General features: G+C 71.7%; 49 protein-coding genes and 1 riboswitch (1 of these 50 running past the window's edge). Of the genes, 38 read left to right on the top strand and 11 right to left on the bottom strand.

The window, feature by feature from the left end:
• Positions 1-306, top strand: the final stretch of a protein-coding gene (locus ACLJTM_RS32785; protein WP_411107446.1) for a S1 family peptidase. Its footprint begins 621 nt before the window's first position; only the last 306 of its 927 coding nucleotides appear in the window; its start codon lies off the left edge, out of view; its stop codon occupies positions 304-306.
• 127 nt (positions 307-433) lie between these two features.
• On the opposite strand, the gene ACLJTM_RS32780 is transcribed toward ACLJTM_RS32785, so the two are convergent.
• On the bottom strand, positions 434-670 hold the full coding sequence (locus ACLJTM_RS32780; protein ID WP_411107445.1) for a hypothetical protein: 237 nt from the start codon (positions 668-670) through the stop codon (positions 434-436).
• 445 nt (positions 671-1,115) lie between these two features.
• Here ACLJTM_RS32780 and ACLJTM_RS32775 point away from each other — a divergent pair, with 445 nt between their 5' ends.
• From ACLJTM_RS32775 to ACLJTM_RS32765, 3 genes are all read left to right on the top strand, one after another.
• Positions 1,116-3,236, top strand: a complete 2,121-nt coding sequence (locus ACLJTM_RS32775) for a type IIA DNA topoisomerase subunit B (RefSeq protein WP_411107444.1) — start codon at positions 1,116-1,118, stop codon at positions 3,234-3,236.
• 219 nt (positions 3,237-3,455) lie between these two features.
• The gene (locus tag ACLJTM_RS32770) at positions 3,456-3,944 is read left to right on the top strand and encodes a DUF485 domain-containing protein (protein WP_411107443.1); all 489 of its coding nucleotides are present in this window, start codon (positions 3,456-3,458) and stop codon (positions 3,942-3,944) included.
• Positions 3,941-5,533 (top strand): cation acetate symporter, encoded by a 1,593-nt coding sequence (locus ACLJTM_RS32765; protein WP_411107442.1) that lies wholly within the window; start codon positions 3,941-3,943, stop codon positions 5,531-5,533. Before ACLJTM_RS32770 ends, ACLJTM_RS32765 begins: the two co-directional genes overlap by 4 nt.
• Positions 5,534-5,539: 6 nt before the next feature.
• Here ACLJTM_RS32765 and ACLJTM_RS32760 read toward each other — a convergent pair whose 3' ends face one another.
• Together ACLJTM_RS32760 and ACLJTM_RS32755 are read right to left on the bottom strand one after the other, a co-directional pair.
• Positions 5,540-6,199, bottom strand: coding sequence for a response regulator (locus ACLJTM_RS32760; protein ID WP_411107512.1), 660 nt, complete (start codon positions 6,197-6,199; stop codon positions 5,540-5,542).
• A 59-nt stretch (positions 6,200-6,258) separates the two neighbouring features.
• On the bottom strand, positions 6,259-7,875 hold the full coding sequence (locus ACLJTM_RS32755) for an ATP-binding protein (protein WP_411107441.1): 1,617 nt from the start codon (positions 7,873-7,875) through the stop codon (positions 6,259-6,261).
• A 214-nt stretch (positions 7,876-8,089) separates the two neighbouring features.
• Here ACLJTM_RS32755 and ACLJTM_RS32750 point away from each other — a divergent pair, with 214 nt between their 5' ends.
• From ACLJTM_RS32750 to ACLJTM_RS32725, 6 genes are all read left to right on the top strand, one after another.
• Positions 8,090-12,376 (top strand): discoidin domain-containing protein, encoded by a 4,287-nt coding sequence (locus tag ACLJTM_RS32750; protein WP_411107440.1) that lies wholly within the window; start codon positions 8,090-8,092, stop codon positions 12,374-12,376.
• 171 nt (positions 12,377-12,547) lie between these two features.
• The gene (locus tag ACLJTM_RS32745; protein WP_411107439.1) at positions 12,548-13,558 is read left to right on the top strand and encodes a LacI family DNA-binding transcriptional regulator; all 1,011 of its coding nucleotides are present in this window, start codon (positions 12,548-12,550) and stop codon (positions 13,556-13,558) included.
• Between the two features lie 227 nt (positions 13,559-13,785).
• Positions 13,786-15,186 (top strand): ABC transporter substrate-binding protein, encoded by a 1,401-nt coding sequence (locus ACLJTM_RS32740; RefSeq protein WP_411107438.1) that lies wholly within the window; start codon positions 13,786-13,788, stop codon positions 15,184-15,186.
• A gap of 118 nt (positions 15,187-15,304) precedes the next feature.
• On the top strand, positions 15,305-16,213 hold the full coding sequence (locus ACLJTM_RS32735) for a carbohydrate ABC transporter permease (protein ID WP_411107437.1): 909 nt from the start codon (positions 15,305-15,307) through the stop codon (positions 16,211-16,213).
• Positions 16,214-16,247: 34 nt separating this feature from the next.
• Positions 16,248-17,123 carry a carbohydrate ABC transporter permease gene (locus ACLJTM_RS32730; protein WP_411107436.1) on the top strand — a complete coding sequence of 292 codons (876 nt, stop codon included), beginning with the start codon at positions 16,248-16,250 and terminating at the stop codon, positions 17,121-17,123.
• A gap of 58 nt (positions 17,124-17,181) precedes the next feature.
• Positions 17,182-18,789, top strand: coding sequence for a glycoside hydrolase family 13 protein (locus ACLJTM_RS32725; RefSeq protein ID WP_411107435.1), 1,608 nt, complete (start codon positions 17,182-17,184; stop codon positions 18,787-18,789).
• Between the two features lie 45 nt (positions 18,790-18,834).
• Here the strand turns inward: ACLJTM_RS32725 and ACLJTM_RS32720 are convergent, their stop codons facing one another.
• On the bottom strand, positions 18,835-20,085 hold the full coding sequence (locus ACLJTM_RS32720; RefSeq protein ID WP_411107434.1) for a citrate synthase: 1,251 nt from the start codon (positions 20,083-20,085) through the stop codon (positions 18,835-18,837).
• A gap of 70 nt (positions 20,086-20,155) precedes the next feature.
• On the opposite strand from ACLJTM_RS32720, the gene ACLJTM_RS32715 reads away from it, so the two are divergent.
• Entirely contained in the window at positions 20,156-21,319 is a 1,164-nt protein-coding gene (locus ACLJTM_RS32715) for a citrate synthase (RefSeq protein WP_411107433.1), read from the top strand.
• 25 nt (positions 21,320-21,344) lie between these two features.
• Positions 21,345-22,466 (top strand): CobW family GTP-binding protein, encoded by a 1,122-nt coding sequence (locus ACLJTM_RS32710; protein ID WP_411107432.1) that lies wholly within the window; start codon positions 21,345-21,347, stop codon positions 22,464-22,466.
• Positions 22,467-22,538: 72 nt separating this feature from the next.
• On the opposite strand, the gene ACLJTM_RS32705 is transcribed toward ACLJTM_RS32710, so the two are convergent.
• Positions 22,539-24,626 (bottom strand): restriction endonuclease, encoded by a 2,088-nt coding sequence (locus tag ACLJTM_RS32705; RefSeq protein WP_411107431.1) that lies wholly within the window; start codon positions 24,624-24,626, stop codon positions 22,539-22,541.
• A 97-nt stretch (positions 24,627-24,723) separates the two neighbouring features.
• The gene (locus ACLJTM_RS32700; RefSeq protein ID WP_411107430.1) at positions 24,724-27,180 is read right to left on the bottom strand and encodes a DNA topoisomerase (ATP-hydrolyzing) subunit A; all 2,457 of its coding nucleotides are present in this window, start codon (positions 27,178-27,180) and stop codon (positions 24,724-24,726) included.
• 265 nt (positions 27,181-27,445) lie between these two features.
• Between ACLJTM_RS32700 and ACLJTM_RS32695 the strand changes: the two genes are divergently transcribed.
• The 4 genes from ACLJTM_RS32695 (at position 27,446) to ACLJTM_RS32680 (ending at position 32,284) form a co-directional block, all read left to right on the top strand.
• Entirely contained in the window at positions 27,446-28,807 is a 1,362-nt protein-coding gene (locus ACLJTM_RS32695; protein ID WP_411107429.1) for a M16 family metallopeptidase, read from the top strand.
• Between the two features lie 20 nt (positions 28,808-28,827).
• Entirely contained in the window at positions 28,828-30,195 is a 1,368-nt protein-coding gene (locus ACLJTM_RS32690) for a M16 family metallopeptidase (RefSeq protein WP_411107511.1), read from the top strand.
• Between the two features lie 251 nt (positions 30,196-30,446).
• A riboswitch (cyclic di-AMP (ydaO/yuaA leader) is annotated at positions 30,447-30,606 on the top strand.
• A 12-nt stretch (positions 30,607-30,618) separates the two neighbouring features.
• The gene (locus ACLJTM_RS32685) at positions 30,619-31,416 is read left to right on the top strand and encodes a M23 family metallopeptidase (protein ID WP_411107428.1); all 798 of its coding nucleotides are present in this window, start codon (positions 30,619-30,621) and stop codon (positions 31,414-31,416) included.
• Between the two features lie 190 nt (positions 31,417-31,606).
• Positions 31,607-32,284: a GntR family transcriptional regulator gene (locus tag ACLJTM_RS32680; protein ID WP_411107427.1), complete on the top strand. Its 678-nt coding sequence runs from the start codon at positions 31,607-31,609 to the stop codon at positions 32,282-32,284.
• A 290-nt stretch (positions 32,285-32,574) separates the two neighbouring features.
• On the opposite strand, the gene ACLJTM_RS32675 is transcribed toward ACLJTM_RS32680, so the two are convergent.
• On the bottom strand, positions 32,575-32,856 hold the full coding sequence (locus ACLJTM_RS32675; RefSeq protein WP_411107426.1) for an HPr family phosphocarrier protein: 282 nt from the start codon (positions 32,854-32,856) through the stop codon (positions 32,575-32,577).
• Between the two features lie 184 nt (positions 32,857-33,040).
• Here ACLJTM_RS32675 and ACLJTM_RS32670 point away from each other — a divergent pair, with 184 nt between their 5' ends.
• The 4 genes from ACLJTM_RS32670 (at position 33,041) to ACLJTM_RS32655 (ending at position 38,475) form a co-directional block, all read left to right on the top strand.
• Positions 33,041-35,851, top strand: a complete 2,811-nt coding sequence (locus tag ACLJTM_RS32670; protein WP_411107425.1) for a GNAT family N-acetyltransferase — start codon at positions 33,041-33,043, stop codon at positions 35,849-35,851.
• A 63-nt stretch (positions 35,852-35,914) separates the two neighbouring features.
• Positions 35,915-36,523: a DUF5998 family protein gene (locus ACLJTM_RS32665; protein WP_411107423.1), complete on the top strand. Its 609-nt coding sequence runs from the start codon at positions 35,915-35,917 to the stop codon at positions 36,521-36,523.
• Positions 36,523-37,728, top strand: a complete 1,206-nt coding sequence (locus tag ACLJTM_RS32660) for an alkaline phosphatase family protein (RefSeq protein WP_411107422.1) — start codon at positions 36,523-36,525, stop codon at positions 37,726-37,728. Before ACLJTM_RS32665 ends, ACLJTM_RS32660 begins: the two co-directional genes overlap by 1 nt.
• A gap of 96 nt (positions 37,729-37,824) precedes the next feature.
• Positions 37,825-38,475, top strand: a complete 651-nt coding sequence (locus tag ACLJTM_RS32655; protein ID WP_411107421.1) for a thymidine kinase — start codon at positions 37,825-37,827, stop codon at positions 38,473-38,475.
• A 97-nt stretch (positions 38,476-38,572) separates the two neighbouring features.
• Here ACLJTM_RS32655 and ACLJTM_RS32650 read toward each other — a convergent pair whose 3' ends face one another.
• The 4 genes from ACLJTM_RS32650 to ACLJTM_RS32635 all read right to left on the bottom strand — a co-directional run bounded on the left by ACLJTM_RS32650 (position 38,573) and on the right by ACLJTM_RS32635 (position 42,463).
• Entirely contained in the window at positions 38,573-39,409 is an 837-nt protein-coding gene (locus tag ACLJTM_RS32650) for a hypothetical protein (protein WP_411107420.1), read from the bottom strand.
• A gap of 452 nt (positions 39,410-39,861) precedes the next feature.
• Positions 39,862-40,671 carry a 4'-phosphopantetheinyl transferase family protein gene (locus ACLJTM_RS32645; protein ID WP_411107419.1) on the bottom strand — a complete coding sequence of 270 codons (810 nt, stop codon included), beginning with the start codon at positions 40,669-40,671 and terminating at the stop codon, positions 39,862-39,864.
• 2 nt (positions 40,672-40,673) lie between these two features.
• Positions 40,674-40,907, bottom strand: coding sequence for an acyl-CoA carboxylase subunit epsilon (locus tag ACLJTM_RS32640; protein WP_411107418.1), 234 nt, complete (start codon positions 40,905-40,907; stop codon positions 40,674-40,676).
• Positions 40,904-42,463 (bottom strand): acyl-CoA carboxylase subunit beta, encoded by a 1,560-nt coding sequence (locus ACLJTM_RS32635; RefSeq protein WP_411107417.1) that lies wholly within the window; start codon positions 42,461-42,463, stop codon positions 40,904-40,906. The genes ACLJTM_RS32640 and ACLJTM_RS32635 overlap by 4 nt, the downstream gene beginning before the upstream one ends.
• Positions 42,464-42,872: 409 nt before the next feature.
• Here ACLJTM_RS32635 and ACLJTM_RS32630 point away from each other — a divergent pair, with 409 nt between their 5' ends.
• The 18 genes from ACLJTM_RS32630 to ACLJTM_RS32545 all read left to right on the top strand — a co-directional run.
• Positions 42,873-43,646, top strand: a complete 774-nt coding sequence (locus ACLJTM_RS32630; protein WP_411107416.1) for a thioesterase II family protein — start codon at positions 42,873-42,875, stop codon at positions 43,644-43,646.
• Between the two features lie 208 nt (positions 43,647-43,854).
• Positions 43,855-44,106 carry an acyl carrier protein gene (locus ACLJTM_RS32625; RefSeq protein ID WP_411107415.1) on the top strand — a complete coding sequence of 84 codons (252 nt, stop codon included), beginning with the start codon at positions 43,855-43,857 and terminating at the stop codon, positions 44,104-44,106.
• 40 nt (positions 44,107-44,146) lie between these two features.
• Positions 44,147-45,397 (top strand): beta-ketoacyl-[acyl-carrier-protein] synthase family protein, encoded by a 1,251-nt coding sequence (locus ACLJTM_RS32620; RefSeq protein ID WP_411107414.1) that lies wholly within the window; start codon positions 44,147-44,149, stop codon positions 45,395-45,397.
• Positions 45,394-46,536, top strand: coding sequence for a beta-ketoacyl synthase N-terminal-like domain-containing protein (locus ACLJTM_RS32615; protein ID WP_411107413.1), 1,143 nt, complete (start codon positions 45,394-45,396; stop codon positions 46,534-46,536). The genes ACLJTM_RS32620 and ACLJTM_RS32615 overlap by 4 nt, the downstream gene beginning before the upstream one ends.
• A complete protein-coding gene (locus ACLJTM_RS32610) occupies positions 46,533-47,489 on the top strand; it encodes a beta-ketoacyl synthase N-terminal-like domain-containing protein (protein WP_411107412.1) in 957 nt (318 codons plus the stop codon). The genes ACLJTM_RS32615 and ACLJTM_RS32610 overlap by 4 nt, the downstream gene beginning before the upstream one ends.
• Positions 47,486-48,331, top strand: coding sequence for an alpha/beta fold hydrolase (locus tag ACLJTM_RS32605; protein WP_411107411.1), 846 nt, complete (start codon positions 47,486-47,488; stop codon positions 48,329-48,331). Before ACLJTM_RS32610 ends, ACLJTM_RS32605 begins: the two co-directional genes overlap by 4 nt.
• Positions 48,331-49,332: a hypothetical protein gene (locus tag ACLJTM_RS32600; protein WP_411107410.1), complete on the top strand. Its 1,002-nt coding sequence runs from the start codon at positions 48,331-48,333 to the stop codon at positions 49,330-49,332. Before ACLJTM_RS32605 ends, ACLJTM_RS32600 begins: the two co-directional genes overlap by 1 nt.
• A gap of 37 nt (positions 49,333-49,369) precedes the next feature.
• Complete coding sequence (locus tag ACLJTM_RS32595) at positions 49,370-50,470, top strand: beta-ketoacyl synthase N-terminal-like domain-containing protein (RefSeq protein WP_411107409.1); 1,101 nt, start codon at positions 49,370-49,372, stop codon at positions 50,468-50,470.
• 52 nt (positions 50,471-50,522) lie between these two features.
• Complete coding sequence (locus ACLJTM_RS32590; protein ID WP_411107408.1) at positions 50,523-50,798, top strand: acyl carrier protein; 276 nt, start codon at positions 50,523-50,525, stop codon at positions 50,796-50,798.
• A complete protein-coding gene (locus tag ACLJTM_RS32585; protein ID WP_411107407.1) occupies positions 50,795-51,202 on the top strand; it encodes a 3-hydroxyacyl-ACP dehydratase FabZ family protein in 408 nt (135 codons plus the stop codon). The genes ACLJTM_RS32590 and ACLJTM_RS32585 overlap by 4 nt, the downstream gene beginning before the upstream one ends.
• The gene (locus ACLJTM_RS32580; RefSeq protein ID WP_411107406.1) at positions 51,202-51,687 is read left to right on the top strand and encodes a 3-hydroxyacyl-ACP dehydratase FabZ family protein; all 486 of its coding nucleotides are present in this window, start codon (positions 51,202-51,204) and stop codon (positions 51,685-51,687) included. Before ACLJTM_RS32585 ends, ACLJTM_RS32580 begins: the two co-directional genes overlap by 1 nt.
• Positions 51,684-52,433: a 3-oxoacyl-[acyl-carrier-protein] reductase gene (gene fabG / locus ACLJTM_RS32575; RefSeq protein ID WP_411107405.1), complete on the top strand. Its 750-nt coding sequence runs from the start codon at positions 51,684-51,686 to the stop codon at positions 52,431-52,433. The genes ACLJTM_RS32580 and fabG overlap by 4 nt, the downstream gene beginning before the upstream one ends.
• 55 nt (positions 52,434-52,488) lie before the next feature.
• Positions 52,489-53,205, top strand: coding sequence for a 2-hydroxychromene-2-carboxylate isomerase (locus tag ACLJTM_RS32570; RefSeq protein ID WP_411107404.1), 717 nt, complete (start codon positions 52,489-52,491; stop codon positions 53,203-53,205).
• Positions 53,196-53,567, top strand: coding sequence for a hypothetical protein (locus ACLJTM_RS32565; protein WP_411107521.1), 372 nt, complete (start codon positions 53,196-53,198; stop codon positions 53,565-53,567). The genes ACLJTM_RS32570 and ACLJTM_RS32565 overlap by 10 nt, the downstream gene beginning before the upstream one ends.
• 1 nt (position 53,568) lies before the next feature.
• Positions 53,569-53,976 (top strand): hypothetical protein, encoded by a 408-nt coding sequence (locus ACLJTM_RS32560; RefSeq protein ID WP_411107403.1) that lies wholly within the window; start codon positions 53,569-53,571, stop codon positions 53,974-53,976.
• On the top strand, positions 53,973-54,374 hold the full coding sequence (locus ACLJTM_RS32555) for a hypothetical protein (protein WP_411107402.1): 402 nt from the start codon (positions 53,973-53,975) through the stop codon (positions 54,372-54,374). Before ACLJTM_RS32560 ends, ACLJTM_RS32555 begins: the two co-directional genes overlap by 4 nt.
• 158 nt (positions 54,375-54,532) lie before the next feature.
• Positions 54,533-56,212: a phytoene desaturase family protein gene (locus tag ACLJTM_RS32550; RefSeq protein WP_411107401.1), complete on the top strand. Its 1,680-nt coding sequence runs from the start codon at positions 54,533-54,535 to the stop codon at positions 56,210-56,212.
• A gap of 198 nt (positions 56,213-56,410) precedes the next feature.
• Positions 56,411-57,671 (top strand): amino acid adenylation domain-containing protein (locus ACLJTM_RS32545; RefSeq protein ID WP_411107400.1); only part of this gene is annotated, 1,261 nt, incomplete at its 3' end.

The raw sequence follows: 57,671 nt of genomic DNA, 5'->3' as shown, positions 1-57,671 counted from the left end.
GACGGCCAGTACCGGGCCGAGTCGATGGTGTGCGCAGGGGACGGACAGGGGGGCAAGGACGCCTGCCAAGGGGACAGCGGGGGTCCGCTCGTCGCCCAGGGGCGGCTCATCGGCCTGGTGTCCTGGGGCCGCGGCTGCGGCCGGGCCGACAGCCCGGGGGTGTACACGCGCATCGCACCGCTCATCGGCTTCGCCACGGCCCCGGAGACGGCCTCGCAGGCCTCTGGGGTCCGGGAGGGCGCGGCAGGGCCCGACAGGGGCTCCATGACCGGCGGGCGGCCCGCAGAGGGGCCGTACCGGCGCTAGCCGACCCCCGCCGGGGGTCCGGCCGGGCCGGGGCATGAGGACGGGCGGCCCCCCGGGTCTCAGGGGTGCCGCCCGTCGACCGGCCTGGCCGGTCCTGGCTCGTCGGATGCGAGGTGCAGGCCTTGTGTCAGCGGTCCTCGGGTTCGGCGGCAATCGCAGCCGGAGCGGACGTGAGCCGCTCGGTCTCATCCTGTATTTCCGCGGCGATCTTCTTGAGTTCCGGCTCGAACTTACGCCCGTGGTGGGCGCAGAAGAGCAGTTCACCGCCGCTCAGCAGGACGACGCGCAGATATGCCTGGGCGCCGCAACGGTCGCATCGGTCAGCGGCCGTCAGCGGGGTCGCGGGTGTCAGAACAGTAGTCACGTCGCCTCTTCTCTAGCTCGACGAGCTGTCGTACCAGGGTCAACATCCAACCAGGCCGAAAACGTTCCCGCTCGCGGCTTTTCCTCGAAACTTCCTTCCGAAGCTGGCCGGCTGTTGCCGGTTGGCGGCGAAGGAGCCGTAATGCGTTGCTTTACGGTTTCGCGTTGCAGTCGTTCGCTTGTCGCAGTTCCATCCTCCCCCGGCTGGCTGCCAGGTTGTTCATGAGGACGTGCCCGAACACTAAATGGTTCATGCCTGGAAGGGAACGTGATGTTTGCTTCACTCCCACGGATGATCGAACACCCGTACGGATCTGCACTACGCTGGGGAACCGCGAGGGTGGCGTTGCATCGGCTCTACCAGGCCTCGGTACCCTTCGACCGGCACCCGAGCCACCCCTGAGCCCGACAGGGCCAGAAAAGAAATTCAGCGAGGAGCGAACTGCGTGACCGCCGACACGTCCGTGCCTTCCAGCGCGCTGCTGTCCGGAGCAGACCGGGACGGTTCCAACTACACCGCGCGGCACCTGCTCGTCCTCGAGGGCCTCGAGGCCGTGCGCAAGCGCCCCGGCATGTATATCGGCTCCACCGACAGCCGGGGCCTGATGCACTGCCTCTGGGAGATCATCGACAATTCGGTCGACGAGGCCCTGGGCGGCTACTGCGACCACATCGAGGTGATCCTCCACGAGGACTCCTCCGTGGAGGTCCGGGACAACGGCCGCGGCATCCCCGTCGACGTCGAGCCCAAGACCGGCCTGTCCGGTGTCGAGGTCGTCATGACCAAGCTGCACGCGGGCGGCAAGTTCGGCGGCGGCTCCTACGCCGCCTCCGGCGGTCTGCACGGCGTCGGCGCCTCCGTCGTCAACGCCCTCTCCGCCCGCCTGGACGTCGAGGTCGACCGCAACAGCTCGACGCACGCCATCAGCTTCCGCCGCGGCGTCCCCGGCATGTTCACCGAGCAGGGCCCCGAGAGCCCCTTCGACCCCGCCAACGGCCTCCGCAAGGTCAAGCGCGTGGCCAAGGGCCGCACCGGCACCAGGATCCGCTACTGGGCCGACCGCCAGATCTTCCTCAAGGACGCCCGGCTCGGACTGGAGACCCTCTACCAGCGGGCCCGCCAGACCGCCTTCCTGGTCCCCGGCCTGACCCTGGTCGTCCGCGACGAGCGGGGCATCGACGGCGCCGGCAAGACCGAGGAGACCTTCCGCTACGACGGGGGCATCAGCGAGTTCTGCGAGTACCTCACGCAGGACAAGGCCGTCTGCGACGTGCAGCGCCTGACCGGCACGGGCACCTTCAAGGAGACGGTCCCGGTCCTCGACGACCGCGGCCACATGACGCCCACCGAGGTCACCCGCGAGCTCGGCGTGGACATCGCCCTGCGCTGGGGCACGGGGTACGAGACCAACGTCAAGTCCTTCGTGAACATCATCGCCACCCCCAAGGGCGGAACCCACGTCTCCGGCTTCGAGCGGTCCGTGGCCAAGACCGTGAACGAGGTGCTGCGCTCCGCCAAGCTGCTGCGCGTCGCCGAGGACGACGTGGTCAAGGACGACGCGATGGAGGGCATGACGGCTGTCGTCACCGTCCGCCTCGCCGAGCCGCAGTTCGAGGGCCAGACCAAGGAGGTGCTCGGCACCTCGGCAGCCACCCGCGTCGTCTCCGCCGTGGTCGCCCGGGAGCTCAAGGCCTTCCTGACCTCGACCAAGAGGGACGACAAGCAGCAGGCCCGCGCCGTGATGGAGAAGATCGTCGCGGCGGCCCGCACTCGCATCGCGGCCCGCCAGCACAAGGAGGCGCAGCGCCGCAAGACCGCGCTGGAGTCATCCTCGCTGCCCGCCAAGCTGGCGGACTGCCGCAGCGACGACGTGGACCGCAGCGAGCTCTTCATCGTCGAGGGGGACTCCGCCCTCGGCACCGCAAAGCTCGCCCGCAACTCCGAGTTCCAGGCGCTCCTGCCGATCCGGGGCAAGATCCTCAACGTCCAGAAGTCCTCGGTCTCGGACATGCTCAAGAACACCGAGTGCGGGGCGATCATCCAGGTCATAGGAGCCGGCTCGGGCCGGACCTTCGACATCGACGCGGCCCGCTACGGGAAGATCGTCCTGCTGGTCGACGCCGATGTGGACGGCGCGCACATCCGCTGCCTGCTGCTCACCCTCTTCCAGCGGTACATGCGGCCGATGGTCGAGGCGGGCCGGGTCTTCGCGGCCGTGCCGCCGCTGCACCGGATCGAGCTGGTCCAGCCGAAGAAGGGCCAGGACAAGTACGTCTACACGTACTCGGACAACGAACTGCGCCAGACCCTGCTCGAGTACCAGCGCAAGAACATCCGCTACAAGGACTCCATCCAGCGCTACAAGGGCCTCGGCGAGATGGACGCGGACCAGCTGGCGGAGACCACCATGGACCCGCGCTTCCGGACGCTGCGCCGGATCAACATCGGCGACCTCGACTCGGCCGAGTCCGTCTTCGACCTGCTCATGGGCAACGAGGTGGCCCCGCGCAAGGAGTTCATCACCAGCTCCGCGGCGACCCTTGACCGCTCGCGGATCGACGCCTGACACCGCTCGCGCATCGACGCCTGACCGCGTCGGCCGGGGCTGCTCCGCCCCGGCCGACGACGGGAACGCCGGCGCCACGGGCCGGGAGGACGGCACAGCGGTGCCGTTCCCTCCATCACCTGAAGGAGTGAAGAGCGCCGGGACACCAGTCCGGAAAGGCCCCATTCCGCACATCCTTGTGAGCACGCGGCCAATGCGGCGGCGGACAAGGAGAGTTCGGTGGACAAGCACGAAGGTCCCGATGCCGGAACGATCCGGCTGAGCGACCCCTGGTACGACGCGCTCGCCGTCGGCTGGGGTGAAGGGGAGGAGGCCTCCCCGCCGCGCCCGGACCCCGGCGGCCCGCCCGCGCCCGGCGCATCCGACATCTACCTGGAAGTGCAGCGCAGCGCCGCCTTCCAGGAGGTCCGCAGCCGCTACCGCCGGTTCGTCGTCCCGGCGACCGCCGGTTTCCTGCTCTGGTACGTGGCCTACGTGGTCGCCGCCACCGCGGCGCCGGGCCTGATGGCACGGCCCGTGGTGGGCGCGGTCAACGTGGCCCTGGTGGCGGGGCTCGGGCAGTTCCTCACCACCTTCCTGCTGACCTGGGCCTACGCCCGGCACGCGCGGCTGCGCCGCGACCGCGCGGCCCTGGACCTGCGCTGGACCGTCTTCGAGCAGGAGCGGGACCAGGAGCGGAACCGGTCCGTCAGGGGGGCCGGCCGGTGACCACCGAGCACCAGAGCCTCGCGCTCATCCTCTTCAGCCTGTTCATCGCCGTCACCCTCGGCATCACGACCTGGGTCAGCCGCAACCGGCACGGCTCGGCCGAGGAGTTCTACGCGGGCGGGCGGCTCTTCTCCCCCCTGGAGAACGGTTTCGCCATCGCGGGCGACTACATGTCGGCCGCCTCCTTCCTCGGGATCTCCGGCCTGATCGCCCTCTTCGGCTACGACGGCCTGCTCTACTCGGTGGGCTTCCTCGTCGCCTGGCTGGTCGTGCTGTTCCTGGTCGCCGAACTGGTCCGCAACTGCGGGCGCTTCACGCTCGCCGACGTGGTCGCCGCCCGGATGAGCGAGCGGCCGGTGCGGATTGCGGCCGGCGTCTCCTCCGTGGTCGTCTCCGTGCTGTACCTCGTCGCGCAGATGGTCGGGGCGGGCAGCCTGGTCGGGCTGCTGCTGGGCAACTCGGGCGCCGCGGCCAGGACGCTGACCGTCATCGGGGTGGGCGCGCTCATGGTGGTCTACGTGACCTTCGGCGGGATGCGGGCCACCACCTGGATCCAGATCGTCAAGGCCGTCCTGCTGATGGGCGGGGCGATCGCCCTGACCGTGCTCGTGCTGCTCCGCTTCCACGGCAACTTCAACCAGCTGCTCACCACGGCCGCCGAGCGCAGCGGGCACGGAATGCGGTTCCTGGGCCCCGGACTCAAGTACGGCGGGGACTGGACCGCCCGCTTCGACTTCATGAGCCTCGGCCTCGCGCTGGTCCTCGGCACCGCCGGGCTGCCGCACATCCTCTCGCGCTTCTACACCGTCCCGACGGCGCGGGCCGCCCGGCGCTCCGTGGTCTGGGCGATCGGCCTCATCGGCGGCTTCTACCTGATGACCATCGTGCTGGGCTTCGGTGCGGCGGCCCTGCTGGGCCCCGACGAGGTGCGGTCCTCCAACGCCTCAGGGAACACGGCCGTGCCGCTGCTCGCGGCCCACCTCGGCGGGGGCGCAGGCTCGACCGGGGGCACGGTGCTGTTCGCCCTGGTGGCCGCCATCGCCTTCGCCACCATCCTCGCCGTGGTCGCCGGGATCACCCTGGCCTCCTCGGCCTCCGTCGCCCATGACCTGTACGCCTCGCTCAAACGGCGCCATGCCCGCCAGCGCAGCGAGGTGGCGGTGGCCCGGGCTGCCGCCGTGGGCATCGGGGCCGTCGCGATCGCCCTCGGGCTGTTCGCCCAGGACCTCAACGTCGCCTTCCTGGTGGGGCTGGCCTTCGCGGTGGCGGCGTCGGCGAACCTACCGGTGCTGCTGTACTCGCTGTTCTGGCGCGGCTTCACCACCCGCGGTGCGGTGTGGTCGGTGTACGGCGGGCTGATTCCCTCGCTGCTGCTCGTGGCGCTCTCACCGGTGGTGTCGGGCAGCCCGGACGCCTTCTTCCCGGGCGTCGACTTCCAGCTCTTCCCGCTCCAGAACCCCGGCCTGGTGTCGATTCCGCTGGGCTTCCTGGCGGGCTGGGCGGGCACGGTCACCTCCGGTGAGGAGCCGGACGAGGCGAAGCACGCGCAGACCGAGGTCCGGTCCCTGACGGGCGCGGGGGCGGTCTGAGCGCGGTCACGCCGGGCCCTGCGAGGGCAGCCAGGTGTAGCGGTGCTCCGGGCGGCCCGTCTCGCCGTACCGGAGGGCGAGGGTGACGCGGCCGGAGCGTTCGAGGAGCTTCAGGTAGCGCTGGGTGGTCTGGCGGCTGATCCCCGCGAGGTCGGCGATCTGCTGGGTGGAGAGCGGGCCGGCGGCGGCGCGCAGCACCTGGCGGACCAGGTCCGCGGTGGCGGGGGAGTGGCCCTTGGGCAGCTCGTTGGGGGTGCGGGCCGCGGCGAGCGCGCCGAAGATCCGGTCCACCTCGGACTGCTCCGCCTCGCCGCCGCCCTCCAGGGCCCGGCGCAGGGCCGCGTACGCCTCCAGCCGGGTCCGCAGGCCCGCGAAGGTGAAGGGTTTGACCAGGTACTGCAGGGCGCCCAGGCGCATCGCGGCCTGCACGGTCGCCAGGTCGCGGGCGGCGGTGACCATGATCACGTCGGTGCGGTGGCCGAGCTGGCGCAGCCGGCGGACCAGGTCCAGGCCGTTCTCGTCGGGCAGGTAGTGGTCGAGGAGGATCAGGTCCACCGGACGTGAGGTGAGGAGGGCGAGGGCCTCGGCTGCCGAGTGGGCCTGTGCGGTCACCCGGAACCCGGGAACCTTCGCCACGTACGCCGCGTTGATCCGGGCAACACGCATGTCGTCGTCGACGACCAATACGTGGATCGGGACCGGGGGCGCGGCCGCGGGGACCCCGGTCACCGCAGGGCCTCGGGGAGTACGACGGAGAACTCCGCCCCTCCGTCCGCTGCTTCGCCGGCCCGGGCACTGCCGCCCTGCCGTTCCGCGAGGCGGCGTACGAGGGCGAGCCCCAGCCCGCGTTCGCGGTGGGCCTCGGGCTGCTTGGTGGACCAGCCCTCCGTGAAGACCTCCTCGCGGCGCGCGGCGGGGACCCCCGGACCGCTGTCGCGCACCCGCAGCACGGCCGTGCGGCCCTCGGCCCGCAGCTCCACCTCGACCAGCGGCGCCGCCGAGCCGGCCGCGGCGTCCAGGGCGTTGTCCACCAGGTTGCCGACGATGGTCACGAGGCCGCCCGGGTCCACCAGCCGGTCGGGCAGCAGGGTGGTCCCGGCCAGGCGCAGCGGGACGCCGCGCTCGGCGGCGACGGCTGCCTTGCCGACCAGCAGGGCGGCCAGCAGCGGGTCCTGGACCTTCTCGGTGACCTGCTCGGCGGTGGTGCGGTGCGCTCCGGCGACCTCGGTCACGAACTGTCCCGCCTCCTCGTGCAGGCCCAGCTCCAGCAGGCCCAGCAGGGTGTGGAGATGGTTGGCGTGCTCGTGGTCCTGGGCGCGCAGGGCGTCGATCAGGCCACGGGTCGAGTCGAGTTCGCGGCTCAGGTGCTCCAGTTCGGTGCGGTCGCGCAGGGTGGCGACCGCGCCGCCGTCCTGCGTGGGCATCCGGTTGGCGACCAGGACCCGTGCGCCCTGCACCGTCAGCAGGTCGCGGCCGGTGACGCGGCCCGCCAGGACCTCGGTGGTGCGGCCCGCGCCGAGTACGTCGTCCAGCGCCCGCCCGGCAAGGGTGCCCGCGGCGTCCGGGGGGAGGCCCAGGAGGCGGGCGGCTTCGTCGTTGACCAGGCGTACCCGGCCGCGGGGGTCGAGGGCGATGACCCCTTCACGGATGGAGTGCAGCATCGCCTCGCGTTCCGCGAGGAGGCCGGCGATATCGGAGAAGGCCAGGTCCCGGGTCTGCCGCTGGATCCGGCGGGACAGCAGGCAGGCGGCCAGGGCTCCGGCCGCCAGGGCGCCCCCGGCGTAGGCCAGCAGACCGGGGATGGCGCCGAGCAGCCGCTCGCGCACGCTGTCGTAGGCGATGCCGACGGAGACGGCGCCGACGATCTCCCCGTCGGCGGCGAGCAGCGGGACCTTGCCCCGGGCGGAGCGGCCCAGTGTGCCCTCGTCGATCTCCATGACCTCGCGGCCGGCCAGGGCGTCGCCCGGGTCGGTGGAGACGGGCCGTCCGATCCGGTCGGCGCTGGGGTGCGAGCGGCGGACGCCGTCCAGGTCGAGGACGACCACGTACTCGGCGCCGGTGGCCCGGCGGATCCGCTCGGCGGAGGCCTGCACGGGGCTGTCCGCGGAGGCCTGGGACGCCAGCAGGCCGGCGGCCAGGGCGGGGTCGGCCGCCGCGCTCTGGGCGATGGCCAGGGCGCGGCGCATCGCCTGGTCGTCGAGCTGCGCGCTCAGCGGCGCGAGGAACAGGACGGTGGCCAGGGCGACGACCCCGCCGGCGATGGCGAGCTGGGTCAGCAGGATCTGTGAGACGGCCCGTCTGGGCAGCCCGAGGCGCCGAGCGCTCATGAGGAGGAACCGCATGAGGAGCAACGGTAGGTCGGGTCCGCCACAAGGGGAATTCCTCTGCCCACGCAAATGGCTTGCGTGATTTGCGCCCAGCTTGCGCAAGGGATGCAGCGAGGAAAGTGCGGTCAGGGCTGTAGACGATGCGCCAAAGCTCTGCAACTCTCGCACCGCACGACGCAAATTCCTATCTCACCTGGTTCAGAAAACTCATGCCAAGGGGCGAGGACATATGAGAAGGCTCCACTGGAGATGGCGGGCCCTGGCCGCCCTCATCAGCACGGCCCTGCTGCTGATGGGATGGCCCGCGCTGACCGCCGCGGCCGCCGGCGGCCCGAGCATCGCGGCCGGCCGGCCCGCGACCGCGAGCAGTACCAACGGCGCGTACGCCGCCGCGAACGTCACCGACGGAAACCCGTCGACGTACTGGGAGAGCGCCGGCAGCACCTTCCCGCAATGGGTGCAGACCGACCTCGGCGCCACCACCCGGATCGACCAGGTGGTGCTCAGACTGCCCGCCGCCTGGGAGAGCCGCAGCCAGACCCTGTCCGTCCAGGGCAGTGCCGACGGCACCAGCTTCACCACCCTGGTGAACTCGGCGACCCATGCCTTCAGCCAGGCCAACGGGAACACGGTGGCCATCGGCCTTCCCGCCACCCAGACCCGGTACGTCCGGATCGCCATCACGGCGAACACGGGCTGGCAGGCCGCCCAGCTCTCCGAGCTGGAGGTCCGCGCCCCCGGCGAGTCCTCCGCCAACCTCGCCCTCGGCAAGACCCTCACCGCGAGCAGCAGCACCCAGGTCTACGTCCCCGCCAATGCCAACGACGGGAACACCGCCAGCTACTGGGAGAGTGTGAACAACGCCCTGCCCCAGTGGATCCAGGCCGACCTCGGCGCCTCCGTCCGCGTGGACCGCGTGGTCCTGCGGCTGCCCGAGGGCTGGGGCGCCCGTACCCAGACCCTGAAGATCCAGGGCAGCACGAACGGCGCGGACTTCACCGACCTCACCGCCGCCAAGGGCTACGAGTTCAACGCGGCCGGCGGCCATGCGGTGACGATCGCCTTCGACGCCGCCACCACCCGCCACCTGCGCGTACTGATATCGCTCAACTCCGTACAGCCCGGCGGCCAGCTCTCCGAGCTGGAGATCTACGGCCCGCAGACCGGCGACACCCAGGCGCCCTCGGCCCCCGCGGGGCTGGCGTACACCGAGCCGGCCACCGGCCGGATCACCCTGACCTGGCAGGCCTCGACCGACAACGTGGGCGTGACCGGCTACGACGTCTACGCCAACAACCAACTGCGCACCAGCGTTGCCGCAAACGCCACCACCTACACCGACACGCAGCCCACCAGCGCGAACGTGACCTACCACGTGCGCGCCAAGGACGCAGCGGGCAACCAGTCGCCGAACAGCAACAGCGTGACCCGGACCGGGGACACCGGTGACACCCAGGCCCCGACCGCACCCGGCTCGCTGGCCCTCACCGAACCCGCCGCCGGTCAGATCAGGCTGGCCTGGCAGGCCTCGACCGACAACGTGGCAGTGGCCGGCTACGAGGTCTACGCGAACAACGTGCTGCGCACCACCACCGCCGGCAACGCCACCACCTTCACCGACACCCAGCCCGCGAACGCCACCGTCAGCTACTTCGTCCGGGCCAAGGACGCCGCGGGCAACCGCTCCGGCAACAGCAACACGGTGACGCGCAACGGCTCCGGCGGCGGAGGCTCCAACCTGGCCGTCGGCAAGCCGGTCACCGGCTCCTCCGTCGTCCACACCTTCGCCGCGGAGAACGCCGTCGACAACAGCACGGCGACCTACTGGGAAGGCGCGCCCGGCGCCTACCCCAGCACCCTGACGGTCAAGCTCGGAGCCAACGCGGACCTCGACCGCCTCGTGCTCAAGCTGAACCCGGACAGCGCCTGGGGCGCCCGTACCCAGAACATCCAGGTCCTCGGCCGCGAGCAGAGCGCCCCGGGCGTGAGCAGCCTGCTCGCCGCCCGCGACTACGCCTTCGACCCGGCCTCCGGCAACACCGTCACGATCCCGCTGGCCGCCCGGGTCGCGGACGTGCAGCTGCGGTTCACCGCCAACACCGGCTCCTCCAACGGGCAGATCGCCGAGTTCCAGGTCATCGGCGCGCCGGCGCCCAACCCGGACCTGGAGGTCACCGCCCTGAGCGCCGCCCCGGCCGCCCCGGTCGAGTCGGACCCGGTGACCCTGTCCGCCACCGTCAGGAACAGCGGGCCGGCCCCGGCCCCCGCGAGCGCCGTCACCTTCCAGCTCGCCGGCACGAAGGTCGCCTCGGCCCAGGTCCCGGCGCTCGCCGCAGGGGCCACGGCCACCGTCACCGCGGCGGTCGGCCCGCGCGACGCGGGCACGTACGCGCTGAGCGCCGTCGTCGACGAGGCGAACACGGTCGTCGAGCAGAACGACACCAACAACACCCTCACCGGCTCCCCGCTGGTGGTCCGCCCCGTCGCCAGCTCGGACCTGGTCGCCTCCGCGGTGAGCTGGTCGCCCGGGGCCCCGTCGGCCGGCCAGCCGGTCGCCTTCACCGTCACCGTGAAGAACCAGGGCAGCACGGCGGCCGCGGCGGGCAGCCACGGGATCACCCTGACCCTGCAGGACGCGGGCGGCGCCACCGTACGCACCCTGACCGGCTCCTTCAGCGGGGCCCTCGCCGCCGGAGCCTCCACCGCCCCGGTCGCGCTCGGCAGCTGGCCGGCCGCGAACGGCAGGTACACCGTGAAGGTGGTCCTCGCGGACGACGCCAACGAGCTCCCCGTCAAACGGGGCAACAACACCTCCACCAAGCCCTTCTTCGTGGGCCGGGGGGCGAACATGCCCTTCGACACCTACGAGGCCGAGGACGGGGTCGTCGGCGGTGGGGCCAACGTGGTCGGGCCCAACCGCACCATCGGCGACATCGCGGGCGAGGCCTCGGGCCGCAAGGCGGTCAACCTCGACGCCACCGGCGAGTACGTCGAGTTCACCACCCGGGCCGCCACCAACACCCTGGTCACCCGGTTCTCCCTGCCGGACGCCCCGGGCGGCGGCGGCATCGACTCCACCATCAACGTCTACGTCAACGGCACCCTCAAGAAAGCCCTGCCGCTGACCTCGAAGTACGCGTGGCTGTACGGGGCCGAGGCAAGCCCGGGCAACTCGCCCGGCGCCGGGGCTCCCCGCCACATCTACGACGAGGCCAACATCCTGCTGGGCGAGACCGTACCGGCGGGAAGCCGGATCCGTCTCCAGAAGGACGCCGCGAACACCTCCACCTACGCCATCGACTTCGTGAGCCTGGAACAGGCCGTGGAGATCCCCAACCCCGACCCCGCGCGTTACGCGGTGCCCGCGGGCTTCACCCACCAGGACGTGCAGAACGCCCTGGACCGGGTGCGGATGGACACCACGGGCAAGCTCACCGGGGTCTACCTGCCGGCCGGGAACTACCAGAGCGCGAGCAAGTTCCAGGTGTACGGCAAGGCGGTCCAGGTCGTCGGTGCGGGACCGTGGTTCACCCGCTTCCACGCCCCGTCCTCCCAGGACAACACCGACATCGGCTGGCGGGCGGAAGGCACCGCGAAGGGCTCCTCCTTCTCGGGCTTCGCCTACTTCGGCAACTACACCTCGCGCATCGACGGACCGGGCAAGGTCTTCGACTTCGCCAACGTCTCCGACATCACCATCGACAACATCTGGAACGAGCACATGGTGTGCCTCTACTGGGGCGCCAACACCGACCGGATCACCATCAAGAACACGCGGATCCGCAACATGTTCGCCGACGGCATCAACATGACCAACGGCAGCACGGACAACCTCGTCACCAACAACGAGGCGCGGGCCACCGGTGACGACAGCTTCGCGCTCTTCTCCGCGATCGACGCGGGCGGCGCGGACATGAAGAACAACGTGTACGAGAACCTGACCTCGATTCTGACGTGGCGGGCCGCGGGAGTCGCCGTCTACGGCGGCTACAACAACACCTTCCGCAACATCCACATCGCCGACACCCTGGTCTACTCGGGCATCACCATCAGCTCGTTGGACTTCGGGTACCCGATGAACGGCTTCGGCACCGATCCGACCACCTTCGAGAACATCTCGATCGTGCGGTCCGGCGGTCACTTCTGGGGGGCGCAGACCTTCCCCGGCATCTGGCTGTTCTCGGCCTCGAAGGTCTTCCAGGGAATCCGGATCAACAACGTCGACATCGTCGACCCGACGTACAGCGGCATCATGTTCCAGACGCAGTACGTCGGCGGACAACCGGTCAATCCCATCAAGGACACCGTCCTGAGGGACATCACGATCACCGGGGCCCGCAAGAGCGGCGACGCCTTCGACGCCAAGTCCGGTTTCGGCCTGTGGGCGAACGAGATGCCCGAGGCGGGGCAGGGCCCGGCGGTCGGCGAGGTCACCCTCCACAACCTGAAGACGAGCGACAACGCGGTGGACGTGCGCAACACCACCTCGACCTTCAGGATCAACCAGCTGCCGTAGCGGACGGGAGAGACCGCAACGGGACCGCAGCAGGCTGCGGGGCCGGTGGCGTCCGGGCGTGCCCGGGCGGCACCGGCCTTGCCGCGCCCTCTTCCGCAGGCTGCCTTCCTCGCCAGACTGGCTGTCATCGAACTGCAAGGAACTTGCATTTCTTGCGCTACTCTTGCGCTCATGACGCGACGACTTGCTCAAGTGGCGAAGAAGGTGGGAGTCAGCGAGGCAACGGTCAGCCGGGTGCTCAACGGCAAGCCGGGCGTCTCGGAGGCGACCCGCCAGTCCGTGCTCACCGCCCTCGACGTCCTCGGGTACGAGCGCCCCACCCAGCTGCGGGGCGAACGCGCACGACTGGTCGGGCTGGTCCTGCCGGAGCTCCAGAACCCCATCTTCCCCGCCTTCGCCGAGGTCATCGGCGGTGCGCTGGCCCAGCAGGGGCTGACCCCGGTGCTGTGCACGCAGACCACCGGCGGGGTGTCCGAGGCCGACTACGTGGAGCTGCTGCTCCAGCAGCAGGTGTCCGGCGTGGTCTTCGCCGGCGGACTCTTCGCGCAGGCCGACGCCCCGCACGAGCACTACCGGCTGCTGTCGGAACGCAAGGTTCCGGTGGTGTTGATCAACGCTTCCATCGAGGACCTCGGGTTCCCCTGCGTGGCCTGCGACGACGCCGTCGCCGTCGAGCAGGCGTGGCGCCACCTGGCCTCCCTCGGCCACGAGCGGATCGGACTGGTGCTGGGCCCGCCCGACCACATGCCCTCACTGCGCAAGCTGGCGGCGGCGCAGGCAGTCGCCGCCGCGGCCGGCGCCGAGCTGCCCGCCGAACACGTGGAACGGGCGCTGTTCTCGCTGGAGGGGGGCCATGCGGCCGCCTCCCGGCTGCTGGACCGCGGGGTCACCGGGATCATCTGCGCCAGCGACCCGCTCGCACTCGGCGCGGTGCGCGCCGCCCGCCGGCGCGGCCTGGACGTCCCGCGGCAGGTCTCCGTGGTGGGCTATGACGACTCGGCGTTCATGAACTGCACCGAGCCCCCGCTGACCACCGTCCGCCAGCCGATCGAAGCCATGGGCCGGGCCGCGGTCGAGCTGCTCACCGCGCAGATCCAGGGAGCCGCCGTACAGCCCGGGGAGCTGCTCTTCGAGCCGGAGCTGGTGGTCCGGGGCTCCACTGCACAGGCTCCTCGCAGCTAGCCGTCCCCCTCGGACCCCCGGCCGCCGGCTGGGTTCCGCCGCAGGCGCACAGGGCTCCGGAACGTCCCCACGGACGTTCCGGAGCCCTTTGTGCGTCTGCTCCCCGACGTCTGTCTGTCAATCTCTTACGAAATCTGCGCGAGATATTGCGTTCATCTGTGGGTGGTGGTTGAGTGTGCCGCGCTCGCCCCCACGCCTCCTGCTCGATGCTCGAAGGGGACCCACCGATGAGAACCCACGTCCGCCGCAACCTCGCGGCCGCACTCGTCTCCGCGCTCGCCGTCACCGCCCTCGCGGCCTGCGGCACGAGCAGCAGCGGAGGCGGCAACAAGCCGTCGGGCGGCGGCAGTCCGGCCGACGCCTCCACCCCGCTCGACCCGAAGACCAAGGTCACCCTCTCCATCGACTGCATGCCCCCCGCGGCCAAGGCCGCCGAGCTCAAGCAGTGGAAGGAGGACGTCGCCGAGTTCAACAAGACCTACCCGAACGTGACGATCGACGGCCGTTCCACCCCCGGCCAGTGCCTGGAGCCGCCGCGGTTCACCGCGATGCTCAAGGCCAAGTCGCAGCCCGACGTCTTCTACGCCTACTTCACCGACCTCCAGCAGGTGCTCGACAACGACGGCGCCGAGGACATCTCGGCCTACGTGACGCCCGCCTCGGTGCCCGCGCTCGGTGACATCGACAAGAACGTCCTCGACGTCCTGAAGCGGGACGGGAAGCTCTACGGCCTGCCCACCAGCAACTACACGATGGGCCTGCTGGTCAACCGCAAGCTCTTCCAGCAGGCCGGCCTGAACCCCGACACCCCGCCGCGCACCTGGGAGGAGGTCCGGGCCGCCGCCAAGAAGATCGCCGCCCTGGGCAACGGCGTGGCGGGCTTCGGCGAGTACAGCGTGGAGAACACCGGGGGCTGGCACTACACGGCCACCATGTACGGCATGGGCGGGGACATCGTCGGCGCCGACGGCAAGGCCGCCTTCAACAACCCCACCGGCAAGCAGATCGTCGACAACCTCCACGCCATGCGCTGGGAGGACGACAGCATGGGCAAGACCCAGCTGCTGAAGTGGGGCGACCTGCAGAAGCAGATGGCCTCGGACAAGCTCGGCATGTTCATCGCCGCGCCCGACGACATCACGTACATGGTCCAGCAACTCGGCGCCACGTACGAGAAGTTCGGCATGGGCCCCATCCCCGGCGGCGCGGCCACGCTGTCCGGCGGCAACGGCTACCTGGTCAAGAAGGGCAGTTCGCCCGACCAGGTCAAGGCTGCCGTCGCCTGGCTGAACTTCAAGACCCTCGCCGTCGGCAAGGGGCAGTTCCAGTACGACCGCAGCAAGACCGACGGGCTGCCGGTCGGCCTGCCGCAGCCGGCCTTCTTCACCGGCGCCAGCAAGGCCAAGGACGACGAGCTGAAGGCGGCCAGTGCCACCATGCCCGTCGCCAACTTCAAGTCCTTCCTGGACAACCCGGTCCCCGGCAAGCCGGAGCCCGTGAAGGCCCAGGAGGTCTACAAGGTCCTCGACAAGGTGATGTCGGGCGTCCTCACCAACAAGGACGCCGACCCCGCGCAGCTCCTCTCCGAGGCCGAGAAGGCGGTCAACCAGGTGCTGCAGAACCAGTAGCGGCCCCCCGGGGACCCGCCGGCCGCCTTCCCGCGCCTCGGCCGCCCGGTCCCCGGCCCGCCCGGTGCCCTGCGCACCCGCGTACCGACGGCAACGACCCACCAAGGAGCGAGCGGCGATGTCGGCTCCCACCCTGCACCGAGCCTCCCGCGAGGAATTCCTCAGGACGCTCAAGCGGAACCTCACGGCCCACGGCTTCCTGATCGGCGCCGTCCTCTGCTTCTCCTTCTTCTCCTGGTACCCGATGGTCCGGGAGTTCCTGCTCGCCTTCCAGAAGACCGAGGGCGGCACGACCCGCTGGGTCGGCTGGGACAACTTCGCCTACGTCTTCCGGGACCCGAACGTCTGGCAGGCCTGGCGCAACACCCTGCTCTTCACCGGCCTGGCCCTGCTCTTCGGCTTCGCGGTCCCCTTCGTGGTCGCCCTCGTCCTCAACGAGTTCCGCCACGCACGCGGCTATCTGCGGCTGCTGGTCTACCTGCCGGTGATGATGCCGCCGGTGGCCTCGGTCCTGCTCTTCAAGTACTTCTACGACCCGGGCTACGGCCTCTTCAACCGGGCGCTGGAGTTCCTGCACCTGCCCGCGCAGGACTGGCTCCAGTCCACCGACACCGCGATGCTCTCCGTCGTCCTCGCCTCCACCTGGATGAACATGGGCGGCGCCACCCTGATCTACCTCGCCGCCCTCCAGGGAATCCCCGGCGAGCTGTACGAGGCGGCCGAACTCGACGGGGCCGGCCTGCTGCGCAAGGTCTGGCACGTGACGATCCCGCAGACCAAGCTGATCCTCTCGCTGATGCTGCTGATGCAGATCGTCGCGACGATGCAGGTGTTCGTCGAGCCCTTCCTGCTGACCGGCGGGGCCGGCCCCGAGGGGTCGACCACCACCGTCGTCGTCCTCATCTACCAGTACGCCTTCAGCTTCAACCAGTACGGCGCAGCCGCGGCCCTCGGCCTGTGCCTGCTCGTCCTGCTGGCGGGCTTCTCCGCCCTGTACGTCCGGCTGAGCCGCGACAACGAGAACTGACCGGACCAGGAACCCGCCGGGGGAGTCACTTCACATGGCAGAGCGCACGCTGATATCGCCGGCCCGACGCGGCCGCACCCGAGGCAAGATCCTCTACTGGACCGTCCTGGCCGTGGTCGTGGCGGGCTTCACCCTCGTCTTCCTCGGCCCGCTCTACTGGATGGTCGCGGGCGGCCTCAAAAGCACCGAGGAGTTCGCCCAGGTCCCGCCCACGCTGGTACCCGATGCGCTGCACACCGCCAACTACACCGCCGCCTGGAAGGTCATGGACCTCGCCAAGCTGCTGTTCAACACCCTCTACTACGCCTTCGGCGCCCTCGCCTTCCAGCTCGTCCTGGACGTGGCCGCCGCCTACTCGCTGTCCCGGCTGCGGCCGCTCTTCGGCAAGGCCGTGCTCGGCATGATGCTGGCGACGCTGATGATCCCGGCCACCGTGCTCGTCGTGCCCCAGTACCTGACGGTCCTCGACATGCCGGTCATCGAGCGGAACCTGCTCAACACCCCCTGGGTGATCTGGCTGCCGTCCGTCACCAACGCCTTCAACATCTTCCTGCTCAAGCGCTTCTTCGACTCCATCCCGCAGGAGATCCTCGACGCCGGGGCCATCGACGGCGCAGGCGCCCTGCGCACCCTGCGATCCCTCGTCCTGCCGATGTCCCGGCCCGTCCTCGGCGTCGTGTCGATCTTCGCGGTCGTCGGGGTCTGGAAGGACTTCCTCTGGCCGATGCTCACCCTCCCCGACCCGGCCCTGCAGACCCTCAACGTCGGCATCTACTCGCTGGCCACGGGAGTCCCGGAGAACCACCTCATCGCCGCTCTCGCCATGGCCTCGGCACCCACGCTCATCCTCTTCCTGATCTTCCAGCGCCACATCATGAGCGGTCTGACGGCAGGCTCCCTCAAGGGCTGACCACCCGGCACCTCCACCCGCCGCCGCGCCCGGCCGCCCCCTGTGAAAGGACCCCTCCGTGGCTGACTTTCCCCTGCCCGAAACCGCTGCCGACTGGTGGCGCTCGGCCGCCATCTACCAGGTGTACGTCCGCAGCTTCGCCGACGGCGACGGGGACGGCACGGGCGACCTCGCAGGCGTCCGGGCCCGCCTCCCCTACCTCGCCGAACTCGGCGTGGACGCCCTCTGGTTCACCCCGTGGTACGTCTCACCGCTCGCCGACGGCGGCTACGACGTCGCCGACTACCGCGCCATCGACCCCGCCTTCGGCACCCTCGCCGAAGCCGAGAAGCTCATCGGTGAAGCCCGCGGGCTGGGCATCCGGACCATCATCGACATCGTCCCGAACCACGTGTCCGACCAGCACGCCTGGTTCCGGGCCGCCCTCGCCGCGGGCCCCGGCAGCCCCGAGCGGGAGCTGTTCCATTTCCGCCCCGGACGCGGTCCGCACGGCGAACTGCCGCCGGGTGACTGGCCCTCCCAATTCAACGGGGCGGCCACCTGGACGCAGGTACCGGACGGGGAGTGGTACCTGCACCTGTTCACCCCGCAGCAGCCCGACCTCAACTGGGACCACCCGGCCGTCCGCCGGGAGCACGAGGAGGTCCTGCGCTTCTGGTTCGAACGGGGCGTGGCCGGCGTACGGATCGACTCCGCGGCCCTCCTCGTGAAGGACCCGGCCCTGCCCGACCTCGCCGGGCGCTCCCCGGAGCCCTGGCCCGGCGAGACCCACCCGTACATCGACCGCGACGAACTGCACGCCATCTACCGCTCGTGGCGCTCCGTGGCCGACGAGTACGGCGGCATCTTCGTCGGCGAGGTCTGGCTGCCCGACTCCGAGCGCTTCGCCCGCTACCTGCGGCCCGACGAACTGCACACCGCCTTCAACTTCTCCTTCCTCAGCTGCCCCTGGGACGCCGGGCGGCTGCGCACCTCCATCGAGGAGACCCTGGCCGAGCACGCCCCGGTCGGGGCGCCGGCCACCTGGGTGCTCTGCAACCACGACGTGACCCGTACGGTCACCCGGTACGGCCGCACCGACACCGGCTTCGACTTCGCCACCAAGGCCTTCGGGACCCCGACCGACCTGGCGCTCGGCACCCGGCGGGCCCGCGCCGCCGCCCTGCTCACGCTGGCCCTGCCCGGCGCGGTCTACGTCTACCAGGGCGAGGAGCTGGGCCTGCCGGAGGCCGATGTGCCGGTCGGCCGGATCCAGGACCCGATGCACTTCAGGTCCGGGGGCACCGACCCGGGCCGGGACGGCTGCCGGGTGCCGCTGCCGTGGACCGCGGAGCCCTGGCACGACCCGTGGCTGCCGCAGCCCGCGGACTGGGCGGCGTACGCGGCGGACCGCCAGGACGGCGACCCGGACTCCATGCTGACCCTCTACCGCACCGCCCTCGGGCTGCGGCGGGCGGCGGCCGGCTTCGGCGCCGGCACGCTGGAGTGGCTGCCCGCCCCGGCCGGGGTGGTGGCCTTCGCCCGCCCGGACGGGCTGATCTGCCTGGTCAACCTGTCGGACGGGCCGGTCGCGCTGCCGGACCGCAGGAAACTCCTGCTCAGCAGTTCCGCCCTCGACGGGTCGGGGCTGCTGCCGCAGGACACGGCGGTCTGGCTGCGGACCTGACGCCGCGGCCGGACCGCCTCCCGGGCAGCCACCGGCTGCCGCCCGTCACGGCAAAGGCTGTGGCGGGCGGGGCCCCTGGTAGTGCCCGCTCGGCCGCATCCGCAGCGGCCGCTCCTGGTACTCCTCCAGCGCGTGGGCGATCCAGCCCGCCGTGCGGGCCACCGCGAACACCGTCTCCCCGGCCTCCGGCTCCATCCCGCAGGACAAGGTCAGGACCGCCAGCGCCAGGTCCACATTGGCGAAGAGGCCGCCCTGGCGGGCCGTCACCGCGGCCACCTCGCGGGCCGCGGCCAGCGCCGCGGCGGCTTGCGGCAGGCCCTCCAACCGGGCGAACAGCGCCGTCGCCCGCGGATCCTCGCCCCGGTACAGCCGGTGGCCCAGCCCCGGGACCCGCCGGCCGGCCCGCAGGTGGTCGGCGACCACGGGCGCAGCCCCGCCCCGCTCCAGGACCTCCGCCAGCATCCGGTGCGCGAGCCGGCCCGCCGCCCCGTGCAGCGGACCCTCCAGTGCGCCGAGGCCGGCGGACACCGCGGCGTACGGATGGGCCCGCGCGGAGGCCGCCACCCGTACGGCCAGTGTGGAGGCGGCCAGATCATGGTCGACGAGCAGCGCCATCGCCAGGTCCAGCGCGCGCAGTGCCTGCTCGTCGGGCTCCCGCCGGGTCAGCCGGGGCCACAGCTGCCGGGCCAGGGGACCCTCGTCCGGGGCGTCCGCAAGCCGCGCCGGGTCCGCCGCGGGCAGCGCGGCGGCCAGGGTGGGGACGAGGGCGCGCGCGGAGCCGAGCACGGCCTCCTCCGCCAGGTCGAACCGGAGCGGGTCGACCACCGCGGCGGCGGCGACGGCCACCCGCAGCCGGTCGACCGGACCGCTGTGCTCCGGCAGCGCTGCCACGGCCTGCCGGGCCGCCGCAAGCGCTTGCGGCGGGGCGCCGAACCGGGTGCCGGGCGTGAGGGTGCCCGTCCACAGCCACTCGGCGACCTCCTCGCAGGAGTGCCGGGAGGCCAGCTCCACGGCGTCCACGCCCCGGAAGTAGTACCGGTCGCCCTCGATCAGCGTCAGCGAGGTGCGTACGGAGAGGTCGCCGGCGGGGGCCGCAGCCGCCTCCCGCCTGCTGCGCCGGGCCAGCGCCTCCACCTCGGCGGCGTCGAAGGTCGAGCCGCGGCCGACGGCCTCGCGCCGGCTCGTGAGCTGGCCGCGGCTCACGTACGCGTACACCGTCGCGGGCTTCACGCCGAGCAGTCGGGCGGCTTCGCGGGTGTCGATCCGGCGACCGTCGCCGTTCGCGGGGTCAGTCATGACGCACACCCTACACATGTTGATTCGGTCAATATTGACAAGGATTCGATCCATCATGGATGGTCGATGCATGGACACCAACGACAGCACCGCCGTCGACGTGCCCCGCGGACTCGCGGGCGTCGTGGTCACCGAGACCGGACTCGGCGACGTCAGGGGCCGCGAGGGCTTCTACCACTACCGCGGGTACCCGGCCGTGGAACTCGCCGCGAGCCGGACCTTCGAGGACGTGTGGCACCTGATGTTCCGGGGCGCCCTGCCCCCGGACCCGGCCGCACGGGCCGCCTTCGCCGCCGAGACCGCCGCCCTGCGCCGACTGCCCGACGAGGTCCGCGACGCCCTGCCCGGCCTCGCCCGGGCCTCGGCGCCCTCCGGCCCGCTCGCCGGACTGCGCACCGCGCTCTCGCTGCTCGGCGCCCGCGCCGGCTTCCGCCCCGTCTACGACCTCGACCCGGAGCGGCGCGCACAGGACGCACTCACCGCCTGCGCCGCCGTGCCGACCCTGCTCACGGCCCTGCACCGGCTCGGACAGGGGCAGCAGCCCGTCGAGCCACGTGAGGACCTCCCGTACGCCGCCAACTACCTGTTCATGCTGACCGGCGAGGAGCCCGACCCGGCCACCGCCCGGGCCGTCGAGCAGTACCTGGTCTCCACCGTCGACCACGGCTTCAACGCCTCCACCTTCACCGCCCGGGTCATCGCCTCCACCGGCGCCGATGTCGCCGCCTGCCTGACCGGGGCGGTCGGCGCCCTCTCGGGACCGCTGCACGGCGGCGCCCCCAGCCGGGCGCTGGACACCCTCGAAGCCATCGGCACCGCGGACCGGATCAAGCCGTGGATCCGCGAGCGGGTGTCGGCGGGGGAGCGGATCATGGGCTTCGGCCACCCCGTCTACCGCACCGAGGACCCGCGCTCGCGGCTGCTCCGGGACATCGCCCGGCAGTTCGGCGGCCCGCTCGTCGACTTCGCCGTCGAGGTGGAGCGGCAGGTCGAGGAGATCCTCGCCGAGCTGAAGCCGGGCCGCGAACTCCACACCAATGTGGAGTTCTACGCGGGCGTGGTCATGGAGCTGTGCGGGATCCCCCGCACCATGTTCACCCCCACCTTCTGCGCGGCGCGGGTCGTCGGCTGGAGCGCGAACATCCTCGAACAGGCCGCCGACTCGAAGATCATCCGGCCGGCCGCCCGGTACACCGGACCGCCCGCCCCACAGCAGGTCCCGCTGCCCGTCTGAGCGCCGGCTGGCTACGATCGACCGGGTGAACAGCAGGCAGCCCCTCCCCGTCGTCGTCCTCGCCGGATTCCTCGGCTCCGGCAAGACCACCGTGCTCAACCACCTCCTCGGGAACCGCGGGGGCACCCGCATCGGGGTGGTCGTCAACGACTTCGGCTCGATCGAGGTCGACGCCATGTCCGTGGCCGGCCAGGTCGGCGACTCGATGGTCTCCCTCGGCGGCGGCTGCCTGTGCTGCGCCGTCGACGGCAGCGAACTCGACGCCTACCTGGACAAGCTCGCCGACCCCGCCCACCGGATCGACGTCATCGTCATCGAGGCGAGCGGGCTGGCCGAGCCCCAGGAGATGGTCCGCATGCTGGTGGCCGGCGAGAACCCGCACGTCCGGTACGGCGGCATGGTGCAGGTCGTGGACGCCGCCGAGTTCGACGCCACCCGCGAACGGCACCCGGAGACCGACCGCCACCTCGCCGTCGCGGACCTGGTGGTGCTGAACAAGACCGACCGGGTGGACACCGCCGAGCGGCGCCGGATCGAGGCACGGCTCGCGGAGCTCTGCGCCCCCGGCATCCCGGTGGTGGCCGCCGAGCACGGCCGGATCGACCCGGAGCTGCTCTTCGACCGCCGCCCCTGGACCGAGACCCGCGGGCAGCTCTCCTTCGAGGACCTGCTCGCGGAGGACGCCGCCGACGGGGAGTGCTCCCGCACCGCGCACGCGCACGCGGCGTACGAAAGCGTCGAGTTCACCTCCGACCAGGCGCTCTCCCCCCGCCGCTTCATCGACTTCCTCGACCGCCGCCCCGCCGGGCTCTACCGGATCAAGGGCTCCGTGTACTTCGGCGTCCCCGGCCACCAGGAGCGCTACGAGGTCCACGCGGTCGGCCGCTTCCTGCAGTTCGCCCCGCACCCCTGGGGGCGCGGCGAAGCCCGGTCGACCGGGCTGGTCCTCATCGGCTCGGGCATCGACGCGCGTGCGCTCCGGCAGGACCTGGAGTCCTGCCGCGAACCGGCCCCGCACGCCCTGCCCCCGGAGAGCATGTGGGGCGTCCTGCGCTACGTGCCCCGCGCGCAGCCGGCGGCCGGGCCGGAGGCCGAGGCGGCGCAGGCCGCGGACCCGGGACCGGAGCCGGGCGAGGACGTCGACTGACCCGGCCGCGGACGACACCCCGAGCCGGCCGGACCCGGGGGCCGGTCCGCGGCCCCCGGGCGGCCCACCCGCTCAGGCGACCTCGACCCCGTGCTCGCGCAGCAGGTCCTCCAGGCCGCCGCGGTAGCCCTTGCCGCCGATCACGAAGTCCCAGTCGCCGCCCGCCCGGCGCCGGAACGAGCCGAGGACCAGGGCCGTCTCGCCGGCGCGCCCGTCGGAGACCTCCAGCCGGCCGAGTTCCTCGCCGCCGGCGGACAGCAGACGGATGAAGGCGTCGGTGAAGCCGGCGAGATCGGCGTGGGGATCGGCCTCCGGGTCGGTCGCGGCCACCAGGACCAGCCGGTCGGCCTGCGCCGGGAGAGCGTCGAAGGAGACCTCCAGCGCCGCCTTGTCGGGCGCGGCGTACTCCCGGGCGCGCACCGAACCGTCCGGCGTCCGCGGATTGTTGAAGAAGACGAAGTGCTCCTCGCTCAGCACCCTGCTGCCGGTGCACACCAGCGCGCACACGTCGAGGGCGACCGCACCCGACCAGGTCATCCCGAGCACGTTGTGGTCCGCGGGGGTGTCCGCCTCGGCCGCGGCGGACCGGCGCGCCTGGGCCGGGGCCGTTGCCGTCGGGCCTTCGCCGAGCCGGCCGCGGAGCCCGTACTGGTGGAGCAGCCCGACCAGGTCCGCACCGGGAACCAGTTCCAGCGGCTTGCCGTTGGCGAAGGCGTACGACCCGGGCCCGAAGGACGCGGTGGTGACGAGCACCCCCTTGTTCGCCCCCTTGTCCTGGACCGTGCCGTACAGATCGCGCACGGCGGTCGGCGGCACCGTGTTCCGGTAGCGCTTGACCTGCACCACGATCCGCCCGCCCCGGATCGGGGCCGGGTCGACCGCTTCCACGTCGACCCCGCCGTCGCCGGACCGCTGCGTGGTGACCGCCTCCATGCCCATCGCCCGGAACAGCTCGGCGACCAGGTCCTCGAAGGCGATCGGATCCATCGCGAAGAGGTCCGGCTCGTCCCCGGCGGCGTCGCCCGCGTGCCCGCCGTGGCTGACGACCCCTCCGCCGACCTCCTCGGGCCGACGTCCGGGACGTACCGCCGTCAGCTGGTCGGGCCGCGCCGACACCTGTCCGCCCAGGCCCGAGACCAGGCAGTCCACCGCGCTGACCTGCTCCAGGCGCAGGCCCGCGAAGGCGCTGCGGGCGGCCGGCACCGTACCGAGCACGACCCGCGCCTCCTGGCCCGTCACCGGATCGGGGCCGTCCACGAAGCCGTTGACCACGACCGAGTCCAGTACCCCGAACTCGTCCGCCGCGTAGAGCTCCCGGACCACCAGCAGGAGGCACTGGGCCAGCACGTCCCGGTACAGGGCCCGCCGCTCCGTGACGGGACGGGGCCTGACCTTGTCCTGGTCCGTGCTCGGCAGGTACTGCACCGCCCTGGCCTCCGGCACCACCGCGTAACCGGGCAGCTCCCAGTCCAGCACCAGCTGGCGCGCCCCCGGGTCGTACGCGGTCGCCACTTGCCGCGGCAGGGCCTCCGGCCAGGCCTTCGAGGCGTACAGCGCGGCGCAGAAGTACTCCACCGCCGCCTCGGCGTCTCCCGCGCGCAGGGCGTCGGCCAGTTCGGTGAGCCCCCCGTTGTGCTGTCGCACCCCGGCGAGCTGCTCCGCGGCCCACCGGTCGTACTGCCTGCGGTACGCCTCCAGTTGCTGCCGGCGCTGCGCCTCCGCGGCATTCGCCGCCTGCCACGCCTGCGTGTACCGGGCGTGCGCCTCCCGCTCCGCCTGCGCCCGGTGGTTCGAGCCGAGCGTCCACCCGCTGCTCTGCCGCTGGAAGTCCTCGATGCGCGGCATCGGCACCGGGTGGGCCAGGGCTCCGGGATCGAAGGGTTCGAGCCGGTCGGGCCGGGCCAGGGCGGACATCCGGAAGGCCGGCGCCCGGCAGCCCGCGACCAGCAGGCCCTTGAGGAGCTCGACCTCGGCGTCGAACTGTGCGGTGCGCCGCAGGGCCTCGGCCTCGCGGTACTGCCGGTGGCTGCGGTTCGCGTCCCGCTCGTGGGCCCGCCGGCGCCGCTCCGCCTCCCGCTGCTGCACCAGCTGCGTCTGCTGCTGGCGGCGCTGCGCCTCGGCCCAGTTCCCGATCAGTCCGCTGCCCGCTCGACGACTCATCAGCTGTCTCCCCCCACACGTCCTGGGGGAAGACCCTAGTCGGCATTCGGGTGGTACGTCCCCCCGGTCGCACCACCCGAATGCCCTGCCGTGCCTCCTACAGCGCGCCCCCGGCCAGCGCCGCGACCGGCGCGGGCAGCGCCGTGCCCGAGCCGTCCCGGCGCGGGTCCACGGCCGGCAGCGCGGCCGGAGCGCCGTTCGCCGCCGCCGCACGGACCGGTGCGTTCCCGGTCCAGGCGAGCACCAGCAGGTCCTCGCCCTTGAGGAAGCGCTGGCAGCGCACCCCGCCGGTGGCCCGGCCCTTGCGCGGGTACTGGTCGAAGGGGGTCAGCTTCCCGGACTGCATCGAGTCGTCCAGCGTGCCGTGCGCACCGGCCACCGTGAACACCACGGCGTCCCGCGCCGGGTCCACCGCCGAGAAGTGGATCACCTTGGCGCTGCCGGCGAGCTTGACGCCCGCCATACCGCCCGCGGGACGGCCCTGCGGGCGCACCTGGGCCGCCGGGTAGCGCAGCAGCTGGGCGTCGTCGGTGATGAACACCAGGTCCTCCTCGCCCGTGCGCAGCTCGACGGCGCCGACGATCCGGTCGCCCTCCTTGAGGGTGATGACCTCCAGCTCGTCCTTGTTGGCCGGGTAGTCGGGCACGACGCGCTTGACCACGCCCTGCTCGGTGCCCAGGGCCAGGCCCTGCGAGGACTCGTCCAGCGAGGTCAGGCAGACCACCTTCTCGTCCGGCTCCAGCCCGGACAGGAACTCCGTCACCGGGGCCCCGCCCGCCAGGTTCGGTGCGGCGTGCGTGTCCGGCAGCTGCGGCAGGTCGATCACCGAGAGGCGCAGCAGCCGCCCGAGGGAGGTCACCACCCCCACGTCCGCCCGCGCGGTGGCGGCCACCTGCGAGACGACGAGGTCGTGCTTGGCGCGGCCGCCACCCTCCTCCTGCGGCAGCGGCTCGCCGTTGGCGGTGCGCGCGAGCAGGCCGGTCGAGGACAGCAGCACCCGGCACGGGTCGTCGGCGACCTCCAGCGGGACCGCGGTGACCGCCGTGCCGGCCGACTCCAGCAGGACCGTACGGCGTTCCGTGCCGAACTTCTTGGCGACCGCGGCCAGTTCGCCGGAGACCAGCTTGCGCAGCTCGCTGTCGGAGTCCAGGATTCCGGTCAGCTCGTCGATCTCGCCGGTCAGCCGGTCGCGCTCCGACTCCAGCTCGATCCGGTCGAACTTCGTGAGCCGGCGCAGCGGGGTGTCCAGGATGTACTGCGTCTGGATCTCGCTCAGCGAGAACCGCTCCATCAGCCGGGCCTTGGCCTGCGCCGAGTTCTCGCTGTCCCGGATGAGCCGGATGACCTCGTCGATGTCGATGAGGGCCACCAGCAGGCCCTCGACCAGGTGCAGGCGGTCGCGGCGCTTGGTGCGGCGGAACTCGCTGCGCCGGCGGACGACCTCGAAGCGGTGGTCGAGGTAGACCTCCAGGAGCTCCTTGAGGCCCAGCGTGAGCGGCTGCCCGTCCACCAGCGCCACGTTGTTGATGCCGAAGGACTCCTCCATCGGCGTCAGCTTGTAGAGCTGCTCCAGGACGGCCTCGGGGTGGAAGCCGTTCTTGATCTCGATGACCAGGCGCAGGCCGTGCGAACGGTCCGTGAGGTCCTTCACGTCCGCGATGCCCTGGAGCTTCTTCGAGCCGACCAGGTCCTTGATCTTCGCGATGACCTTCTCCGGGCCGACCGTGAAGGGCAGTTCGGTGACGACCAGGCCCTTGCGGCGCGCCGTCACGTTCTCCACGGCCACCGTCGCGCGGATCTTGAAGGTGCCGCGGCCGTTCTCGTAGGCGTCCTTGATGCCCGAGAGGCCGACGATCCGGCCGCCCGTCGGCAGGTCCGGCCCGGGGACGAAGCGCATCAGCGCTTCCAGGTCGGCCTGCGGGTGCCGGATCAGGTGGCGGGCCGCCGCGATGACCTCGCCCAGGTTGTGCGGGGGCATGTTGGTGGCCATCCCGACGGCGATCCCGGAGGCGCCGTTGACCAGCAGGTTCGGGTAGGCCGCCGGCAGGGCGACGGGCTCCCGCTCCTGGCCGTCGTAGTTCGCGGCGAAGTCGACGGTGTCCTCGTCGATCGACTCCGTCATCAGCGACGTGGCGTCGGCCATGCGGCACTCGGTGTAGCGCATCGCGGCCGGCGGGTCGTCGTTGCCGAGCGAACCGAAGTTGCCGTGGCCGTCGACCAGCGGCAGCCGCATCGAGAAGGGCTGCGCCATGCGCACCAGCGCGTCGTAGATCGACGCGTCGCCGTGCGGGTGGAGCTTGCCCATGACCTCGCCCACGACGCGGGCGCACTTGACGTAGCCGCGGTCGGGGCGCAGGCCCATCTCGTTCATCTGGTACACGATGCGCCGGTGCACCGGCTTCATGCCGTCCCGGGCGTCGGGGAGGGCACGGGAGTAGATCACCGAGTACGCGTACTCGAGGAAGGAGCCCTGCATTTCGTCGACGACGTCGATGTCGAGGATCTTCTCCTCGAAATCCTCCGGCGGCGGGGTCTTCGTGCTGCGGCGGGCCATCGCTGCGCGGCTCCTTAACCAAGAAAGGGGGGTGCTGGTGGTCTGGCGGGTCGGGCGGGTGCTGCCGGCCGGGCCGGCGGCGCGGGGTCGGGGTCCGGGTCCGGCTGACCGGGACTGCTGGGGTTGACGCGGACCATTGTGGCCCGAGGCGCCGACAACGCGGACTCCGACCCAGGTGTGACCCGGGAACTTATCCGGCGGCCGACGCGCTTGCATACAGTGGCAGGTCTGACGGAAATCTCTGCATCGCGATCGAAGGGACCACATGCCCATGGGTCACACGGCCACAGCCCAGGCCGGCTCCGGCGGCCTGACAGCGACCGAGCACCGGCTGGCCAACGGCCTGCGCGTGGTGCTGTCCGAGGACCACCTGACCCCGGTCGCCGCGGTCTGCCTCTGGTACGACGTCGGCTCGCGCCACGAAGTCAAGGGACGCACCGGCCTGGCTCACCTCTTCGAGCACCTGATGTTCCAGGGCTCGGCGAGCGTACCCGGCAACGGGCATTTCGAGCTGGTCCAGGGCGCCGGCGGCTCCCTCAACGGCACCACCAGCTTCGAGCGCACCAACTACTTCGAGACGATGCCGACCCACCAGCTGGAGCTCGCCCTCTGGCTGGAGGCGGACCGGATGGGCTCGCTGCTGACCGCCCTGGACGAGGAGTCCATGGAGAACCAGCGCGACGTCGTCAAGAACGAGCGCCGCCAGCGGTACGACAACGTCCCCTACGGCACCGCCTTCGAGCGGCTGACCGCCCTGGCGTACCCCGAGGGCCACCCGTACCACCACACCCCGATCGGCTCGATGGCCGACCTGGACGCGGCCTCGCTGGAGGACGCCCGGGCGTTCTTCCGCACCTACTACGCGCCCAACAATGCGGTGCTGTCCATCGTCGGCGACATCGACCCGCAGCAGACGCTCGCCTGGGTCGAGAAGTACTTCGGCACCATCCCGGGGCACGACGGCAAGCAGCCCCCGCGCGACGGCACCCTCCCCGAGACCATCGGGGAGCAGCTGCGCGAGGAGATCGTCGAGGACGTCCCGGCGCGCGCCCTGATGGCCGCCTACCGGCTCCCGCACGACGGCACCCGCGAGTGCGACGCCGCCGACGTGGCGCTGACCATCCTGGGCGGCGGCGAGTCCTCGCTGCTCCACAACCGGCTGGTACGCCGCGACCAGACGGCCGTCGCGGCGGGTTTCGGCATGCTGCGGCTGGCCGGCGCACCCTCCCTGGGCTGGCTCGACGTCAAGACGTCCAGTGGTGTCGAGATCCCCGCCATCGAGGCGGCCGTGGACGAGGAGCTCGCGCGCTTCGCCGCAGAGGGCCCCACGGCCGAGGAGATGGAGCGCGCCCAGGCGCAGCTGGAACGGGAGTGGCTGGACCGGCTCAGCACGGTGGCCGGGCGCGCCGACGAACTGTGCCGCTTCGCGGTCCTGTTCGGTGACCCGCAGCTGGCGCTGACCGCCGTCCAGCGCGTCCTCGACGTCACCGCCGAGGAGGTCCAGGCCGTGGCCGCGGCCCGGCTGCGCCCGGACAACCGCGCGGTGCTCGTGTACGAGCCGTCGGCCGACGGGTCCGAGGGCGAAGAGACCGCCGACAGCAACGAGAACGAGGGGGCGGAGCAGTGAGCGACACCGCAGCCGTCACGATGACCTTCCACCCGCAGCCGCAGGCCGGGGAGCCCCAGCCGTGGGCCTTCCCGGCACCGGACCGCTCGGTGCTGCCCAACGGCCTGACCCTGCTGCGCTGCCACCGCCCCGGCCAGCAGGTCGTGGCGGTGGAGGTCAACCTCGCCGCCCCGCTCGACGCGGAGCCGGCCGGCCTGGACGGCGTGGCCACCATCATGGCCCGCGCCCTGTCCGAGGGCACCGACAAGCATTCCGCCGAGGAGTTCGCCGCCGAGCTGGAGCGCTGCGGCGCCACGCTGGACGCGCACGCCGACCACCCGGGCCTGCGGGTCTCCCTGGAGGTGCCCGCCTCCCGGCTGACCAAGGCCCTGGGGCTGCTCGCCGAGGCCCTGCGCGCCCCGGCCTTCGCCGACGCCGAGGTGGACCGGCTGGTGCGCAACCGGCTCGACGAGATCCCGCACGAGCTGGCCAACCCGCAGCGCCGCGCCGCCAAGCAGCTCTCCAAGGAGCTGTTCCCGGCGACCCTGCGGATGTCCCGCCCGCGGCAGGGCACCGAGGAGACGGTCGCCCGCATCGACGCCGGGGCCGTGCGCGCCTTCTACGAGGCCCACGTGCGCCCCGCCACCGCCACCGCGGTGGTCGTCGGCGACCTGACCGGCATCGACCTGGACGCCGCCCTGGCGGACACCCTCGGCGCCTGGACCGGGGACACCGCCGAGCCCCGCCCGGTGCCGCCGGTGACGGCCGACGACACCGGCCGCGTGGTCATCGTCGACCGGCCCGGGGCGGTCCAGACCCAGCTGCTGATCGGGCGGATCGGCCCGGACCGGCACGACCGGGTCTGGGCGGCCCAGGTGCTCGGCACGTACTGCCTCGGCGGCACCCTGACCTCCCGTCTGGACAAGGTGCTGCGCGAGGAGAAGGGCTACACCTACGGGGTGCGCGCCTTCGGCCAGGTCCTGCGCTCCACCGCGGACGGCAAGGGCGCCTCGATGCTCGCCATCAGCGGCTCCATCGACACCCCGAACACGGGTCCGGCGCTGGACGACCTCTGGAAGGTCCTGCGGACCCTCGCGGAGGGCGGCCTGACCGACGCCGAGCGGGACGTGGCGGTACAGAACCTGGTGGGCGTCGCACCGCTGAAGTTCGAGACGGCGGCCTCCGTCGCGGGGACCCTCGCGGACCAGGTGGAGCAGGAGCTCCCGGACGACTACCAGGCGCAGTTGTACGCGCGACTGGCCGAGACCGGCACCGTGGAGGCGACTTCGGCGGTCGTCAGCGCCTTCCCGGTGGACCGGCTGGTCACCGTCCTCGTCGGGGACGCGGCGCAGATCGCGGAGCCCGTGCGGGCCCTCGGCATCGGCGAAGTGAGCGTCGTCACCAACTGACGCCCCGACGGGCGCGGGACGGGCGCAGGACGGGCGCGGAACAAGCGTCGCGAGGTGCACCAACCGGCCCACTCCGAAGGGGTCCTGGCGGAATGTTCGCCAGGACCCCTTTTTGTCCGTTTAGTGGTGAGGTTGCTTTTATGCGGTGTGGCGTACGCAACAAAATGGCCCGTCTGTTTGGTGATCTCCTGATGATCCGCCTAGCGTCAGCGGTGCTGTTCGTCAGTGGTACCCGCCGCATCCGCGGCACCGGACAGCAATCGCCGAGTCCCCGTCAGGCGCGAGCCTGGGGAGCCGGGGACCCACATGCGTCCCTGGGGTGAATCGGACCGCCTCGCAAGAGGAGGCCCGTAGGAGACCTTCCTGCTCCGAACCCGTCAGCTAACCCGGTAGGCGAGAAGGAAGGAAAGGATCAACCCCTTCATGGCGTTTGGCAGTCGTCCCGCCGGTTCCGGCAAGCACCGTGGCACCAGCCGTCTGAGCCGCAAGACCGCCGGCTACGCCGGTATCGCCGCCCTCGCCACCACCGGCGTCGTGGGTTCCCTCGCCGGTCCGGCCTTCGCGGCCGACAACACCGACACCACCGCCCAGGACAACGCCCTCGGCGCGGTCGTGGTGGCCGAGGACCTCGCAGGTGACATCGAGGACCAGGCCGAGTCCCAGCAGCGTGCCGCAGAGCACGCCGCGGCCAAGGCCAAGGCCGAGGCCGACGCGAAGCAGCGTGCCGCCGAGTCCAAGCGCCTGGCCGAGGCCAAGGCGAAGGCCGAGCGCGAGGCCGCCGAGCGTGCGGCCCGCGAGGAGGAGCGCAAGCGCCTCAACACCTTCGTCGCCCCGGTGGACAGCAGCGTCAGCACCCAGTACCACGCGGGCGGCGGCATGTGGTCCTCCGGCAGCCACACCGGCATCGACTTCCGCGCCTCCTCCGGCACCTCGGTCCACGCGGTGGGCATCGGTACGGTCGTCGAGGCGGGCTGGGGCGGTGCCTACGGCAACAACGTCGTGATCAAGCACAACGACGGCACGTACACCCAGTACGGCCACATGGCCTCGCTGAGCGTCTCCGTCGGCCAGCAGGTCACCCCGGGCCAGCAGATCGGGCTGTCGGGCTCCACCGGCAACTCCAGCGGCCCGCACCTGCACTTCGAGGCCCGCACCGGTGCCGACTACGGCTCGGACATCGACCCGGTCGCGTACCTGCGCTCGCACGGCGTCAGCCTCTGACCCGCAGCGCCACCCGCTTCACCGAAGGCCCCGGCTCTCCGAGCCGGGGCCTTCGTGCCGTTGAACCCCGGGGAAATCCGCGCTATTTCCGGCCGCCCTCGGAATTCGCCGTGTATTGCCATAGAGTCGGTGTGCACATGGCGCCGGTGTATCCACGGTGACGGCGTACGGAAACAGGCGGAGGTCGGTCGTGCGTATTCCTGCCCACGCGGTATGCACCGCAATTCGCGAGGACATCGTCTCCGGCGTCTTCGGGCCGGGCAGCCGGCTGACCGAGGACGTGCTGGCCCGCCGGTACGGAGTCTCGCGCGTCCCCGTCCGCGAGGCGCTGCGGACCCTGGAGTCCGAGGGGTTCGTGACCACCCGGCGCCATGCGGGCGCGTGGGTGGCCGAGCCGACCGGGCAGGAGGCGGCCGACCTCCTGGAGCTGCGGATGCTCCTGGAGCCGCTCGCCGCGGCCCGGGCCGCCCGCCGCCGCACCGACGCCCACCTCAGGGTGCTGCGCGGGCTGGTCCGACTGGGCCGGGAGCGGGCCAGCCGGGGCCAGGGGGAGGACCTGCGGTCCCTGGGCGGCTGGTTCCACGAGACCCTCGCCCAGGCCTCCGGCAGCCCCGGGCTGATCGTGCTGCTCACCCAGACGCGGCACAAGATCGCCTGGATGTACGCGGTCGGAGCCCCGGAGCGGCCCGCCGAGTCCTGGGCGGAGCACGGAGCGATCGTCGATGCCGTGGCGCGCGGGGACGCCGAGCGGGCCCGGGCGCTGACCGCGCTCCACGCCGAGCGTGCGGCCGGGGTCCACCGGCTGCGGCCGCGGGCCGCGGTGAGCATGTCGCAACCTGCCGTCAACATGTCGGGCGGCCGGCCTTAACAGGGGCCGTATACAAAGGGCTGGTATCCGCTCCGCAGGCCCCTTGCGGAATTGTCCGGTCCGCCCGGGGGGAATTCCGTCGCGCCCGTCATGCATCGCACCGGAATGTATGACGTATTCGCCCGGTCGGAATTCGCTGCGCCGCAATCCTGTCGGGCTGTATTCCCGCGCAGTAAATTCCCGTGCACACATTTCGTCGTCACACCGAATGCCGCATACCCGTGCCGTCACGCACAAGAGCCGCGGCCCCCCGGTCAGGGGGAACCACGGCTCCGGCGAACCCGAAGGGCTCAGACGGTCTCGGGAAGCTCCTCAAGGCCCTCCGCGACGAGCTTGGCGAGGCGGTCCAGCGCGGCGTCCGCGCCCTCGGCCTCGGACGCGAGCACGACCTCCTCGCCGCCCTGGGCACCCAGGCCCAGGACCGCCAGCATGGAGGCGGCGTTGACGGGGTCGCCCCCGGCCTTCGCGATGGTCACCGGGACGCCGGAAGCGGTCGTCGCACGGACGAAGATCGAGGCGGGACGAGCGTGCAGGCCTTCGGCCCACCCGACGTTGACGCGGCGCTCTGCCATGGTGATGCCCTTCAGGTTCTTACGGTTGTCTAGACCAGTCTCTCACGGCGTCCCGAATGCTCCGACCGACCTCGGGCCCGGATCCGCCGCCGTTCGGCCCTCCCCAGCTTGCACTGGTTTGCGCCGCCCTGCCGGATGCGCCGCGCCAGGGCCGCCCGGCCGCGCCACCGCCTAAGGTGGCCCCATGACCATCGAGTCGGACCCCTCGTACCCGGCCCACTGGGAAGCGGACGTCGTCCTGCGGGACGGCGGCACCGCCCGGATCAGGCCGATCACCACCGCGGACGCCGGACGGCTGGTCAGCTTCTACGAGCAGGTCTCCGACGAGTCGAAGTACTACCGCTTCTTCGCCCCCTACCCCCGCCTCTCCGACCGGGACGTGCGCCGCTTCACGCACCACGACTTCGTGGACCGCGTCGGCCTGGCCGCGACCGTCGGCGGGGAGTTCATCGCCACCGTCCGCTACGACCGGATCGGCGCCGACGGGCGGTCCGCGACAGGCCCCGCCGACGAGGCGGAGGTGGCCTTCCTCGTCCAGGACGCCCACCAGGGCCGCGGAGTCGCCTCCGCCCTCCTCGAACACATCGGTGCGGTGGCCCGCGAGCGGGGCATCCGCCGGTTCGCCGCCGAGGTGCTGCCCGCCAACACCAAGATGATCAAGGTGTTCACGGACGCCGGCTACCAGCAGAAGCGCAGCTTCGAGGACGGCTCGGTCCACCTCACCCTCGACCTGGAACCCACCGCCGAGTCCCTCGCCGTCCAGCGGGCCCGCGAGCAGCGCGCCGAGGCCCGCTCGGTGCAGCGGCTGCTGGCCCCCGGCTCGGTGGCCGTCGTCGGAGTCAGCCGCACCGGGGGAGGCCTGGGCGCGGCCACCCTGCGCAACCTGCGCGACGGCGGTTTCCACGGCCACCTGTACGCCGTCAACGAGGCGGCCGAAGCCGACCTCCTGGACGGGGTGCGCGCCTACCGCCGGCTTGCCGACATCGGCGCCCCGGTCGACCTCGCGGTGCTCGCGGTCCCGGCGGAGCGGGTCCCCGAGGCCGTCGCGGCCTGCGGCGAGCACGGGGTGCAGGGGCTCGTCGTCCTGTCCGCCGGGTACGGCGAGTCCGGCCCGGCCGGACTCGCCCGCCAGCGTGAACTGGTGCGGCAGGTGCGCTCGTACGGGATGCGCCTCATCGGCCCGAACGCCTACGGGGTGATCAACAGCGCCCCGGACGTGGAACTCAACGCCTCCCTCACCCCCGCCCCCCTGCCGGCCCGCGGCCGGATCGGCCTGTTCACCCAGTCCGGCGCGATCGGGATCGCCCTGCTGTCCGCGCTGCTGCGGCGCGGGGAAGGGCTGTCCTCCTTCGTCTCGGCGGGAAACCGGGCCGACGTCTCCGGGAACGACATCCTCCAGTACTGGTACGAGGACGAGGCGACGGACGTCGCGCTGCTCTACCTGGAGACCCTCGGCAACCCGCGCAAGTTCTCCCGCCTCGCCCGCCGGACGGCCGCCGTGAAGCCGGTGGTCGTCGCCAAGGGGGGCCGCCACACCCCGGCCGGGCACGTCGTCCCCGGCACCCGGCTGCCGGAGGCCACCGTCTCCGCGCTGCTGCGGCAGGCGGGCGTGATCCGGGTCGACACGGTCACGGAGCTGGTGGACGTCGGGCTGCTGCTGGCCTCGCAGCCGCTGCCCGCGGGCCCGCGCATCGCCATCCTCGGCAACTCCGAGTCCCTCGGGGTCCTCACCTACGACGCCTGCCTGACCCAGGGGCTGCGGCCGCTGCCCCCGCTCGACCTGACCACGGCGGCCGAGCCGGCGGACTTCCGCGACGCCCTCGCCGCCGCCCTGGCCTCCGAGGCCAACGACGCGGTCGTCGTCACGGCGATCCCCTGGGTCGGCGGCCACGAGCCGGCCGGCGAGCTCGCCGACGCCCTGCGCGAGGCGGTGGCCGCGCACCCCGGCAAGCCGGTGGCCGTGGTCCACGTCGAACTGGGCGCCCTGGCGGAGGCCCTCTCCGCGGGGGCGGCCCCGGCTCCCGCCGCGGCCCGGCCCGGCCCGGCGGGAGCGCCGGCCCCGGCGCCGATCCAGGAGTCCGCCGCGGAGCGGGCGGCGCTCCGGCCCCGGCCGTCCGCCGACGGGCTCCGCATCCCCGCCTACCCCGCGGCCGAACGCGCCGTGAAGGCCGTCGCCGAGGGCGTGCGGTACGGGCAGTGGCGGCGGGCCAACGCCGAGGCCGGCCTGGTCCCCGCGTACGAGGACATCGACGAGGCCGGGGCCGGGGCCCAGCTGGCCCGGCTGCTCGCCGGAGTCGACGGCCGGTCCGTCCTGACCCTGTCCGACTTCGATGCGCACGCCCTGCTCGACCGGTACGGCATCCACGTCCTGCCCACCCTGCCCGCCCTCTCGCCCGACGCCGCCGTCCGGGCCGCCCGGGCCCTGGGCTACCCCCTCGCACTCAAGGCCACCGCCCCGCACCTGCGCCACCGCGCCGACCTGGGCGGCGTACGGCTCGACCTGGCGAACGAGACCGAGCTGAGGCGCTCCTACGAGGAGCTCACCGAGACGCTGGGGAAGCCGGCCGAGATCCAGCCGGTGGTGCAGGCCATGGTGCCCCGCGGCGTCGACACCGTCGTCCGTTCCGTGATCGACCCGGCGGCCGGCGCCGTCCTCTCCTTCGGACTCGCCGGGGTCGCCTCCGAACTGCTGGGCGACACGGCGCACCGCCTCGTCCCGGCCACCGACCGCGACGCCGCCGAACTGATCCGGTCGATCCGGACCGCACCCCTCCTCTTCGGCTGGCGCGGCAGCGACCCCGTGGACACCCCCGCCCTGGAGGAGCTCCTCCTGCGCCTGTCGCGCCTGGTCGACGACCACCCCGAGGTGATCGGCGTCTCCCTGGAACCCGTCGTCGTCGCCACCGAGGGCCTCTCCGTCCTCAGCGCCACGGTCCGCATCGCCCACCCCCCGGCCCGCAGCGACGTCGGCCCGCGCACCCTCCCCAGCTACTGAGCGCCGCCGGGCCGGGCCCGGCCGTGCCCCGGAGCGGCCGGGGCGCCCCGTACGGGCCTTAGGATGGACCTCATGGCGAAATCCGGTACGACGACCCAGGGGCTGCGCACGGCGATCGAGCGCAGCGGCTACTACCCGGCCCTCGTGGCCGAGGCCGTGGAGGCCGCGGTGGGCGGCGAGCCGATCGCGTCGTACCTGGTCCACCAGGAGACGACCTTCGACTCCAACGAGGTGCGCCGCCACGTCACCGTGCTGGTCCTGACCGGAAACCGGTTCATCGTCAGCCACACCGACGAGCAGGCCGCCGACGCGGGCTCCCCGTCCCCGTACGCGACCACCTCCACCGAGTCGGTCAAGCTCTCCAGCATCTCCTCGGTGGTGCTGAGCCGCGTCGTCGCCAACCCCGAGTCGTACACCCCGGGCACCCTGCCCCGCGAGGTCGTCCTGACCATCGGCTGGGGCGCCGTCTCCCGGATCGACCTGGAGCCCGCCGCCTGCGGTGACGCCAACTGCGACGCCGACCACGGCTACACCGGCAACTCCACCGCCGACGACCTGAGCCTGCGCGTCAGCGAGGCGGGGGACGGCCCGGAGGCGGTGCGCCAGACCCTGGTCTTCGCGCAGGCCCTCTCCGAGGCGACCGCGGCCACCTCCGCCCCGACCGCCCGCTGATGCCGTACGCCCCGGCACAGAGCTGGCAGGACGAGCCGGAGCCGCTGGACCTCGCCACCGCCCCCGTCCCCGCGTACGGGTCGGGCTCACTCGCCGACCTGCTGCCCACCCTCGCCGCCGGGCAGGGCGTCCCCGGCTTCACGGCCCGTCTCGCGGAGCTGTCCCCGGCCGACCGCAACTGCGTGTTCCTGGTCGACGGCATGGGCTGGGAGCAGATCAAGGCCCACCCGGACGAGGCCCCCTACCTGACCTCCCTGCTCGGCAGCTCGCGCGGCGGGACCGGCCGGCCGATCACCGCGGGCTTCCCGGCGACCACCGCCACCTCGCTGGCCTCCGTCGGCACCGGCCTGCCGCCGGCCCGGCACGGTCTGCCCGGCTACGCGGTGCGCAACCCGGCCACCGGGGAGCTGATGAACCAGCTGCGCTGGCACCCCTGGACACCGCCCAAGCCCTGGCAGCCGTACCCCACCGTCTTCCAGCAGGCCGACAAGGCGGGGGTGGCGACGGCGCAGGTCTCCTCGCCCGCCTTCCAGACCACGCCCCTCACCAAGGTCGCACTCAGCGGCGGGACCTTCCTCGGCCGGATGACCGGCGAGGAGCGGATGGACCTCGCGGCGGAGCGGCTCGCCGCCGGCGACCGCTCGCTCGTCTACACCTACTACAGCGAGCTCGACGGAGCCGGCCACCGGCACGGGGTGAACTCCGACGCGTGGCGCGGCCAGTTGATGTACGTCGACCGGCTCGTCCAGCGGCTCGCCGAGCAACTGCCGCCGCGCACCGCGCTGTACGTGACCGCGGACCACGGCATGGTCGACGTCCCCTTCGACGAGGACTCCCGCATCGACTACGACGACGACTGGGAACTGGGCGCGGGCGTGGCCCTGCTCGGGGGCGAGGGCCGGGCCCGGCACGTGTACGCGGTCCCGGGCGCCGAGGCGGACGTACTGACCGTGTGGCGCGAGGTCCTCGGCGACCGGTTCTGGATCGCCGGCCGCGAAGAGGCCCTGGAACTCGGCTGGTTCGGCACCCCGGGCGAGTGCGACGAACGCGTACTCGGCCGGATCGGCGACGTGGTGGCGGCCGCCCACGGGGAGGTCGCCATCACCGCCTCGCGGAGCGAGCCCAACGAGTCGGCTCTCGTCGGCATGCACGGCTCCATGACCGCGGCCGAGCAGCTCGTCCCGCTGCTGGAAGTCCGCTCCTGACCCTCCGCCCGCCGCCTCTTCCGCCCGCCACCCCCTCAGCGCGCCGCCCCCTGTGCCTTCCTTACCGCGCATGATCCGAAAGGTCCCGTACTCCCCATGCCCGAGCTGGTGTTCTTCTCCGGAACGATGGACTGCGGAAAGAGCACCCTGGCTCTGCAAATCACGCACAACCGCTCCGCCCGGGGCCTGGTGGGCGTGATCTTCACCCGGGACGACCGTGCGGGCGAGGGCAAGCTGTCCTCCCGTCTCGGCCTGGTGACGGAGGCGGTCGAGGCAGGCGAGGGCATGGACCTGTACGCGTACCTCGTCGCGCTGCTCTCCAAGGGCGGCAGGGCGGACTACGTGATCGTGGACGAGGCCCAGTTCCTGGCGCCGGACCAGATCGACCAGCTGGCCCGCATCGTGGACGACCTCGACATGGACGTCTTCGCCTTCGGGATCACCACGGACTTCCGCACGAAGCTCTTCCCGGGTTCGCAGCGGCTGATCGAGCTCGCGGACCGCATCGAGCAGCTCCAGGTCGAGGCACTGTGCTGGTGCGGGGCCCGCGCCACGCACAACGCCCGCACGATAGGGGGCGAGATGGTCGTCGAAGGCGCCCAGGTCGTGGTCGGCGACGTGAACCGCCCGGCGGGGGAGATCGGCTACGAGGTCCTGTGCCGCCGCCACCACCGCCGGCGCATGACGAGCGGTTCGGCCCAGGCCGGAGCCCTCTCCCCGGACGTCCTCCCGGTCAACCACGCCTGACCGGGCGGCTCTGTGTTGTGTGCCCGGTTCGCCGCATCGTGGCCGGCCCATCAGGATGGCCATGGCGGCGCTGTCCGGGCCGAGACCCGGCCTCGGGTCAGCTTCCGGAGATGTTCGCCGTGAGCACGCGGATGGCTTCGCGGGTGTCGTCCGCAGCGAAGCGAACCTCTCGTACCGCTTGCACCGGCTTCCCGGGCTTGGGCGCCACCGAGTAGGGCTCGCGCAGCTTGATGCTCAAGGTGGTGGAGTCGCCGATCGGCATCGCCAACACCCCGTCGCTGATGTTGACCGCCCTGCGGTAGCCGCTGTGTCGGGACGAGCGAACCGATTCCACGAGTTCCAGCGGAATGGTGATCTGCGTGAAGTGGGCGAAGCGCAAGACGATGCTGCCGCATCCGACCGTGTGAGGGCGGATGGAGAGCGCTGCGATGAATCCGAGCACCCATACCGTCCCGTACACGGAGAGCACGAGCAGGGCGATGCGCGCCACCGTCCACGGGATCAACAGTTCGACGGCGAGGAGCTCCAGCGGTACAAGGAAGAGCATCACCCACATGATCGGCTTGATTTCAGACCCGTAGGTCAGGATCTGGTGTCCTTCAGGCGCGTCCGGCTTCCGGCGGATCCAGCACCAGAGTGCACGGAACAGCCCGAACTCCATCCCCATCGCTTTGGCGACGGGCGCGGGTAAGACGGCGCACAGCGCTTGGTGGAGGGCCTCTTGACCGTCGGCTCCCTGGCTCCTGGAGGCACGGAAGGCCCGCCTGGCCAGAGCGATCTCAGTGAGGACGATGCCGGCCAACGAGAGTTCGAGGAGCAGTCCCACCGCGACAGCCTCGCCCAGGCTGAACACGCCGGTCCATACGAGACAGACCTGTGCGAGGACCACGGTGGGCGCCGCCCACCGGGCGGCTGTTGCCAGGAACTTCCTCAACGCTGCTCACCTCACCTGTCCTTGCACGGGTGCTCGGTGTCCTGACCATCATGGTTGGCGCCTCTTCGTGGGGAAACGGGGCACGTATGCCGCTGGCCATATTCGTTCGCATGAATGAGGGCGCGGAGGGCGCACGGCAGAAATCAGCGCTGGTACCCCCATCCCGCCCGGTGGTCATCGCTGGTCCTTCGCAACCTTTGAGGACGGCGTTGATGTGATCGAGGCGATGGCTACCGGGGGTGGTATCACGAAGGGCGGTCCGCCCACGTGTCAGGGTCAGTTCACCATCGCCGAGCTGCACTCGGTCGTGGCCGAGGAACGCAAGGCCGGGTTGCCCGTGGCGGCCCACGCACACGGCACCGCGGGCATCGAGTCTGCCGTGCACCTCAGAGCCGCAGCGTCCTTGGCGCGAGCTGGTGGACGCTTGAGAAGGAAGACCCTGGCTTTGCACATCACGCACCACCACGCCTGACCGGGCCCGCGGTGGAGCGGGCTGCGGCTGCGTAGAGGCGTACCGGGCCTGCGCCGCCCTCGCGCCGGGCGACGGCGGTGGCCGCCGACCACGGTCCGGGCAGGGGCAGGTCGGTCACATGCCAGGTGCGCGGGTCGCCGCCCGGCACACCCGCCGTGACCTCGGCCGTCCCGGTACGCCGAGGGTGCGTTTCCAGCGCGGTGAGATCACTGGAGATGCCGGTGCCGACGGCCTTCAGCGTCGCCTCCTTGCGTGTCCAGACCCGCAGGAACGCCGCCACCCGGCCTTCCCCCGGGGGGACGGAGAGGACGAACTCGCGTTCCGAGGAGGTGAGCACCGCGGACGACAGGTCCTCCGCCGGAATGCTGCGCATCCGTTCGACGTCCACACCGACGGGAGCCCCGGACACCGCCAGCAGCCCGAGACCCGCCGTGTGCGAGATGCCGATCCACCACGGTACGGACGGACTCAGGATCGTGGGCGGGCCGTGTCCGGGGTCGCCGCAGCAGGGGCAGCGCAGGCGGCCGAGTTCCACCGCGGGCGGTTCGACGCCCACCAGTCCCGCGAGTGTCCGGCGCACCGCGGCCCGGGAGGTGACGTACTCGGCCACCCGGGCACGGGAGCCGAAGCGCTCCGCCCGCTCCCGCTCGGAGGCGGGGAGCAGGGCGGTGTCCGCGGGGTGCGCCCTGCCGGGAATCGGCCACCACCACACGGCGGTCCCTCCGGCGCGGAGCGTGTCCGCGGGGCCGGCCGGGAGGGCCGGGGACGCGGCGGGTGCTGCGGTGGCCATCGTCAGCTCCAGGTGCGCGGGGCCGCAGGCGAGGCCCAGGACAGGGCGGGGCCGTCCGCCGGCCGGGACCAGCCGGCTCTCCCCGGGGCGCCCGGCCGCGGACGGCCCTGCGCGATCCGGGCCGAGGCGAGCAGGACGGCCGTGACGGCGGCGAGTTCCTCCGGCGTGGGACGGCCGTGGACCACCGAGAGCAGGGTCGGCGCCGTCCGGACGGCAGGCCGGTGCGGGGCGCTCACGAGGGCGGGTTCCCGTGCTTGCGGACCGGGAGAGGAGCATGCTTGGCCCGCAGCATCTCCAGGGCCCGGACCAGGGTCTCCCGCGTGGCGGCGGGGTCGATGACGTCGTCCACCAGGCCGCGTTCCGCGGCGTAGTAGGGGTGCATGAGCTCACTGGCGTACTCCTTGACCAGTTGCTCTCGCAGGGCCTCGGGATCGTCCGCGGCGGCGATCCTGCGGCGGAAGACGACATGGGCGGCGCCCTGCGCACCCATGACGGCTATCTCGTTGGTGGGCCAGGCGTACGACAGGTCTGCGCCGATCGAACGGGAGTCCATGACGATGTACGCACCGCCGTAGGCCTTGCGGAGGATCACCTGGACGCGGGGGACGGTGGCATTGCAGTACGCGTAGAGGAGCTTGGCGCCGTGCCGGATGATGCCTCCGTGCTCCTGGCCGACTCCCGGCAGGAACCCGGGTACGTCCACGAGCGTCACCAGCGAGATGTTGAACGCGTCGCAGAACTGGACGAAGCGCGCGGCCTTCTCCGAGGAGTGGATGTCCAGCACGCCGGCGAGGGACTGCGGCTGGTTGGCCACGATGCCGACGACGCTGCCGCCGAGCCGGGCCAGGGTGCACAGGACGCTCCCCGCCCAGCGTTCGTGCACCTCCATGTGCTCCCCGTCGTCGACGATCTCCTCGATGACCTTGCGCATGTCGTACGGATGGCTGCCATGGGAGGGGACCAGGTCGAGCAGTGCGTCACAGCGGCGCCCGGCCGGGTCGGTGGAGCGGTCCGCCGGAGGGGTCTCCCGGTTGTTGGCGGGCAGCAGCGACAGCAGGTAGCGGACCTCCGAGAGGCAGGTGGGCTCGTCGTCGTACGCGAAGTGCGCCACGCCCGAGACCTCGGCGTGCACGTCCGCACCGCCCAGGCCGTTCTGCGAGACCTTCTCCCCGGTCACGGCCTCCACCACGTCCGGGCCGGTGATGAACATCTGCGACGTGTCGCGGACCATGAAGACGAAGTCCGTCAGAGCGGGGGAGTACGCGGCGCCCCCCGCGCAGGGGCCGAGCATGACGCTGATCTGCGGGATGACCCCGGAAGCCCGTACGTTGCGCTCGAAGATGCCGCCGTAGCCGGCCAGAGCGGACACGCCCTCCTGGATCCGGGCGCCCGCGCCGTCGTTCAGCGAGACCAGCGGGGCACCGGCCTGGAGGGCCATGTCCATGATCTTGTGGATCTTCTGGGCATGGGCCTCACCCAGGGCGCCTCCGAAAATGCGGAAATCGTGTGCGAAAGCGAAGACGGTCCGCCCGTGAACGGTGCCCCAGCCGGTCACCACCCCGTCCGTACGGGGCCTGTTGCCCTCGATTCCGAACCCGGTGGCGCGGTGCCGCCGCAAGGGCTCGACTTCGCAGAACGATCCCTCGTCGAAGAGCAGGTCCAGGCGTTCGTGAACGGTGAGCTTGCCTTTCGCATGCTGCCTTTCGGTGCCCGCCGCACTGCCCTGCCGGACGGCGGCCTTCAAGGTCAGGAGTTCGGCGACCCGGTGCTGCGCGGTGGTGTTCGGTGGCATGGATCATCCCCCAGGAGGGTTAGTGGTGGAGCGGTGCCACGACGGCCGCGGCCGGTGCGGCCTGCGGACAACCGAGAACGTACGGCCGGCGGCCCGAGCCATCACGCGTGTGGCCGATTGATGACAGGAGACCGTTCGCGGAGCCGGGCAATGTCCCCGTCGTGCGGCGTGACGTGACACGGTCCTGCCAGTTGTCACCATGCGGACTCGGGGCGGCGCCGGCTTTTCCCGGCGCGCCGGTGCCTGGCATGTTCCTGTAGGGGCGGTTGCGTCCGTCCGCGCCCCCGGCCGGTAATGGCGTCCGGAATGAGTTCCCGTGACGTCTCCGGCTCATCCCCGCTCCGGCGGCCGCCACCCCCGGGCGCGCCGCCGGAGCAAGTCCGCGTCCGCAGATCCAGAAAGGCAGCCCGTGACCCCCGAGCCCGTGGCCCTCGCGGCCGACCGTGCCGGCGCCCGGTGGTTCCGTCGCGCATCCCGCTCCACTGCACCGCGGCTGCGGCTGGTCTGCCTGCCGCACGCCGGCGGTACGGCGTCCTTCTTCCACTCCTGGGCCGGTGCGTTCGGCAGCGAGGTGGAAGTCCTGTCCGCCCGCTACCCAGGCCGGCAGGACCGGATCGCCGAACCGTGCCTGGACAGCATGGACGAACTGGCCGACGCACTGGTCGAGGCCCTGCCGCCGCTCCTGGACAGGCCCCTGGCCCTGTTCGGCCACAGCATGGGTGCGTCCCTCGCCTACGAGGTCGCCCTGCGGCTGGAAGCCCGTCACGGCGTCCGGCTGCAGGGACTCCACGTGTCCAGCCGTGCAGCGCCGCACCGGGCGGCGCCCTCCGGTGTCCACCTGCTCGACGACGAGGCGGTCGTGCGGTACGTCCGGGCCCTCGGAGGATCGGAGGCGGCGGTCCTGGACGACCCGGACCTGAGGGAGCTCGTGCTGCCCGCGATCCGTTCCGACTTCCGGATCGTCGGAACCTACCGTGCAGCTTCCCCGATTCCCGTGCAATGCCCGGTATTCGGTTATGTGGGCGACCGGGACCCGGGGGTGGGGGTATCGGACATGAAAGCCTGGTCCGAGGTGGCTCCGGAAGGATTCGTCCTGCGGGTGCTGTCCGGCGACCATTTCTACCTGGTGCCCCGACAGGACGAACTCGTAGGGGAACTCACCTCCCGGATGGCATCTTCCTGACGGCTGGAGAATCGTCGGCGAAAGACGAGCCGAAGGTGGCCTACTGTTTCCGGAGTGCGGTTCGGGAAGGCGATCCTGATCTGATCCCGAATGATGAAAGGCCGCGGAGTCTCCTGCTCTGTACGGCTTACCGCCGATTCCACTCCTCCGGTTTCTGCCGCCTGAGCAGACCGTGCGGGGAACTTGAAAATCGAGAGGTTGAAACACCATGGCTTCTGTGACCGTCGAGCGTGCCGCCACGATCAAGGAGATCGTCTGCGAAATTCTTGAGCTGGAAGAGGACGAGGTGACCGAGACCAGCCTCTTCCGCGAGGACCACGACGCCGACTCCCTGCGGGCGATCGAAATCCTGGCGTCGCTCGAAAAGGAATTCAAACTGGTCATCGACCAGGCCGAACTCGCCCGCATGGTGAACCTCAAGGGCGTCAACGAGGTCGTCGCCGAGTCCGCCGGCTGGTAGTCCCCGTCGCTGTCCAGGCCGAGACTGGTTGAGGAATCCGATGACGCATCTCGCAGGTAATGGTCCGAGCTCAACGGCTCACAGAGTGGTTCTGACCGGGTTTGGGGTCTTCTCAAGCATCGGAGTGGGAGCGGCCGAGTTCGCCGAAGGGCTGCGCTCGGGCCGGAGCGGTGCCAAACCGATCACCGCCTTCGACACCAAGGGATTCGCCCACGCCAACGGGTGCGAGATCGTCGGTTTTGAACCGGAGAAATACATCCGGAACCTCGACGTGGACGAACTCGGGCGGGCCAGCCAGTTCTCGGTCGCGGCAGCGCGCATGGCCATCGAGGACGCCGGGCTGGAGGAGGAGGTCCTTCGCGGGCAGCGGGGCCTGATCTCGATCGGCACCACCGACGGCGAGTCCTTCGACCTGGACCAACTGGTCGAAAGCCAGATCCGGTTCGGGCCCGAGCAGATGGACTCCACCATCGCGCGCCGGGTCCGGGCCGGCCGGCTCTCGGCGGCGGTCGCCCACGAGCTGGGGCTGACCGACGTGGAGGCGGTGACCATTCCGACGGCGTGCGCGGCCGGGAACTACGCCATCGGCTACGGCTTCGATGCCGTTCGCACGGGCGAAGTGGACTTCGCCCTGTGTGGTGGCGCCGACGCCATGTGCCGCAAGACCTTCGCCGGTTTCTACCGGCTGGGCACCATCGCCCCGGAGCTGTGCCAGCCCTTCGACGCCGACCGCAAGGGCATACTCACCGGCGAGGGCGCGGGCGTACTCGTCCTGGAGAGCCTGGAGTCGGCGCTGGCACGCGGGGCCCGGATCTACGCCGAGGTGCTGGGCTACGGCCTGAACTGCGACGCCTACCACCAGGTGGCACCGAACCAGGCGAGCGTCGCCCGCTGCATGGAACTCGCCCTGGAGAGCGCCGGCATCAAGCCGGAGGACGTCGACCTGATCTCGGCCCACGGCACGGGCACCAAAGCCAACGACATCACCGAGGCCCGTGCGATCCGCGAGGTGTACGGAGACGGGCCGCCGCGCACCATATCGATCAAGTCGATGCTCGGGCACACCATGGGCGCCGCCAGCGCGCTCGCGGCGATCGCGTGCTCGCTCGCCATCGTGCACCGGTTCATACCGCCCACCATCAATCACGTGACCACCGACCCGGAGTGCGAGGTGGACTGCGTGCCCAACGAAGCCGTGGAAGCCGACCTGCGGATCGTCCAGAACAACGGACTGGCCTTCGGCGGCAACAACGCGATCGTCATCCTCGGCAAGTACGAGGGGGAGCGATGAGCCGCTGGCCGGTGACCGGCATGGGCGCGGTGGCGAGCAACGGCGGTGACGTCGAGACCCTCTTCAGCCGGCTGTGTGAAGGCCGGAGCGGGCTCGGTGAACTGCGCGGCTTCAACCGGGACTGGTACAACGCCCGCCACCTCTACGAGGTGGACAACCGGCCCCGGACCGGGGCCGACGTCGTCGGCCGGGCCACCGGGCTGCTCCTGGAGGCCGTGGGGCAGGCCGCCCGCGACGCCGGGCTGGGGGAGGACCTGCGGGGCGTCCCCGTGCTGGTGGGCACCGGGCTCAGGGAGCTGCGCTCCCTGGAGCTCCGCGCACGCGACGGCCAGGAGTTCGACGTCTCGCGGATGCACTTCGGCACCGCCCTGCGCGAGCGCTTCGGGGCCGAGGACACCCACACCGTCTCCAACGCCTGCTCGGCCTCGCTGTACGCCCTGGCACTCGGAGTGGACCTGCTGGAGTTCCAGGGTGCCGAGACGGTGATCGTGGCCGGGGTGGACGTGATCACGGAGAGCATGTTCGGCCTGTCGGACCGGCTCCAGCTGGAACCGCCCGACCAGGTCCGCCCGTTCGACCGGGAACGCAAGGGCACGGTGATGGGGGAGGGCGCGGCGGCGATCGTCCTGCGGCGCGAAGCTCCGGCGGAATCCGGTGCCTCCCACGGTTGGATCCGCGGGGTGGGCGTCAACTGCGACGCCTTCCACGCCACCGCACCCGATCCGCAGGGCATCGCCGCCGCGATCCGCGACGCGCACCGCAGGGCCGGCGTCAAGGCCGAGGACATCGAGCTGGTGATGGTGCACGGAACCGGCACCCAGCTCAACGACGCGGCGGAAGGCATCGCTCTGCACGAGGTGTACGGCCCGCACATCGGGCTGCCCGCCATGACCGGCGTGAAGTCGATGACCGGGCACACCTCGGGAGCATCCGGCGTGCTGAGTCTGATCGTGGCCCTGCAGTCGATGAAGGAGGGCCGGATCCCGCCCGTCACCGGTCTGGACAACGTGGCCGACGAAGCGGCCGCGTTCCGGTTCGTCCGCGACGCGAGCGAGCGGGCGGACGTGAAGCTGGCGCAGATCGACGCGTTCGGCTTCGGCGGGATCAACGCGGTGGCAGTAGTGGAGGCGGCGCAGTGAACGCAGTGGTGACCGGAGTCGGCCTGGCCCTGCCGGGCGTCCGCTCGGCGGCAGACCTCCTGGGCCCCGTACGCACGGACGCCGCCGCCGTGGACCCGGCGGCCCGGATCGGAAAGAAGGGGCTGCGCTACAAGGACCGGGCCACCCAGCTGGCCCTGTGCTGCGCCGACGAGACCCTGCGGGACGCCGGACTGCTGGGCGAGGACGGGCTGACCGTCCCGGGGGAGACCGTCGCCGTCCTGGTCGCCTCGAACCACGGCAACGCGGACACCGTCTGCGCGGTGGTGGAACTGATCGCGGCGGAGGGCAGCACGCGCGGCATCAGCCCGATGGACACCCCCAACGCGTCCAGCAACGTGATCGCTTCCACCCTGGCCATCAAGTACGGGCTGCGCGGCCCCAACCTGATGATCTGCAACGGCCCCACCTCCGGGCTGGACGCCGTCCGCTGGGCCGACGCCTTGATCACCTCCGGCCGGGCCGGCCGGGCGCTGGTCCTCGGGGTGGAGCCCGACAACGAGGTGGTCCGGGCCCTGACGGGCGCGGAACGCGTCGTGGACGGCGCCGCCGCGGTCCTCGTGGAGCACCCCGACCTCGCACGGGAGCGGGGGGCCGGCCCGCGGGCCGTGCTGGGGCTGAGCGTACGGACCTCCGGGGTCGAGGCCTGCCTGGACACCCTGGGCAGCGCCGGACCGGACAGCGCACCCGGCGCGTGGTTCCCCCCGGGCGACGGCCCGGGGGGAGTTGCCGGGGACTTCCTGCCCCGGATTCCCCGGCACGACCTCTCCGAGGCGTGGGGCGAGACGTCGGCCGTGCTGGGCGTCCTGCAGTGCGTCGGAGCGGTCGGCTGGTACGCCGGTGGCGGCGCCGGGCCGGTCTACGCGCTGGCCGGGCGGGCCGGCGACGACGCCACTGCGGGACTGGCCCTGCTGGCGCCGGGCACAGCCCGATGAGCGTGCTGTCGCCGGCGCCCGTGGCGGCCGCCGCGCCCGTACGACCGGCCGTACCGGGCGCAGCGCCGGTCCCCCTGTACCTGCGGCACCGGCCCGCGGACGGGGACCCTGCCCTGCGCGGGCTGCTGCTGCACGGGCTGGCGGGCAGCGGCACGGTGTGGGACGGCCTGGCGGAGCACGGCCCCGCGGGCCTGGAGGCCTGGACGGCCGAACTGCCCTGGCGTGCGGAGCACGTCTCGCCCTGGGGACAGCAGGAACACGACACCGTCGGTGTTCCCGCGGCCCTGGACCTGGTCCCCGGCGGGGCGCACCTGGTGGTCGCCCACTCCTTCTCCGCCAACCTGCTGCTGGAATTCCTCGGCACGCAGGTGGCGGGCGGCGCCGACCCGGTCGGACAGTACGGGATCCGGGGCATCGTCCTGGTCTCGCCCTTCTACCGGCGTCGGGCCGGCGACTTCGCCTGGGACGCGGCCGCCGGTCTGCAGGAGACGTTCCTGCGCCTCATGGAGGAAGGCATCCGGAACCGGCCCGGGCGCCCGATCGACCCCGGACTCCGCCACCAGATGGCCCGGCGCGTATGCGAGCGCGTCGGGCCGCACGGCTGGCTGAAGTTCTTCCAGACCTACCTGCGCACCCCGGTGCTGCGCACCGACCTGATCACGGTGCCCTGCCTGGTCGTCACCGGGAGCGAGGACTTCGCCGCCGCGGAGAGCGCGATGCTGGCCGCCGACCTCCCCGAGGCCGAGCTGCGTGTGCTTCCCGGGCAGGGCCACTACCCCATGGCGGAGGACCCGGCGCTCTTCTCCGCCCTGCTCGACGAATTCATCCTGAGGAGCATGTGATGACCACCACCGCGACGAAGACACTGCTGAACGAGTCGACCACCGTCGTGCTCACCCCCGGCTACGAAGGTGCCAACATCGGCACCATCATCGGCTTCAAGCACGTCAACTACCTGGTCGAGAAAGCCGTCATCGAGCACTTCCGGCGCAGCGGCCTGCCGGTGGGGCGCCTCTACGAGGAGAACGGCCTCGGCTTCGACATCACGTACATCGACTCCCGGCTGCAGACCGCACTCGTGGTCGACGACGAGGCGTCGATCGAGGTCAAGCCGGTGACCGAGGAGGGTGCCCGAGAGCTCTCGTTCAAGGTGGCCGTCACCGTGCAGCGCGACGGGGCGCCGAAGAAGGCCGTGACCTCGAAGGTCCGTGCCGTCCTGCGGTACGACGAGAACGACACCCGCATGCTGCGCAGGCTGCCCGTCCCCGCCGGACTGGAGCCCTTCGTGACGGCGGCCGTCGGCGGGGCGGAGCCCGGCGCCGCCGTGCCCGTCCTCGGTGAGCCGCTGGTCTCCGGCGGGTCCACCGACTCCGACCCGGTTCTGGAGCAGCTGCTGGCCGGGAAGAACGCGTACGGCTGGAAGTTCCGCATCCCCTACCCGTTCGTGCACTTCTTCGACCGGCTCCAGATGTCCGGCTACCTGCGGCTCATGGAGGAGGCCAAGCACCGCTTCGTGGACGCGCGGGGCATCTCGATCCGCACGCTGCTGGGCGAGACGAACTGGATCCCCGCAGTGACGCACTCCCAGGTGACGCTGCTCGACGAGGCGCTCTTGGAGGAGGACCTCTACGTCGTCTACACGGTGGACAGCATCTTCAAGAACCTCCTCTACACCTCCCGTCTGGACACCTACGTGGTGCGGGAGGGACGGCTGGTGCAGACGGCCACCGGCTCGATCACGCATGCCTACGGAGTGGTCGAGAACGGGCGCGAGGGCCGGCTGGTCACCTTCGACGACCGGGTCCTGCGCGCCTTCACCAACGAGCCGGCGCCCGGGGCCTGACCGGCCGGCACACCACGAGACGTCGGAGGATTCGGCTGTGAACAGGGGGGTGGCCGCGGTGCGCGGTCCGGTGATTACCGGTTGGTCGGCGGTGTCGCCGTTCGGCATCGGCCGCGAGGCCTTCGTCGAGGGTGCCCGGTCGGGCCGGCGGACGGCGGTGGCGCCGGCCGCCACGGAATGGACAGGACCGGACGAACAGGTCTGCCTGGTACCGGGCTTCGTCATCAAGGAGGTACTGGGCCGCAAAGGCACCCGGTCCATGGACCGGGTGACCGGCCTGGCCGTCACCACCGTGCGCGAACTGCTCTCGGAGGCGGCCGGCCAGGGCGCGGACGAGAGCGGCGCCGACGTCGGCCTGGTCATCGGCACGACGACGGGCAGCGCCGAGAGCATGATGAACATCACCCGGGACACCCTCGTCCACGAGAAGCCCTTCTACATCGACCCCTCGCACATCCCCAACGCCATCATGAACTGCGCGGCCGGCCAGTGCGCCATCTGGTACGGGCTGAAGGGTCCGAACACCACGGTTGCGGCCGGCCGGGCCTCGGGTCTCCTGGCGCTCAACTACGCGCGCCGGCTGCTGGCGGCAGGCCGGGCCCGGACGGTGCTGTGCGGTGCGGTGGAGGAGTACTCCTCGTCCCGTGCCTGGCTGGACTGGCACACCCGCACCGAGGACGAGGCGGACACGGTCCTCGGCGAGGGATGCGCCGTACTGCGGCTGCGCCCCGCCGGTGCGGCGGCGGAGGGCGAGGAGCTGGCCGAGGTCGTCGCGGTCGAGCCGGGCCTGGTCGGTCCGGCGGGCGTGGCGCAGTCGCTGGCCGCATGCGTGACCCGGGCGCTGGACCGTTCGGGCGTGGACCGGGCCGACGTGTGGGCGGTGTCGCCCTCCAGCCCGCCCGGGACCGCGGGCGAGCAGGAGCGGGAGGGGCTGGCGCACGTCTTCGACGGCCCGGCACCGCGGTACGTGCCGTCCCCGGTCCAGATCGGCGACACGGCCGCCGCCACCGCCGCCTTCCAGATGGTGTCCGTACTGACCGCGGCCCAGGACGACCCCCGGGCCGCGGGGCGCTTTGCCGCTGTCACCTCCGTCGACCGGGACGGTGTGCTGGCCTGCGCACTCCTGCGGCTGCGCTGACCCGGCCGGGCCCCCGCCCCCCTCATGAGCTGTCCTCACGAAAGGAACTGCCATGTCCGTATCCGAGCTTGAGCACCTCTTCACCGAAGCCTTCGACAAGGAAGAGCTGCGCACCACCGTCGCCGAGATCCTCGACGTCGAGGCCGCGGCGGTCACCGACGACGCCCACTTCCTGGAGGACCTCGACGTGGACTCGCTGATGGCGCTCGAAGTCGTCGTGGTGCTGGAGAAGAAGTACGGCGTCAAGTTCACCGAGGCGGAGCTGCGCGACGTCGTGACCCTCCGCAGCGCGCACGGTCTGCTGGTCCAGAAGCTGGCGGGGTCGTGACGCCGGTCCACCACAACAGTCCGGTCCGCGCGGAGCTCCGGGCCCTGCGGCCCGCGCGGGCCGCAGGCGGGGACGGCGACCTGCAGTCGGGTGCCGAGGCGGTGATCGGAGCCGGGGAACCGGTGTTCGCCGGGCACTACCCCCAGTTCCCGATCTTTCCCGGCGTGTGTGTCGTCGAATGCGTCCACCTGGCCGCCCGTGCCACCGCCCCGGCGGCCGGGCTGACCCTGGCCGCCCTGGAGTCCGCGCGCTTCGTCGGCGCCGTCTTCCCCGGGGACACGCTCACCGTCGCACTGCACTGGAAGGCACGGGAGGACGGCTGGAGCGCCTCGGGTGAGGCGGCCACCTCCCGCGGGACCGCCGCGAAGGTCCGGCTGCGCTACCGGGCCGGAGGAGACGGGTGATGAACGCCGCGGAGATCAAGCGGATGCTGCCCCACCGGTACCCCATGCTGCTGGTGGACCGGGTCGTGGAGCTGGTGCCGGGCACGAGCCTGCGCGCGGTCAAGGCGATCACGTGCAATGAGCCCTGGTACCAGCACCTCGCGGAGGACGCTGCAGAGGAGGAGTTCGCCTATCCGCAGACCCTGCTGGTGGAGTCCTGGGGCCAAGCCGCGGGACTGCTGGCCGTGCACGCGGGACCTGGGGAGGCGGACCTCGGCGGACAGGTGATGCTGGCCGGCGCCATGTCCGGGGTGGAGTTCCACCGGACCGTCTACCCCGGGGACGTCCTGGAGCACAGGGTGCGGGTCCTGCGGACACTGACCGACACCGTCGTCTTCGAGGGCGAGAGCCTCGTGGACGGCCGGGTCGCCATGACGTTCTCGCGCATGGTGATGGCATTCCGGCCGGGCGAACAGCTCCGGCCGAGGGAGGAACAGCAAGCGTGACCGACAACAGCGCATCCAGGACGGCCCTGATCAGCGGCGGTTCCCGGGGCATCGGACGGGCGACGGCCCTGCGGCTGGCCCAGGACGGCTTCCACGTGGGCTTCTGCTACCGCTCCGACGAGCAGGCGGCCAAGGAGCTGGCACAGGAGATCTCGGAGCTGGGCGTCAAGGCCCTGGCCGTACGGGCCGACGTCTCCGACGGGGATTCGGTACGCCGATTCGTCGCCGAGACGGAGGACGGGCTGGGCCCGATCGACGTCGCGGTGACCTCGGCGGGCATCACCAAGGACAACGCCCTCCTGATGATGCCCGACGCCGACTGGCAGGAGGTCGTCGACGTGAACCTGACCGGCGTCTTCCACGTCTGCCGTTCGGTGATCTTCGAGATGATGAAGCGCAAGTCCGGCTCCCTGGTGAACATCTCCTCGGTGGCCGGGGTGTACGGGAACGCCACCCAGACCAACTACGCGGCCTCCAAGGCCGGAATCATCGGCTTCTCCCGGTCCCTGGCCAAGGAGGTCGGCCGGTACGGGATCCGGGCGAACGCGGTGGCGCCCGGCTTCATCGAGACCGACATGACGGCAGACCTCAGCGACAAGGTCAAGAAGCAGGCCCTGCAGTCCATTCCGCTCAGACGCCTGGGCCGCGCCGAGGAAGTCGCCGACCTGGTCTCCTTCCTCGCCTCCGACCGTGCTTCGTACATCACCGGAGCCGTGCTCCAGATCGACGGCGGGATCATCCTCTAGCTCCGCCCCTCTCCCCCTGCCACATCCTCCCTTTCGACAGATCGGGGTCGCTTTCATGGCCAAGAAGAAGAAGCAGCCGCGCTGGTACTTCTCCCTGCGCAGCCCGTACTCCTGGTTCGCCTACCGGGAACTGACCGAACACCACGCCGACGTGGCGGACGCCATCGAGTGGATCCCCTTCTGGGAGCCCGACGAGACCACGCAGGGCATGCTGGACGAGGCGGACGTCGAACTGCCCATCGTCGCCATGTCCCGGGCCAAGGGCTTCTACATCCTCCAGGACACGGCCCGGCTCGCCAGGGCCCGCGGTCTGTCCATGACCTGGCCCATCGACAAGGACCCGAACTGGGAAGTGTCCCACCTGGCCTACCTCGCAGCGGAACGGGAGGGCCGCGGACGGGAGTTCATCGACCTGGCCTACCGGGCCCGCTGGGAGGAGGGGCGGGACATCACCCGCCGGGAGACGATGGCGGAGATCGCCGGCGCGCTGGGCCTGGACCCCGCGCTGCTGGCCGGCGCCGCCGACGACCCGGACCTGCGCAAGCAGGGACTGGAGTGCCTGGTCTCCTCCTACCAGGACGGCCTGTTCGGGGTTCCGTTCTTCGTGCACGGCAGGGACAAGTTCTGGGGAGCCGACCGGCTCGGGCCCTTTGTGGCCGCGTACCGGGGCCTGCCCCCGGAGGAGGGGGCGAAGGGCTGGCAGGACCAGGTCGAACTGCCCCTGTTCTCCGCTGCCGGGGGCGACACCGGCCATGCCGGCGGATGCGGTTGACGCGGCCGGCCGTGGAGGGCGACGAGGACGTCCCGGCCGCATCCCATCTCCTGGTGGAGACCAAGGGGCCGTGGTCCGGTCCCGGCTGCGCCGGCTTCCTGCGGGACGCCGCCGCGCTGGCACGCAGGGGCGACCGGGTGCGGCTGCTGTTCATCCAGGACGGCGTCTCGGCGGCCGTGGCGGATGCGTCGGACGAAGCGGCCTCGGCGGCGCACGCCGGCTGCGAGATCTGGGTGGACCGGTTCTCGCTCGCCCAGCGCGGACTGCAGGAGTCGGGCCTCCTCCCGGCGGCCGCACCCGTCGCCATGACCGAGGTGGCGGCCTGTGTGCTCGATCCGGACGTGAGGGTGGTGTGGCACTGACATGGCGACCAAGGTCCCGGCCGCGGACGTACTGATGACGCTGATGGGCTCGCCCTACGAGAGCGATGTCGTCACCAGCGTCCTGCGGCTGTCCCAGGCCCTGCTCGAAAGCGGTGCGAAGGTCCACGTCTGGGCCTGCGGCTACGCGACCATGCTGACGCAGCAGGGTCTGGGGGACGACAAGCCGCGCAACCTGGCCGCATGGTCCGCCGAGTACCCCTCGACGGCCGCCGTCATCCGGGAGATGCTGCGGGCCTTCCCCGGGCGGTTCCTCTGGTACGCCTGCCGCTTCTGCAGCGACGACCGCGGCGCGGTCGCCCACCTCCCCGAAGTCCCGCTGAGGGCGCCGACCAGGTTCGCCGAACACGTCGCCGCCGCGGACAAGACCCTGTACCTGGGCGTGATGTGACGGCCGCCGGCTCCCAGCGCGCGCTGGCGATCATCGAACGCGGCTACCGGGGCGCCGTGGAGACGCAGTTCTCCGACGAGCTGTACTGCGCCTTCCTCTTCCACCGCCACCTCGGCGGGCTCGACGTCCTGCTCCGCGGGTCGGCCGTCACCTACGCGGCCCGGGCAGGCCGGACACCCACCCTGCGCCTGGGAAACCGGGAGATCACGACCCTGAGCGAGCCGCGGCGCGGACTCGGCGTCCTGCTGGAGTCCGGTGTCGGCGTCTGGGCCGAGACAGCGGACCTGAGGTCTCACGGGCTGAGCGCCGAAAAGGACCTGCTGCCGGGCGTCCGCAGCGCCGCGCCGGGTGCGATGGCCCTGCGGTGGTCCGGGTACCGCGCCGTCTTCTACCTCTAGGGGCGGCCCCGGCCGCCCGCCGGTGCCTTCCGGTCATCCGCACCCGCCGGCCGGGGTGCTCGCCGGCGCCCTGCCCCACACAGGCACTCCTTCGTCTTCGCGCTCTCCCCCTCGCACCCGCGCGGGGGTCGGATCACCGGAAAGGTGGAATCGCTGGTATGTCGGCTCAGGATGATGAGTGGGATGCCGTCGTTGTCGGCTCGGGTCTGGGCGGGCTGGTGTGCGCGGCCTATCTGGCCGTCGCCGGTCGCCGGGTACTGGTCGTGGAGCAGCACGATGTCGCCGGCGGCAACAGCCATGTGTTCCGGCGCCGCAGCGCCTACGAGTTCGACGTGGGCGTCCACTACCTCGGTGACTGCGGTCCCGGCGGAGTCCTGCCCGCGATCTTCGGCGGCCTCGGTCTCAAGGACCGGGTGGTCTACCGGGAGATGGACCAGAACGGGTTCGACCGGATCGTCACTCCCGGCGTCACGATGGACATGCCGGCCGGCTGGCCGCAGTACCGGCAGCGGCTGAAGGAGGCGCTGCCCGGGGACGCGGCGGGCATCGACCGGTTCATCGACACGTGCGCCGGCCTGGGCGAGGAGATGCGGTCGGCGCTCCTGTCGGCCGAGGACCTGACGATCACCGAGCTCGTGGCCCGTACCCCGACCACGGTGACCTGGGGACGCCGCACCCTCTCCGAACTCTTCGACCACTGCGGGCTGTCCACCCCGGCGCGGACCGTGCTGGCCGCCCAGTCACCGAACTACGGGATGGGCCCCGACCAGGCGAGCGTCTCCCTGCACGCGACGGTCACCGACCACTACGTCCGCGGCGCCTACTACCCCGAAGGCGGCGGCCAGATGCTGGCGGCCTCGCTGGTGGAGGTCTTGGAGTCGCACGGAGGAGAACTCCGCACCAAGAGCACGGTGGAACGCATCCTCGTCGAGGACGGCAAGGTCACCGGGGTCGGTCTGAAGGGCGGCCGGCTGATCGCGTCCGACCTCGTCGTCTCCAACGCGGACTACCGCCGGACGGTCCTGGACCTCGTCGGGGAGGAGCACTTCCCCCGCCGCCTGGTGTCCAAGACACGGGACGCCACCATGGGGCTCCCCTTTGCCACGCTCTACATCGCACTCGACACGGAACTTCCGAGCCGCCCCAACGCGAACCTGTGGTGGTACCGGGACAACGACATCGACGGGTACTACAAGCGGCTGGCCGAGGGCGACCTCGACCCCGTGCCGTTCCTCTTCATGTCCTTCGCCTCCCTCAAGGACCCCGGCTCGCGCACCGTCTGCCCGCCGGGACACAGCAACTTCCAGGTGATGACGCTGTGCCCGCCGAGCTACGACCACTGGGGCGTGGCGCAAGGCCCCGCCTCCGGTGAGCCCTACCGGCGTACGGGCCCGTACCGGGAGCAGAAGGCCCGGCTGACCGAGGCGATGCTGAACGCCGCGGAGGAGGCCATCGGACCGTTCCGCAAGCACATCGTCCACCTGGAGGCGGCCACCCCGCTCACCCACGAGCGGTACACCCTCTCGACCGGAGGCACGCCGTTCGGCCTGGCGCAATGGGGGACGGCGGGAAGCCGGCCGGATACGCGTACCTCCGTGCAGGGGCTGCACGTGGTGGGCGCCAACACCCGCTACGGAAGCGGGATCACCGGCGTCGCCGTCGGCGGCATCGCCTGTGCCGGACAGATCCTCGAACGGCGCCTGATGAGCGAGGTCCACTCCGGATCCGTCATCGCCGACCCGGACCTGCTGCCCGAACGCCTCGACGGCTGGGACCCGCTCGCGGTCTCCCGGGGCACCGCGCGCCGCCATGCACGCGGCCTGGCCAGGATCCGCTGACCGGACCCGGCAGGAAGAGCTGGCAGTTTCATGCAGCTCCGGCCCCTCCCCGGCCGCCCCGGGTGAGACTGGGCCAGTGCGCTGCGGGGGCCGAGCCCGCCGAGCGGCACGATCGCGGCCACCTGCGTTGCCCTCCGGGTCTGCCGCTGCCAGTTCTGCACCATCCCGGATGAATTGCCATCAGCGAAGGTCCCAGCCATGTCTGATTCACGAGGTCGCAACTCCCTGATGCCGGACCCCGACGCGCTGCACCACACCCTGCCGGACCTGTTCGAGGCACAGGTGCAGCGGGGGCCGGACCTCACCGCGGTGGCGTGCCGAGGCGAAACGCTCTCGTACGCGGAACTCAACGCGCGGGCGAACCAGGTCGCGCGGTTCCTCATCGACCGCGGCGTGGGACCCGAGGGGCTCGTGGCGCTCTCGCTGCCGCGTTCGCCGGACTGGGTGGCCGCAGTGCTGGGCATCTGGAAGGCCGGCGCCGCCTACCTGCCGGTCGACCCGCAGTATCCGGCGGACCGGGTGGCGTACATGCTGGAGGACTCGGCCCCGGCGCTGACGCTGACCGCGCCCGTTCCCGAGGCGGAACTCGCCGCCCTGTCCCGGGAGAACGTGGGCGACGGCGAGCGCGTCGCCGCACTGGACGCCGCCCACCCCGCCTATGTGATCTACACATCCGGGTCCACGGGACGGCCCAAGGGCGTGGTGGTGCCGCAGCGGGGCGCGGCGAACATGGCGGCGGTGCACAGGGCGCACCTGGGTGTCGGTGCAGGCGCCCGCGTGCTCCAGGCGGTCTCACCCAACTTCGACCCGTCGGTGGCAGACCTGCTGATGACGCTCCTGTCGGGCGGCACCCTCGTGCTGCCCCGCGGCCAGGTCGTCGGCGACGAGCTGGCCGCGCTGCTGGAGTCCGAGGCGATCACGCACGTGATGCTGCCCGCGCCGGTCCTGGCGACGGTACCGCTCACCGCCGGCGGACTGCCGCTGCTGGAGTGCGTGGTGACCGGCGGTGAGGCGTGCTCGCCCGAGCTGGTGGCCCGGTGGGCGCCTGGACGCCGCCTGGTCAATGCCTACGGGCCCACCGAAGCCGCGGTCGCTTCGACCCTGAGCGGTGCCCTGTCGGCCGGAACCGGCACGGTGCCCATCGGGCGGCCGGTCTGGAACACCCGGGCGTATGTGCTGGATGGGGCGTTGCGGCCGGTGGATGCGGGTGTGGCGGGTGATTTGTATGTGGCGGGTGTGCAGTTGGCGCGGGGTTATCTGGGTCGTGCGGGTTTGAGTGCGGAGCGTTTTGTTGCTGATCCGTTGGGTGGGTCCGGGGAGCGGATGTATCGGACGGGTGATGTGGCGCGGTGGGGTGCGGGGGGTGTGCTGGAGTTCGTCGGGCGTTCGGACGAGCAGGTGAAGGTGCGTGGTTTCCGGGTGGAGCCGGGGGAGGTGGAGGCGGTTCTTTCGGCGTTGC

It is taken from the genome of Streptomyces sp. cmx-4-9, from assembly GCF_046548835.1.
Lineage (GTDB): Bacteria > Actinomycetota > Actinomycetes > Streptomycetales > Streptomycetaceae > Streptomyces.
The sequence above is the reverse complement of the archived record's forward strand: the minus strand, read 5'-3'. Positions and strand labels throughout refer to the sequence as shown.

What these genes read in the sequence shown, in the direction of transcription:
- ACLJTM_RS32700 (WP_411107430.1), bottom strand. Translation starts at nt 27,180, where the DNA reads ATGGCCCGCCGCAGCACGAAGACCCCGCCGCCGGAGGATTTCGAGGAG.
- ACLJTM_RS32675 (WP_411107426.1), bottom strand. Translation starts at nt 32,856, where the DNA reads ATGGCAGAGCGCCGCGTCAACGTCGGGTGGGCCGAAGGCCTGCACGCT.
- ACLJTM_RS32645 (WP_411107419.1), bottom strand. Translation starts at nt 40,671, where the DNA reads ATGGCCACCGCAGCACCCGCCGCGTCCCCGGCCCTCCCGGCCGGCCCC.
- ACLJTM_RS32590 (WP_411107408.1), top strand. Translation starts at nt 50,523, where the DNA reads ATGTCCGTATCCGAGCTTGAGCACCTCTTCACCGAAGCCTTCGACAAG.
- ACLJTM_RS32730 (WP_411107436.1), top strand. Translation starts at nt 16,248, where the DNA reads ATGGCAGAGCGCACGCTGATATCGCCGGCCCGACGCGGCCGCACCCGA.
- ACLJTM_RS32605 (WP_411107411.1), top strand. Translation starts at nt 47,486, where the DNA reads ATGAGCGTGCTGTCGCCGGCGCCCGTGGCGGCCGCCGCGCCCGTACGA.
- ACLJTM_RS32750 (WP_411107440.1), top strand. Translation starts at nt 8,090, where the DNA reads ATGAGAAGGCTCCACTGGAGATGGCGGGCCCTGGCCGCCCTCATCAGC.
- ACLJTM_RS32550 (WP_411107401.1), top strand. Translation starts at nt 54,533, where the DNA reads ATGTCGGCTCAGGATGATGAGTGGGATGCCGTCGTTGTCGGCTCGGGT.
- ACLJTM_RS32600 (WP_411107410.1), top strand. Translation starts at nt 48,331, where the DNA reads ATGACCACCACCGCGACGAAGACACTGCTGAACGAGTCGACCACCGTC.
- ACLJTM_RS32670 (WP_411107425.1), top strand. Translation starts at nt 33,041, where the DNA reads ATGACCATCGAGTCGGACCCCTCGTACCCGGCCCACTGGGAAGCGGAC.
- ACLJTM_RS32635 (WP_411107417.1), bottom strand. Translation starts at nt 42,463, where the DNA reads ATGCCACCGAACACCACCGCGCAGCACCGGGTCGCCGAACTCCTGACC.
- ACLJTM_RS32560 (WP_411107403.1), top strand. Translation starts at nt 53,569, where the DNA reads ATGGCGACCAAGGTCCCGGCCGCGGACGTACTGATGACGCTGATGGGC.
- ACLJTM_RS32660 (WP_411107422.1), top strand. Translation starts at nt 36,523, where the DNA reads ATGCCGTACGCCCCGGCACAGAGCTGGCAGGACGAGCCGGAGCCGCTG.
- ACLJTM_RS32745 (WP_411107439.1), top strand. Translation starts at nt 12,548, where the DNA reads ATGACGCGACGACTTGCTCAAGTGGCGAAGAAGGTGGGAGTCAGCGAG.
- ACLJTM_RS32565 (WP_411107521.1), top strand. Translation starts at nt 53,196, where the DNA reads ATGCGGTTGACGCGGCCGGCCGTGGAGGGCGACGAGGACGTCCCGGCC.
- ACLJTM_RS32715 (WP_411107433.1), top strand. Translation starts at nt 20,156, where the DNA reads ATGGACACCAACGACAGCACCGCCGTCGACGTGCCCCGCGGACTCGCG.
- ACLJTM_RS32570 (WP_411107404.1), top strand. Translation starts at nt 52,489, where the DNA reads ATGGCCAAGAAGAAGAAGCAGCCGCGCTGGTACTTCTCCCTGCGCAGC.
- ACLJTM_RS32665 (WP_411107423.1), top strand. Translation starts at nt 35,915, where the DNA reads ATGGACCTCATGGCGAAATCCGGTACGACGACCCAGGGGCTGCGCACG.
- ACLJTM_RS32705 (WP_411107431.1), bottom strand. Translation starts at nt 24,626, where the DNA reads ATGAGTCGTCGAGCGGGCAGCGGACTGATCGGGAACTGGGCCGAGGCG.
- ACLJTM_RS32760 (WP_411107512.1), bottom strand. Translation starts at nt 6,199, where the DNA reads ATGCGTGTTGCCCGGATCAACGCGGCGTACGTGGCGAAGGTTCCCGGG.
- ACLJTM_RS32580 (WP_411107406.1), top strand. Translation starts at nt 51,202, where the DNA reads ATGAACGCCGCGGAGATCAAGCGGATGCTGCCCCACCGGTACCCCATG.
- ACLJTM_RS32690 (WP_411107511.1), top strand. Translation starts at nt 28,828, where the DNA reads ATGACCTTCCACCCGCAGCCGCAGGCCGGGGAGCCCCAGCCGTGGGCC.
- ACLJTM_RS32615 (WP_411107413.1), top strand. Translation starts at nt 45,394, where the DNA reads ATGAGCCGCTGGCCGGTGACCGGCATGGGCGCGGTGGCGAGCAACGGC.
- ACLJTM_RS32685 (WP_411107428.1), top strand. Translation starts at nt 30,619, where the DNA reads ATGGCGTTTGGCAGTCGTCCCGCCGGTTCCGGCAAGCACCGTGGCACC.
- ACLJTM_RS32625 (WP_411107415.1), top strand. Translation starts at nt 43,855, where the DNA reads ATGGCTTCTGTGACCGTCGAGCGTGCCGCCACGATCAAGGAGATCGTC.
- ACLJTM_RS32620 (WP_411107414.1), top strand. Translation starts at nt 44,147, where the DNA reads ATGACGCATCTCGCAGGTAATGGTCCGAGCTCAACGGCTCACAGAGTG.
- ACLJTM_RS32720 (WP_411107434.1), bottom strand. Translation starts at nt 20,085, where the DNA reads ATGACTGACCCCGCGAACGGCGACGGTCGCCGGATCGACACCCGCGAA.
- ACLJTM_RS32655 (WP_411107421.1), top strand. Translation starts at nt 37,825, where the DNA reads ATGCCCGAGCTGGTGTTCTTCTCCGGAACGATGGACTGCGGAAAGAGC.
- ACLJTM_RS32740 (WP_411107438.1), top strand. Translation starts at nt 13,786, where the DNA reads ATGAGAACCCACGTCCGCCGCAACCTCGCGGCCGCACTCGTCTCCGCG.
- ACLJTM_RS32695 (WP_411107429.1), top strand. Translation starts at nt 27,446, where the DNA reads ATGCCCATGGGTCACACGGCCACAGCCCAGGCCGGCTCCGGCGGCCTG.
- ACLJTM_RS32735 (WP_411107437.1), top strand. Translation starts at nt 15,305, where the DNA reads ATGTCGGCTCCCACCCTGCACCGAGCCTCCCGCGAGGAATTCCTCAGG.
- ACLJTM_RS32755 (WP_411107441.1), bottom strand. Translation starts at nt 7,875, where the DNA reads ATGCGGTTCCTCCTCATGAGCGCTCGGCGCCTCGGGCTGCCCAGACGG.